The organism is Flavobacterium foetidum (assembly GCF_004634245.1).
Lineage (GTDB): Bacteria > Bacteroidota > Bacteroidia > Flavobacteriales > Flavobacteriaceae > Flavobacterium > Flavobacterium foetidum.
This window is the reverse complement of record NZ_SJTF01000002.1, coordinates 57,672-115,342: the sequence shown is the minus strand read 5'-3', so window position 1 is coordinate 115,342 and position 57,671 is coordinate 57,672. Positions and strand designations below refer to the sequence as shown.

Here is a 57,671-nt window from a genome sequence, read left to right as displayed (position 1 = left end):
AAAAAGTTTTACGAAAATTCTAAAACGGAAGAAATAAAATCAGTTAAACGGATTGAAAAGGTTAAAGCAGTTTTTGAAAAAAAGAATTCTGAGAAAAAGCTTGAGAAAAAGAAGAAGATAAGTTTCTTTCTGGATTTCAAAAGCATGTTCTTCTAATGGTTTGCCGCGAAGGCGCAAAGACGCAAAGTTTTTTTTTAGCCACACATTCCACAGATTAAAAGGATTATTAGAAAATCTGTTGAATCTGCTAAAATCTGCCAAATCTGCGTGAAAAAATCTTAGCGTCCCTCGCGTAAACCTTTGCGCCCCTTGCGGTTAAAAAGACTCGCAAAGTTTTAGCCACAGATTACACAGATTAAAAGGATTATTAAAAAATCTGTTGAATCTGCTAAAATCTGCCAAATCTGCGTGAAAAAATCTTAGCGTCCCTCGCGTAAACCCTTGCGTCCCTTGCGGTTAAAAAGTTTTAACCACAGATTACACAGAGTAAAAGGATTAAAAAATCTGCGAGAGAATAAAAACTTAGCGTCCCTTTGCGTAAATCTTTGCGCCCTTGCGGTTAAAAATTTTTAGCCACAGATTACAGATGCTCAATATTCCGTTGGAGGGAACACATCATCGGGGTATAGACGATGCAAAAAATATTGCCAAGATTTTGAATTGGTGCCTTAAGAAGTAGAATTTGATTTTTAGTTGTCAAACGATAGATGATAGTCGCAGAAAGGAAAACTGTAAATGTGTTATTTACAGTTTTCTTATGATGCGGGTTGTGGAGTGGTATTAATTTAAATCCACTCTCCAGCTACATTGTAATCATCGGGTAGATAAGTAAGATATTGCACCATTCGCGGAGTTTCTCCTCTATTAGGCGTTGCACAATGAGGTAATGTACCGTGCCAGATTATAAAATCTCCTGCATCGCCAGTAATTGGTTTTGGCTTTAAAGTAAGAACTGCCTTGTCTCTAGGATTTTCGCCTAGTTGAATATCGTCAAGCCAATTGTCGATTTGATTATGAAAGCCAGGAACACAGTGAAAAGCGCCATCATTTGGTCCGCAGTCGGTTAAGTAGAGCAGTCCCTGTAATCCTGATGCAAGCGGTTTTTTTAAACTGATATCCCAGTGAAGAGAACTTCCAAGAAAAGTAAAATTTTCGGTTTCAGGCGGATTAAAACTAACTTTATCTATCGTTTTGTAGATTTTGTTGGTCTTATAAAGCTGTTCATAAGCTTTTTTAATTCTCGGCGAAAAACGATTGCGATTCAACGTTTCATGATCTGAAAAATTAAGCATCAGACCTTTTTGATTTTCATGCCGAATGTACCAACTTTCTTTTTGCTCTGGATTCATTTTAAGGTATTCCCAGATGGCATCTTGTGTGTCTTTGCAGTCTTCTTTCGAGATGGCGTTTTTAACCACCACATAGCCGTTTTGGTTCCAGAATTCAAGGTCATGTTCAGAAAGGACATTTTCTGTTAGATCTGTGGTTTCAAAATCAACTCGTTTTCGGTTATTGATCCATGTTTTAAACGTCTCAAAATCGGGTTTTTCAAAATGAATAAACTGCAAAGCATCTTCCATGCCAATTCCTAATTGATACAAGGCCTTAATTTCGTAATCCCAGTTGCTGAAATCTGCATTTGTGTTTTCCGGATTTACGTTGCGTCTCCAAAATTGTTCCAGGATAGTCCACGACATGATTTTTCGATTATAAGTGTGATAAACCCAAAAATACGCGATTTATAGTTTGGTATTCAAAGTAAAAATACCCTTTTTTTGATTTCTGGAAAAACTTTAATGACAATAACCTTTTCCTATAAATAGCAAAAACGGCTACCTTGATAAGGACAGCCGTTTTCTCTTTGGTTACATTATTTTGATTTAATTATTTCCGTAGATTTTTGCGTAAAGATCTTTGTAGATTTCCTTAATGATTTTACGTTTTAATTTTAAAGTCGGAGTTAGTTGTCCTCCGTCTATAGACCAGACATCGGGAGTAAGCTCAAAACGTTTGATTTGTTCCCAGTGACCGAATTTTTTGTTTATTGCTTCAACCTCCTCGTCGATTCTTTTAATGACATCAGGATTTTTACTGATTTCTTCCGTTGAGGTTCCTATATTGATTTTATGGATTTTGGCCCATTCTTTTACAAATTCAAAATTTGGCTGAATAAAGGCAGACGGCATTTTTTCACCTTCACCAACAACCATAATCTGTTCAATAAAACGAGATTGTTTCATTGCATTTTCAGTCATCTGCGGTGCAATGTATTTTCCGCCAGAAGTTTTGAACATTTCTTTTTTACGATCCGTAATTTTAAGGAAGCCTTCGCTGTCGATTTCGCCGATATCTCCCGTATGAAAATAACCGTCTTGTATCGCTTCGGCCGTTTTTTCAGGGTCTTTGTAATAACCTAGCATGACATTTGGTCCTTTCAGCAGGATTTCGCCATCTTCAGCAATTTTAATTTCAAGGTTCTGAATCGGTTTTCCAACAGTACCAATCTTAAAGCCTCGATTTCTTTGATCGTTTACGGCAATTACTGGAGAGGTTTCGGTTAGGCCGTAACCTTCCATCACCGGAATTTCTGCAGCAGCAAAAACTCTTGTTAGACGTGGCTGCAGAGCTGCACTTCCAGAAACCATTAAGTCCAATCTTCCGCCCAAACCTTCTTTCCATTTGCTGAAAATAAGCTTACGAGCGATTTTTAATTGAAATTCATACCAAAAACCATTTGCTCCGTATGGCTCATATTTCAGACCTAAATCAATAGCCCAGAAAAACAGTTTTTTCTTGATGCCAGTAAGTTCGGCTCCTTTCGCATAAATTTTATCGTACACTTTTTCTAAAAGTCTCGGAACAGCAGTAATAACAGTAGGTTTTACTTCTTTTAAGTTGTCACTGATTTTCTCAATAGATTCTCCGAAATAAACCGATACGCCATAATATTGATAAATGTATAAAATCATTCTTTCAAAAATATGACAGATAGGAAGGAAGCTCAAAGCCGTACTGTTTCCAGCGTTAAAAGGAATTCGAGGAGAACTGTCCAGAACGTTTGAAACAATGTTTTTATGAGAAAGCATTACGCCTTTTGGTTTTCCAGTAGTTCCCGAGGTGTAAATGATTGTAGCCAAATCATCTGTTTTAATGCTATCTTTTCTGGCTTCAACTTCGTTTTGGTTGCTTTCATCTGCACCGAGCGTCAAAAGTTCAGACCAGTGTTTGCAGCCTTCAATCTCATCAAAAGAATACACTTCTTTTAGAGAAGGTACATTGGCTTTTATGGCATTTACTTTCTGAAGAACTTCTGTATCAGAAACAAAGCAATAAATGCTTTCGCTATGATTCAATATATATTCGTAATCTTCTTCGGCAATTGTAGGGTATATCGGAACATTTTGTGCAGCTGTCTGCTGGATTCCGATATCCATTATATTCCACTCCGTCCTGTTGTTCGAAGTGATTAAAGCTATTTTATCATCTTTTTGAACACCCATTCGAAGCAGAGCTCTCGAAATGGCATTCGCTTTTGCAATATATTCCTGGCTGGATGTTTTTTCCCAGACTCCATTTTTTTTAGTTGCCAGAGCAACCGGAAGGTTATAAGTTTCTTGTTGATAATAGGGAAAATCAAAAAGGCGTGTGATTGAAACCATGTTTAATATATTGAATTTTATTGCAAATTAAATAAAATTTAGAAATGATTTTTAATTTTATGGAATTTTATCGGAAAATTTACGACTGCTTTAAAAAACAACGAAAACGTTTTCTTTTTGATATGGTTTTCTCTTAAAAAACAAGAAATATTTAATTTGAAATGCTGTTTGAATGCTTATTGAACGTTGTAGTCTTCGTAGACTTTTACTCTTTCGCCCATTAAGAACATTTTTTTCTTCGCAAAATGAATAGAAAACTGCGAGTAACTCCATTCGCTGCTGTCGTTAGGGCGATACCAGAATGTATAAGTGGCGCTATTAAATCCTTCTTTGAAAATAGGCACTCCTTCTTCCGTACATTCGATTCCCCAATTCATCTTTTTTCTGCTTTTATCATCAGATTGTATAAAACCTGTTCCGTCTGGATTTAAAACGGTTATCGGTTCTTTCATGCCAATTGGAGCATAAGTTCCCGGAGCAGGATATCCGATTGTTGTAGTAATAAAACGCGATTTAGAATTGTAGGTGATTTGGTTTACTTCGACTTGCGAAAAGGATTTTGTTGCAAACAAAAAAAATACAGCAAATAGCAGTGAGATGGTTTTCATTTTTGACATAGGTTTAAGTGTTTTTGGGTTGGGGAAAATCTTAACGATTTCGGAGCTAAATATAACGCAAAATTTTAATAGAACCACCCTTAAAAAACACAGGAATCAATTTTTTAATAGTACTGCTTTAGAATTCACTATATACACTGCAAAAAACTGATTTCGCAATAGTTTTTCCTTAATATCAAGAGTTGTATTAAGATATCGTGAAGTTTGGCTAGAATAATTTTAATAGTTTGTTTTGGCACAAATTGCACGAATTTTTACTAATCTTGGTAAAACTAAAAATTCATGAAAATTGGTGAATTCGTGGCTATCAAAAAAAAACGCCCGATAATTCGGGCGCTTTTCATCAAAAATATATTTCTTAGTTTTTCTCGATCCATTTTCTGGCATTAACGAAAGCTTCGTGCCAAGGAGTGTACTCGTCATTTCTGTCGTTTGGATAATAGGCCCAGTTCCATTGGAAAGTAGAGCGCTCAATGTGAGGCATTGTAACCAAATGTCTTCCCGTTTTATCGCACATCATCGCTACATCGTAATGAGAACCGTTCGGATTTGCTGGATAACCTTCATAAGCATATTTAGAAACAATATTGTAGTTTTCTTCACCCATTGGCAAATTAAATTTACCTTCTCCATGAGAAACCCAAACTCCCAAAGTGCTTCCTGCCAAAGTAGACAGCATAACCGAATTATTCTCCTGAATTTTTACAGAAGTAAAGATGCTTTCGTGTTTGTTACTGTCGTTATGCAGCATTTTTCCGTGAACTTCGTGTTCTGGATTAATCACTTCCAATTCCATAAACAACTGGCATCCGTTACAGATTCCGACAGACAGTGTGTCTTCTCTTTTAAAGAAATTATCCAACGCTGTTTTTGCTTTTTCGTTGTACAAGAAAGCTCCAGCCCAACCTTTAGCAGAACCTAAAACGTCTGAGTTAGAGAATCCTCCAACCGCTCCGATAAACTGAATATCTTCAAGTGTTTCACGACCAGAAATTAAATCGGTCATATGAACGTCTTTTACATCAAATCCAGCCAAGTACATAGCATTCGCCATTTCACGCTCAGAATTGCTTCCTTTTTCACGAATAATAGCTGCTTTTGGTCTTGGTTTCGAATTATCGATTACTGGTGCTTTTCCTGTAAAGTGTGCAGGGAAAGTATATTCTAAAACCTGGTTTTTATAGTTTTCAAAACGAGCTTTTGCTGTTCCGTTTTTAGATTGTTTTTGATCTAACAAATAAGAAGTTTCGAACCAAACGTCTCTATAAGTTGGAATATCCAAATTATAAATTCCAAATTCCAAACTTGGTTTGCTTTGAACTGTACCTAATTTGAAGAATTCGATGTTGTTTGCATTTAGTTTAGCTTCAACAGTTGCATCAGATTTTGCTTGGAATACGATTCCGATGTTTTCAGCAAAAAGGATTTTCAACAAGTCTTTTTCTGCAAAAGCAGAGAAATCAATTTTAGCACCCAAATTCACATCAGCAAAACACATTTCTAATAAAGTAGTGATCAAACCGCCGCTTCCGATATCGTGACCTGCTAAGATTTGGCTTTCGCCGATTAATTCCTGAATGGTGTTGAATGCATTTTTAAAGAAAGAAGCGTCTTTAATTGTAGACGTTTCGTTTCCGATCGTATTTCTGATTTGTGCAAAAGAGGAACCTCCAAGTTTGAAATCATCTTGAGACAAATTGATATAATAGATTGAATCTCCGTTTTTCTGTAAAACAGGCTCCACTACTTTTTTAATATCAGTACAGTTTCCAGCAGCAGAAATAATAACCGTTCCAGGCGCAATTACTTCGTCGTTTGGATATTTTTGTTTCATTGAAAGTGAATCTTTTCCAGTTGGAATGTTGATTCCCAATTCAATTGCAAATTCTGAACAACCTTCAACAGCAGCATACAAACGAGCGTCTTCGCCTTCGTTTTTACAAGCCCACATCCAGTTGGCAGATAATGAAATTCCTTTTAATTGATCTTTAATTGGAGCCCAGATAATGTTTGATAACGATTCTGCAATTGCATTTCGAGAACCTGCAACAGGATCAATCAAAGCCGCAATAGGAGCGTGCCCGATAGAAGTTGCAATTCCTTCTTTTCCTAAGAAATCCAAAGCCATTACGCCGACATTGTTCAAAGGCAATTGTAACGGACCCGCATTTTGCTGTTTGGCTACTTTTCCTCCAACACAACGGTCCACTTTATTCGTTAACCAGTCTTTTGAAGCAACTGCCTCTAAACGTAAAACGTCTTTTAAGTAGCTTTCAAAATCTGCACTGTCGTAAGCAACAGCAGCATATTTTCTATCGATAGTTTTATCAGTCATTACCGTTTTTGGAGAACTTCCGAAGAAATCTTCCAAAGCATAATCCATTGGTTTAGAACCGTTAGTTTTGGATTGGAAAGTAAAACGGTGATCTCCCGTTACATCTCCAACTTCGTACATTGGAGAACGCTCTCTATCAGCGATTCTTTGTAATGTATCGATGTCTTTTTGACCAATAACCAATCCCATTCTTTCCTGAGATTCGTTACCGATAATTTCTTTTGCAGAAAGTGTTGGATCTCCAACAGGCAATTTATCTAAATCGATTAAACCTCCAGTTTCTTCCACCAATTCAGAAAGACAGTTTAAGTGTCCGCCAGCTCCGTGATCGTGAATCGAAACAATTGGGTTATTGTCACTTTCTACTAAACCACGAATCGCGTTAGCGGCACGTTTTTGCATTTCCGGGTTTGAACGCTGAATCGCGTTCAACTCAATTCCTGAACCGAAAGCGCCAGTATCTGCAGAAGAAACCGCAGCACCACCCATTCCGATTCTATAATTTTCACCTCCAAGAATTACGATTTTATCGCCTTCTTGTGGTTTCTTTTTGATAGATTGATCTAATTTTCCGTAGCCAATTCCACCCGCTTGCATGATTACTTTATCGTAACCAATTTTTCTGTTTTCTTCTTCGTGTTCAAAAGTTAAAACAGAACCTGTAATAAGTGGCTGACCGAATTTATTTCCGAAATCAGAAGCTCCGTTTGAAGCTTTGATCAAAATATCCATTGGAGTTTGGTACAGCCATTTTCTTTCTTCAACAGCATTTTCCCATTTTCTGTCTTCTTTTAGACGAGAATATGAAGTCATGTAAACAGCAGTTCCAGCTAATGGTAACGATCCTTGTCCGCCCGCTAAACGGTCACGAATTTCTCCTCCTGATCCAGTTGCAGCTCCGTTGAAAGGCTCAACAGTAGTTGGGAAATTGTGTGTTTCGGCTTTTAATGAGATTACAGAATCAAATTCTTTTATTTCGTAAAAATCAGGTTTGTCTGCCGATTTTGGTGCAAATTGCTGCACTTTTGGTCCTTTTACAAAAGCTACGTTGTCTTTATAGGCAGACACAATATCGTTAGGATTTTCCTGAGATGTTTTTTTGATTAATTTGAAAAGAGAAGTTTCTTTTTCTTCGCCATCAATAACAAATGTTCCGTTGAAGATTTTGTGGCGGCAGTGCTCTGAATTCGCTTGTGAGAAAGCAAAAATCTCAGAGTCAGTTAATTTTCTTCCTAGTTTAGTCGAAAGATTGTTTAAATATTCAACTTCTTCTTCGCTTAAAGCCAAACCTTCTACTTTGTTGTAAGCAGCAATATCATCAATCTCCAAAATTGGTTCTGGCTGAATGTTGATAGTGAAGATTTCTTGATCTAATTCATTGAACTTTTGGAAAAGCATTGGGTCAAAATCAGTGAAATCTTCCGTTGCAGGATGAAATTCCTCGATTCTGATAATGCCCGAAATTCCCATGTTTTGAGTAATTTCTACAGCATTTGTACTCCAAGGTGTAATCATAGTTGCGCGTGGTCCAACAAAAAAACCTGCCAATGCAGATTTCTCGATCTTATTCGCGTCGGCAAAAAGCCAGTTTAATTTTGAAATGTCTTGAGCTGAAATTTCGTTTTGCGTTTGTACGGCAAAAACAGTTTTGCTTTGGTTTTCAAAGAAATGGATCATTTGTGTAGTTTGTTGTATTGAGCTGCAAATTTAGTGTAAATAAATAGTAAGCGCAAATTTGAAAACCATCTCTTTAGAAAAAAAATGAAATTGCTTTTTTCTTGCATTTTTTCTACCAAAAAGACGCAAAATCAAGAGGTTTCGGTCTTTGGTAAAATTTAAAGATTTACTAAATTTTCTTTTTTGATATGTTCTGTAATATTAAACTTTTAGAAGAAAAAAAATAAAAATTTAAAGTTCATAAATGTAATGTCTTTAGATGAATGGATTTGCAAAAATTACGAAATCAGGGAATGATCAAAAAGTATAAATTTTGAAAAAATAATTTTAACCAAACGACAATTGTAGTAATTTTCTTTTTTTTTAAGTATGTTTTGTCATTTCGACGAAGGAGAAATCTTCGTAAGTAGCTCCGCAACGATAATCCAATCTTTGTCGAGCTTCTCGTGGAGATTTCTCCTTCGTCGAAATGACAAATTTGGCGGAATATTGTATAAAAAGCTTCGCGACTTCACGACTTTTTGAGCAAAAAAACTTTGTGCCTTAGCGGCAAAAAAAAACTACTTAGAAAAATCCTGAGTTTGATAAGCACCCAAATCAGGTGGAGAAGTTCTAGTAATTCCTAAAATATCCAACGGAATTGCATAGGCCTGATTCCCTTTCGCAAAAGCGGCAGAAGTTTTATCAATATTAAATTTGTTTTCAGAAGGTTTATAGAATTTCGGATTCTCGTTTAGAATAATATTGTTATAATGTTCCGTATCGGTCTTAAATTGATACAAAGGATTGGAAGACGAACTGCTGAATTTTAATAAACAGTTGTTCAGCTGATATACAAATGCAGCATTTGCATTTTTGGAAAGATTGAACTCATTAATTCCCGATCCGTAAATTATGCAGTTGTTGAAGATGGCTTTCGTGAGCGGATTTGCTTCCGGACTAGCGCCAGCCAAAGAATTACTAATGTTGACGGCAAACTGCGAACTACTAGGCCAATTGTTGTTGAAGGTGCAATGCGTAAAACTATAACTTCCTCCGTAAACACATGAAAGAGAGGCTAAACCACTGTAGTTGATTACAATATTTACGCCGTTTATTTCTGAATTTTGGGCTAAGATTCCATATTGAGCGCAGTTGTAAATCTGTGTGTTTTGAATCAAAATCGGATTGTTTTGGGTTTGGATGTCCAAACCAATCACAGCATTTTTTAAGGTCAAATGATTGATTGTGTTGTTTTTGCTTTCTTTTGAAAGAATTACAGATTTCCATTGCCCCGGAATATCGGAATAAAGTGATTCTAAACGATCTCCTTCAAAAACTACTTCATTTTCGAGTTTTTCCGTTGTTGAAGCTGTTCCATCGATTTGAAGCGAGGCATTTTTTCCGACATATAATCCTGAGTTGGCATGAAAATGAACTCTCGCCCCAGCATTAAAAGTCACAGTTTTATCTTCAGGAACTCCAGCGTAACCGTAAATGACATAAGGTTTCTGATTTGTAAAAACCAATTCATTTCCGTTTTCGGAATCGTTTTCATTCAAGTAAAATCCATCAACAGCTTTGCCGTCAATTTGGATTTTCTCTTTTGTTCCGTCGGGATTTTGTTTTGGAAACAAAAATACAGCATCCTGAATCAAAGTCACCAAGGCTACTTCCTGTAGATTAACACCGCTGTCAAACTGAATTTCATCGGTATATAAAAAATCAGTAGGATTGGCATCGGTAATGTCGGCGGTAGTTTCTATAAAAATGTAGAGGCTGTCTTTCGCCAAAAGCGTGACGTTGTTAAAAATTTTCCCGTTGTTGCCACTCATTCCGTCAACGGTCATACGGTATTTTGACGTTAAGCCTTTTTTTAGCTGTATAATCGGAATCGAAATATCATTTTTGCTTCGGTTGTAAACTTTTAACTGATAAGTGCTCGAACCGATGTTTTTAAAAACGGTATCCAAATAAACCGTGTCTTTGGAAAACTTCAAATCTCCAGTACTGGCAACAGTATCAAAGTCAGTTCTACACGAACTAAAAGCCAAAATTATTCCGAGAATTAAAAGTGCAAAGTATTGACGCATTTGAATGTTTTTTTTAGCCGCAGATTAAAAGGATTGAAAAGATTTTTTGCCACCAATTACACGAATTTTCACGAATTAAATTGAATAAAAATTTGTGAAAATTTGTGCAATTACTTCGTCTGTCCCTTCGGTCGAGTCGTGGCTATTTCAAAAAAAAATCTGTGGCAAAAAAAAGCCAAAGATTGATTTCGATTGTTTTTGTAAAAATAACAAAAAACCTACACCTTTAAAGTCGAATTTTAAATTTTAGAATCCGATTTTAGATTTGTGTGTTATCTTTCTTTAATTTTACGATTTTAAAGATTATTTTAATGAATTATACAAAAGAACAGATTTTAGCGCGATGCAATGAGTTTTCTAAAAATACATTGATGGAAACGCTGAAAATTGAATATATCGACGCCGGCGAAGATTTTTTAACTGCAAAAATGCCTGTAAATCCAAGTGTTCATCAACCCATGGGATTATTGCACGGCGGTGCTTCTGTAGCTTTGGCGGAAAGTGTAGGGAGTGCGGCTTCTTTCTTTTTTATCAATCCGAAAGAGCAGGAGGTAAGAGGCATCGAAATTTCTGCCAATCATCTTAAGAGTATTCGTGAGGGTTATGTTTTTGGTACGGCCAGAATTATTCATAAAGGAAGAAGTTTGCATCTTTGGGAAATTAAAATTACAGATGAAGCCGGAAACTTGGTTTCGCTTTGCAAATTGACCAATATGGTTTTGGAAAGAAAGAAAAGTGAGTAAAGTATGAATCCATTTTTCTTAAAAATTAAAAACCACAAAGAGCAGAATTTGCCTTTTGTTCTTTATTCTAAGCCCAATACTGACAATCTTATTGGTGTTTTGCAACAAAATAGTACTTTGCATACCGTTTCAGATTACAGTGAAAAAGGATTTGTTTTTGCTTCTTTTGATGAAAAACAATTAATCTTAATTCCGGAAAACGAATCGGAGGTTATTATTTCAGAAAAACAACCCACTTTGTTTGAATCAATTGAAATAGATGATTTGGTTTTTGATCCAGAATCTAAATTTCAATATGAATATTTAGTGGCACAAGGAATCCAAGCCATTAAAAATGAAGAATTCAAAAAAGTGGTTTTGTCTAGAAGCGAGGAAGTCGCTTTGGCTGCATTTGATTTTGTCGAAACTTTTCAGCATTTAGTGCAACTGTATCCAGCAACTTTTTGCTACTGTTTCTTTCATCCAAAAATTGGGCTTTGGATGGGAGCTACTCCCGAAAAACTGCTAAAAGCCAACGGAAATGTTTTTGAAACCATGGCTTTGGCAGGAACGCAGAAAGATAACTTGCAATCTGAAATTGTTTGGCAGCAAAAAGAAAAAGACGAACAGCAATTTGTAACCGATTTTATTGTAAAAAGACTTCGCGAATTTACGGCTTCGGTTATAGTTTCGGAGCCTTACAGTTTGAAGGCTGGTTCGATTTGGCATATTAAAACCGATATATCGGGAGTCTTAAAAGAAAATTCGACTTTAGAAGAAGTGATCGACACCTTGCATCCAACTCCAGCTGTTTGCGGGCTTCCTAAAAAGAAATCGAAAGCATTTATTTTAGAAAATGAAAATTACGACCGAACTTTTTACACAGGTTTTCTAGGCGAATTGAACAGCACTTTTGGCGAAACAGAAACCAGTTCTGATTTATTTGTAAATTTACGATGCATGCAGATTCAGGACGAAAAAGCGATTTTATACATGGGCTGCGGTGTCACAAAAGAAAGTATTCCCGAAAAAGAATGGGAGGAAAGCGTCAACAAATCGATGACGATGAAAAGAGTATTGAAAAAATAGTTTCATGTTTAAAGTTTCAAGTTGTTGGCATGTTTGTTCAACCGCAAAGTTCGCAAAGATTTACGCTAAGAACGCTAAATTTTTTAGTTGCAAACCTTGCGTAAATCTTTGCGATCTTTGCGGTTAAATTATGTCCAAGCAACTTGAAACCTGAAACCTGAAACAAAACAAACAAAAAACAAATGAAACTAGACATATTAGCCTTTGGAGCACATCCAGACGACGTTGAATTGGGTTGTGCGGGAACCATTTTAAAAGAAGTGTCACTTGGTAAAAAAGTGGGTATCGTAGATTTGACGCGCGGAGAATTAGGAACCAGAGGTTCTGCCGAAATCCGTGATGAAGAAGCTAAAGCTGCTGCGGCTATCTTAGGAGTTGTGGTGCGTGAAAATCTACGTATGCGTGATGGCTTTTTTGTGAATGACGAAAAACATCAATTAGAGGTCATAAAAATGATTCGAAAATACAGACCAGAAATTGTATTATGCAACGCAATCGACGATCGCCATATCGATCACGGAAAAGGAAGCAAACTCGTTTCTGATGCCTGTTTTTTATCGGGTTTGATGAAAATCGAAACTTCTGTTGGTGGAGAGAAACAAGAAGCGTGGAGACCAAAATTGGTGTATCATTATATTCAGTGGAAAAACATCGAACCTGATTTTGTTGTGGATATTACAGGTTTCGAAAAGAAAAAAATAGAAGCGATTGCGGCTTACAAAACGCAGTTTTACGACCCGGATTCAAAAGAACCCGCTACGCCGATTACAAGTAAAAACTTTTTTGAAAGCTTGAATTATCGTGCGCAGGACTTAGGAAGGCTGGTTGGTAAAGATTTCGCTGAAGGATTTACTGTTGAAAGGTGTTTGGCAGTCAATAGTTTAGAGAATTTGATTTAATTTTTATGAAATTTTTTCATTTTTTTCTTTGTAGAACTCAACCTTTGTTCTATATTTGCACTCGCTAAGCAAAAATGGTGGTTGTAGCTCAGCTGGTTAGAGTAGCGGTTTGTGGTGCCGCGGGTCGCCGGTTCGAACCCGGTCAGCCACCCAGATTTAAAGCCTTGAAGAAATTCAAGGCTTTTTTTGTGCTTTTTTTTTTGAACCATATAAGTTATATAAGTTCATTTTAAATGGATCAGGAATCAATGGCAAAAGTTGAGGATTAGGCAAAAGATTGCATAATCTGAATAGAAAAAAGGCTCAAAAACTATTAACTAGATAGTAAAGTGATACCTGAGAAACTAAACTTTCAGTATATCAAATATAGCCAGCGGTTTCAACCGCTGGAACGCAACGCTATCACAACGCTTGTATACATTCACCCGCATGGTTGAAACCGCTGATTATGTTTTCATATATTGATGGATAATTTAGAGGAAGGGAAAATTATATAGGTTCGTCAAGTTTCTAATCTTGCTAGAATTTGAAATTAAAAATATTGGAAATTAAAAAAGCACAACCGCTAAGTTGTGCCTTTTCTGGTGGTTATTATATTTGGCTTAATGTATTATCTAATTTCTTCAAATGTATTTCCTTGTGTGATATCGCCTGTTTTAAAGCCTTTTTTAAACCAGTACATCCTTTGTTCGGATGTTCCGTGTGTAAAAGAATCCGGTACAACATGTCCCTGCATTTTGCTCTGTATCGCATCGTCGCCAACTGCATTTGCGGCACTCAAAGCTTCATCAATATCGCCAGAATCTAAATTTTCCTGATTGTAGTGAGCCCATACGCCAGCATAAAAATCTGCCTGAAGTTCTAGTGCAACAGAAAGTTTATTGGCTTCTGCCTCGCTTTTTCCCTGTTGATCCTGACGCATTTTTGCGGATGTTCCTAACAAGGTTTGAATGTGATGTCCAATTTCATGGGCAATTACATACGCAATGGCAAAATCGCCTCCTTTTGCGCCGAATTTGGTTTTTAGTTCATCAAAAAAGCCTAAATCCATATAGACTTTGCGGTCTCCTGGACAATAAAACGGTCCAGATGCAGACGAAGCGCCACCGCAGGCAGTTTGTACAGAGCCTCTAAAAAGAACCAATTTTGGTTTTTCGTAGGTCATTACGTTTTCTTCAAAAATCTTGCTCCAGATATCTTCGTTGTCTGCAAGAACAACTTTGACAAAATTACCAAGTTCTTCATCTTCTTTGCTTAAAGGAACTGCAGTTTCTGTCTGGTTTTGTCCGCCCTGTATTTGTTCTAGCGCAGATCCTACAGCCTGACCAGTTTCTCCTCCAAATACGTTTAGCAACAAAATAATTATACCTATGATTCCGCCTCCAATAACAGCTTTTCCTCCCGAGATTGACCTTCGGTCTTCAACATTATCACTTTGTCTTCTGCCTAACCATTTCATACTGTGTCTTTTGCTTTTATTTATGATTTTTGATATACGAATGTATGTATTTTTTTATGAATATCGTGTTAACAATACAGAATAAGTTTTTAAAGAAAGTTCTATTCAGCTAAAAATATTTTGTTGCATTATTTCAGCCATTTTATCAATGCTTCTTCTACCGTTCCTTTCATGATGGGCTTAGAAATATAATCATCCATACCTGCAGAAATACATTTGTTTCGTTCTTCTTTTTCGGCTCCAGCGGTTACAGCTATTATCGGGATGTCTCTACCTTTTGGTGTATTTCTAATGGCTTTTGTGGTTTCATAACCGTTCATAATCGGCATTTGTATATCCATAAAAACCAAGGTCGGATTGATGTTTTCAAATTGCTGTACGGCCTCATAGCCATTTTCACATTCAAATATAAAGGCGTTATTATAGAGGTTTTTGATAATAGTTTTTAAAAGCAGCATATTAACTTTATTGTCTTCGACAATCAAAAAGGTGATCAATTTATCGTTGCTTTCATTGTTTTCAGGGTCTATATCCAAATTAAGGCTTTTAAGTTCTGCGTTGTATTTATCATTAATGCTTTGATCGCTGGTTTTTAGATTCAAATCAAAATAAAAATTACTGCCTTCTCCGATTTTGCTTTCCAGCTGTAAGCGGCTTTCCATTAAGGCAAGAAGCTGGTTTGAAATAGTTAGGCCAAGTCCGGTTCCGCCAAATTTTCTGGTGGTTGAGCTGTCTTCTTGCGAAAAGGCTTTGAAAATTTTCTTTTGGTTTTTTTCTAGAATTCCAATACCAGTATCAAGAACCGAGAATCGAATTACGCAGTTGTTGTTTTTGTTTTTCTCTAGTACCGATACATTTAATTTAATAGAACCTTCATTGGTGAATTTTACTGCGTTTGACAGCAAATTAATCAGGATTTGTTTGATTCTGACAATATCTGTCCAGATGTATTTCGGCACATCAGAATCGATATTCAATTCTAGTTTGAGGTTCTTTTGATTAGATTCGTAAACAATTAAGTCGAAAACCTGACCTAAGACTTTTTGTACATCATAGAGATCGATAAACAATTCTAGTTTGCCGGCTTCAATCTTTGAAAAATCTAGGATATCATTGATGATTTCAAGCAACGAATGTGCTGATTGGTTGATGGTTGTCATGTACTTTTCCTGAATTTCCTCGAGTTCCGTTTTCATTAATAAATGTGTAAAACCGATGATTCCATTGAGCGGGGTTCTGATTTCGTGAGACATCTTTGCCAAGAAGTCCGATTTTGATTTGTTTGCGGCTTCGGCGAGCTGTTTAGCTTTTATGGCGTCTTCAATTTCTTTTTTATTGGTGATGTCAAAGTAAATTCCGCCTACAAATTCAATTTCGTCTTCTTTTTTGATCACATCACCAAACTCTTCCACCCAGATGTATTCGCCTGTTTTTCGTTTAATTCTATAAACATTATGCAACGGAATTCCTTTCTGGAGGTTATCGATTTGATTGTTGATTACTTCATCTTTATCATCATGATGAATCAACGAAAGAAAGGACAAATTATTTTCGATAAATTCAGATTTTGAATAGCCAGTTAGGTTTAGAACTTCATCATTAAGGAAAATTTTAGTCGAAAAAGCGTCAAACTTAGACAAATAGACCGTTCCTGGAATATTGTTCGCAATAAGTTTGAATTTTTCTTCGCTTTCAATAATTTTATTCTCGTTCCGATTTCTCTCTAAGGCCGATGAAATGTTATTGGCCAAAACCTGAAAGATATAGATTTCTTCTTCAGACCATTTTCGTTCCTTAAAGCAATCATCAAAACCAATAAATCCCATAAAAACATCATTGATGTAAAGCGGCAGAATAAGGATTGATTTGATTTCGTTATCTATTAAAAGCTGCTTAAAAAAGCCGTCTTTAAGTTTTCTTGTAAATGTGTTAAGGATTTTTTTGTTTTGTGCCGATTCGTAAATTTCCTTCAGGTTCTCTGGCGTCATGTGTCTTAAAGGCGTAATCTGATGTCTTACACCTTCTCTAGACCATTTGTATTTTTGGCTTACAGTATCAGTCAGGAAATCTCTTTCGTAATAATACATATGATCTACTTTGGCTGCTTTTCCGATAAGGTCATAGGTTTCCTGAAACATCTGTTGTGTGCTTTTGCTCAAAAGAAATTTCTCGGTACAAAGCGAAAGCGCATACAAGAGCTGGCTTTTGAACTCCAGTCTTCTTTCGGCTTCTAAACGCATTTGAGACGAAATGGCAAGCGATATTACATCTGAGATGGTTCGGGCATAATTAATATCTTCATTGTCCCATTCTCTTTTTTGTTCGGTGCTTTCAAAACAAACCACGCCGGCCAGTTGCCCATTCAAGAAAATAGGAACGTCAAGCATTGATTTAATGTTGTTTTTGGTAAAATATAATATCTCAAATTCGGAGGTTTCTAGTTTATTGAAAACGTCCGGAGCGTTAATAATCGCCTTATTGTTTAAAGTTTCAAAATAAATAGGATAAGATTCTTTGTTTAAGATGTTTTTGTCTGAAATATTCTGATTGTCAAGGCTAAACAGGTTTTTGCAAGTTATGACGTCTTTGTTGTATTTCCAGAAACTTACCCGATTGGAAGCGCTAACATTTGAAGCTTCTTCAATAATAAGGTCTATTACCGTATTTAGGTTATCGTATTGGCTGAAATCGGTTGTAGAAAGTTTTTTGGTTGAGTTATTGTACGCTTCTATTTTTTTAAGACGTCTTTTTTTCTCGTTTTCTATATTTTTTATTTCGGTAATATCCCGCGCAATTCCAGAATAGCCCAGTGTTTGCCCTAAATCATTTTTACGGACAATGATTTTTTGTGAAATCCAGATTTCGCCTCCATCTTTTCGTAGAACGGGAATTTCGATTACCGGAAAATTGTTTTCGTTCAGTTGTAAATTTTCGTAAAAATGAACAGCATTCGTTAGATAACTTTCGTGAATGAAATTAGAATAATGCTGCTTTATGATTTCATTTTCTGAATATCCCAGAATAGAATAGGCAAACTCATTTATAAAAGTAAAATAACCGTCGGCATCAATTTCAAAAATAATATCTGTCGCGGTCTGTATAAGATTTTTGTATTGGTCTTGCACAATAATCTGTTCTGTAACATCTTGTCCGATGCTGATAATCAAGTCGTCAGAAAATTTCTTGTCTTTCCACTGAATGTATTTGTATTCGCCGTTTTCTGCTTTTAATTTTTTTATGTAAAGCTTGTTCTCTTCGGCGTTTATCGGATTTAATTTTTCTGTGGAGTCCGATTCTTGCGTCAGTTTCCAGAATTTCAAGCCAAGCACTTCTTCAGGCTGATATCCTAAAATGGAAGTAATGGTCTCACTACAGAATAAAATTTCGCCTTTTTGGTTAGATGCGATGGTTAGTGAATTTCCTTTGTGGACAATTTCGCTGGCAAATCTGAAATTGTCTTTGTTGTTCTGAAGTACCGCATATTTTACCTGATTGATTATGAAAATAAGAATGCAGAAATTTATCAATAAAACAGATGATTTTATAGGGATTAGCTGAAATGAGACCATTACCAGCAGAAAAGTAAAAACAAGGGCCACAAACAACCAGTAAATCTGTATGGGTTTTAAGACACTGTACGAAAAGAAAAACGATATCAGGAAAACAATTATCGGAACAACATCCTTGGGAAGAAAAATGATGTTGCAGGCCACATAACCCATGTAAATGAAAAAGCAAAAAATAAAAATCTGCCGAATTTGTTCTCGCAGCCATTGTATCCTGTCGGTTATGGCATAAATGACAAGAACCGAAATCCCAATTGAGACATTTAAAACCAACAAGCTTTTTGGCCTAATTTTAAATATTTCGTTAATGATTTCAATTACGATTACAGCAATTCCAAAGAATAAAGCGTAAAGCTGGTATTCTCTAGTTATCGTTTCTTCTTCCTTGTTTTTTTCTATGAAGTTGCCAATCTTTGCCTTTATCCTGAAAAACTGATAAATCAATAATGACAGAAAGCCAAAGAGTGATAATCCTAAAAAGATCAGTTTAGGATTATTGTAAAAAATAATGTCTGAATTGAATGCATACCAGTTTGTCATAATTGATTTTAGGCCACCGCCTAAATCGGCAGTTCCTGAAACCAATAAAGTAATTAAACTATAGTATGCGACCATAGAATCGTGGTATTTTTGGTTTGTTTAATAGCATTGTCGAGCTATCTAGAAAAAGGTGGTCAGTCTTCCGTAACTAGATTTTTCAATATTTATAATCAGATTCGCCAATAGAATCGATAGGATCTTTTTTTGTGTTTTCGACTTCAAAAATTGCAAAATAAACTGCGTATGTTACCGACGTATTAAAAACTGCAGTAAAAATTATTCCGATGCAACATCCAAAAAAACCTACCATAGAACCAAAAAAGCCTACAATGAAAAAAGCGAATATGATGATAGGATCTTTGGTTACTATTGCAATACTCCCTTTTATCGCATCTATAGCTCTCAGATTACCAAATACGATTAGCGGAATTGTTAGAAACATGAAATAAGATATGATAAACGAAATCAGGTTGCCAACCAAAAGCACACCAATACTGTCTAAAAAATTAGCGATTGAAGTTCCTATCAGAGTCGGAAGAAAAGCCGCAATAAAAATTTGTGGAAAATAAGGAGCTTTATAGTAAGTGAAGATGGTAGAAACGTTAAACGAGATATCCTGATCGGCAGAATCTGCCATTTTAAGAAATCCTGCGCCAAAAGGAGCTGCCAATGCTGTTATAAAAGAGACAGCTGCTGTTGAAAAAATCAGTTCTACATATGTAAGGTTCTGCGGGTCAAATTTTTCAATAAAATCTTTAGAGATGTTTTCTACTCCTAGATACGTTGCAAGTCCTGCCATTACGGCCATACCAAAAAATATGGAGAATACTAAAATAATAAGTCCAGAGTAAAGAGCTATTTTTTTGTAATTTTCAAATGCGTGAGTAAAAACAGTTGAAAAATCTAGAGAATAGCCATTTCTTTTAATGTCCTCAATTCGAGAAAGTGTAGATTTCATTGGTAACGTAAAATTGTTTTATAAACAGTGTTTTAATTGATAAACTTGACGTAAATATAATATTTTTAATCAATTCTTTATCGAAATCTACAAAACATTGCGAAATTGTTTTACGCTGATTTACAGCCAGTCGAGGATTTTTTTTACAGAAACAAGTTTGTCTTTGTACGGAGCGTAACGCATTGGAAGATCAAGCCAGTTGGCTTTTTTGACTATCGCTTTATGATGCGAAAAAGTGTCAAAGCTATGTTTGCCGTGGTATGCGCCCATTCCGCTGTGTCCTACACCTCCAAACGGAAGCCTCTTGTTCGAAAAATGTATTACAGTATCGTTGACGCAGCCTCCGCCAAATGAGTAGTCGGAAATTAATTTTTTTGTAAATGATTTATTTTCGCTGAAAATATAAAATGCAAGAGGTTTCTCATAACGGCTCACCACTTTTTCGATGTCGTTTTCGTTTTCGTAAGTCAGAATAGGAAGAATAGGGCCAAATATTTCTTCTTTCATCGCTGGGCTGTCTAAATTAGGCTCTTCCAAAAGAGTAGGAGCGATGTATAGCTTGTTGGCATCGCTTTCTCCTCCAAATAAGATATTCTCATTCTGAATCATATTGGTAAGGCGGAACCAGTTTTTTGTATTTATAATACGAGCAAAATCTGGCGATTTCTCGATTTTTTTGCCATAAGCTTCTATGATTTCCTCGATAAGGTAGGTGATGAAATTTACTTTCATATTTTTTTGAACCAGAATATAATCTGGAGCAATGCAGGTTTGTCCGGCATTTATAAATTTCCCCCACACGATTCTTTTTGCGGCCAGCTTTAAATCGGCTGTCTCATCGACAATACAAGGATTTTTCCCTCCAAGTTCTAAGGTAACGGGTGTGAGATGCTCTGCGGCTGCTTTTGCGACAATTTTTCCAATAGCGGGACTTCCGGTAAAGAAAATATAATCCCAGCGCTTTTCAAGTAATTTATTGGATACTTCGACGCCTCCTTCAAAAACTTCAACATGATTTATGTGAAAAGTTTTTTCTATAATTTTAGCAATAACAGCAGAAGTATGAGGCGTGAGTTCTGATGGTTTTAATGTGACTTTGTTTCCCGCTGCGACTGCGGCAATTAAAGGACATAGAGCCAGTTGGAAAGGATAATTCCAAGGCGCAATAATCAGAACATTCCCGTACGGCTCTTTATAAAGATAATCTGATGATGGAAAATTGAGTAGCGATGGAAAAACACGTTTGGGTTTTGCCCATTTATGGATGTTTTTTATCGTATTTTTTAAATCTGAAATTACATAACTGGTCTCCGTTACAACAGACTCAAACTCTGGTTTCTTAAAATCATCGTACAAAGCTTTTATAATTAAATCCTCGCTTTTCTGAATCGTGTACAATAACTTTTTAAGGGTTTCCTTTCGGTATCCGATGTCGCTTTTATAGTCCATTTTCTAATCAGCTTGTTTTTTTGACTATGCAAGTTAATCGATAAAATTCAATAATTTGTCAATTTAATCATAAAAATCACAGGGCGTTCCATACAGGGTCGTCGGGTACAGGTGCCTGTATAACAATGTTTTCCTTAGAAACGGGATGCGTAAAAACCAGTTTTCGGGCATGAAGATGAATGCCTCCGTCAGGATTGCTTCGGTCTGCTCCATATTTTAAGTCCCCCTTTATAGGAGATCCGATTGCAGCCAGCTGAGCGCGAATCTGATGATGGCGCCCGGTATGAAGATTTATTTCTAATGCAGTATAATGCTGCAGTTCTTTGATGATCGTATAATCTAAACTTGCTTTTTTGCTGTCTGGCACTTCTTTTAAATGGGCTTTTGAAGTGTTGTTTTTTTCATTTCGTTTTAAAAAATGAACCAATTCTGCCTTGGCTTCTTTTGGTTTGTTTTTAACTACCGCCCAATAAGTCTTTTTGGTTTCGCGATTGCTGAACATTTCATTCATTCGCGATAAGGCCTTGCTGGTTCTTGCAAAAACGACAATTCCGGTTGTTGGTCTGTCCAGACGGTGAATGACGCCCAGAAAAACATCTCCTGGTTTGCTGTATTTTTCTTTGATATATTCTCTCACGACATCAGAAAGTGGTTTGTCTCCTGTTTTATCACCTTGAACAATATCGCCAACACGTTTGTTGACCACAATAATGTGATTGTCTTCATGAAGAATTTGGAGATTATTTTTATCGGAAAGAATTTTCATTTTGGTGTAAAATTTAAATGGCGAAAAGTTTGGCTAAAGCTTAAAAATGAGCCTCCAGCTAAAGCTGGAGGCTATTGAGTTTTTTGAAAATCTTTGAAGCTATGTAACTTTAAATTTGTGGCTAAAAAAACTTAGCATCTAAGAACCTTAGAACCTTAGCATCTCAAAAAATTAATACTGTTCTTTTTCATTTGGGAAATCGCTCGATTTTACGTCAGCGGCATATTGACCGATGGCTTTGGTCATTTCTTCGTATAAATTAAGATAACGGCGAAGAAAGCGCGGACTAAATTCGTTGTTCATTCCCAGCATGTCATGAATAACCAGAACTTGACCGTCGACGCCACCTCCTGCACCAATTCCGATTACCGGAATAGAAATGCTTTGAGCGACTTGTCTGGCTAGATCTGCAGGGATTTTTTCTAGAACAACCGCAAAACACCCGATTTTCTCTAGCATTTTAGCATCTTCTATAAGTTTCTCTGCTTCTTCGTCCTCTTTAGCGCGTACGCTGTAGGTTCCGAATTTATAGATTGACTGTGGTGTTAAACCTAAGTGTCCCATTACGGGAATACCAGCATTTAATATTTTTTTGATGGATTCCTTAATTTCTTTACCGCCTTCAAGTTTTACAGCATGTGCACCACTTTCTTTCATGATTCTGATAGCAGAACGCAAAGCTTCTTTAGGGTCAGACTGATAACTTCCGAAAGGAAGATCTACGACGACCAAAGCGCGCTCAATAGCACGAACTACAGAAGAAGCGTGATATATCATTTGATCTAAAGTAATAGGAAGTGTCGTTTCGTGCCCAGCCATCACATTCGAAGCCGAATCACCAACTAAAATTACGTCGACACCTGCTGTGTCAACAATTTTTGCCATTGTATAATCATAAGCAGTCAGCATGGAGATTTTTTCTCCGTTGCTTTTCATTTCGATTAACGATTTTGTTGTGATTCTTTTGTAATCTTTTTTTGCTACTGACATTGTATTGTTTTTTTGTGAATGTAAAAGTATTGAATAATTGTAAAAGCAGAATCAGCAATAGAACATTATTTCGGTTTTGTTTTGATAACAAATTGTAAATCAGAGATACAAATAAATGAAATGTAAACTAGCAATCGGCCATATTTACAGCCACTGCTAGTCCGCCTTCTGAAGTTTCCTTGTATTTAGAATTCATGTCTTTGGCAGTTTCCCACATGGTGTTTATAACTTTGTCCAAAGGCACTTTTGCATTTTTAGAATCGGTTTCCAAAGCCAGTTCGGCAGCATTGATAGCCTTGATGGCTCCCATTGTATTTCTTTCAATACACGGAATCTGAACCAAACCACCAATTGGGTCACAAGTCAAACCTAAATGATGTTCCATGGCAATTTCTGCTGCCATTAAGACTTGGGCTGGAGTACCGCCCATCAATTCGCAGAGCGCTGCGGCCGCCATTGAAGACGAGACACCGATTTCAGCCTGACAACCTCCCATTGCTGCAGAAATGGTCGAGCCTTGTTTGAAAAGGCTTCCGATTTCTCCGGCAACCATCAAAAACTGTTTGATTTCTTTAGGGCCGGCATTATGATTTTCAATAACCATATAATACATCAAAACAGCTGGAATCACACCCGAGCTTCCGTTGGTTGGAGCCGTAACAACTCTTCCCAAAGAAGCATTTACCTCGTTTACAGCAAGTGCAAAACAACTTACCCATTTTAATATCTGTCGAAATTTGACTTCTGTTTTACGTATTTCTTCCAGCCAGCTTTGCGGGTCGTTGTAATTGGAAAGACCAATTAGGTTTTGATGCATATCAAATGCCCTGCGTCGCACATTTAGTCCTCCAGGAAGAATGCCTTCTGAATGGCAACCAATGTACATGCATTCGAGCATGGTATTCCAGATGCGCATTAACTCAGAATCTATTTCGGATTCTGTACGCATAGATTTTTCGTTTTCGTAAACAATTTCAGAGATTTTTTTGTTCTCCTGAATGGTGAATTTCAGTAAATCGTCTGCATTATTGATCATAAACGGAAAAGCGCATTTTATAGCTGTTTTTTTTATCGCATTTTCGCGTTCTTCCTTTACAACAAATCCGCCTCCAATAGAATAAAAAGTCGATTCGTATTCGGAATCGTCATTTTTGTAAGCCGTAAATTTTAATCCATTGGCATGAAACGGAAGAAAGTCTTTGTTGAAAACAATATCTTGAAGGAAATAAAACGGAATTGGAAATTGGTTTCCTAAAACAATTTCATTTTTGGTTTCAATTTTTTTGATGATACCGGCAATATCTTCTACTGGAATGTATTCAGGATCTTGTCCGCTCAGTCCTAACATGACTGCCAAATCTGTTGCGTGCCCTTTTCCTGTAAGCGAAAGAGAGCCATACAAATCGACTTTGACACGGTTAATCTGGTCTAAAATCGACTCGTTTCTGAGTTCTTCCAAAAAGCGTTCTGCAGCTCTCCACGGGCCCAAAGTGTGTGAACTCGAGGGGCCAACGCCAATTTTAAGCATATCAAAAACTGAAATACATTCTTCCATTGTGCAAGTTTTACTAATACAAAGATAATTGAATAATGCAATGAATGGGTAGTTTGAATTAATAACTTTGCATATTTGTTAAAATAAATATTAAATTTTAATAATTCGACAACGAATTAAAATTAATTGCTTAATATGCAGATTTTCTAATTAATTTATGTTTTTTAGGTATTTTTGTGATGAAATGAACGAGGTATAGCTCATTTCTTTTATTAATACTTCTGTGATTTTATCAAAAGCCGAAAAGTCTTTCTATGACAAATACCACAAGAAGATAAAGTTACAATATGATAGAATTTTTTACACATTTGGTACACGAGTTAAAATTTCCGCTTGCAAAACCAGTACCTATTTTTTCTCTTATACTGCTTATAATCTTACTATGCCCGATTTTATTAAAGAAAATTAATATTCCGGGTATCATCGGACTTATTATTTCGGGCGTTGTTATTGGGCCTCATGGTCTGAATATGCTTGCAAAAAGCGATGCGGTAGATTTGTTTTCTACGATCGGACTTTTGTACATTATGTTTATTGCCGGACTAGAGTTGGATATGAATGAGTTTAAAGCCAATAGAAACAAGAGTTTGTTATTTGGTTTTTTTACTTTTATTTTCCCCTTATCCATCGGATTTCCAGTTTGTTTTTATTTTCTGAATTACGATTTCAATGCCAGTTTCTTAACGGCGAGCATGTTTGCAACACATACTTTGGTTGCCTATCCAATTGTAAGCAAACTAGGAATTGCTAAAAATCAGTCAGTAGCGATAACTGTCGGAGGTACGATTTTGACCGACACTGCAGTCTTAATTATTCTGGCTGTGATTATGGGAAACAGTCAAGGGAATCTGAATCAGGCTTTTTGGATAAAATTGGGTGTTTCGTTAGCTATTTTTTCAGCGATAATGTTCATTCTGATTCCGCGGGTTGCCAAATGGTTTTTTAAGAAATTGGAAAGTGAAAAACATGCTCATTATATTTTTGTGCTTTCTGTGGTTTTCTTTGCCGCTTTTCTTGCTGAAGTTGCCGGAGTAGAACCTATAATAGGAGCCTTTGTTGCTGGTTTGGCGCTGAATCCTTTAATTCCGCATTCTTCTGCTTTGATGAATCGAATCGAGTTTATCGGGAATTCGCTATTTATTCCGTTTTTCCTGATTTCTGTCGGAATGCTAGTAGATATTAGCGTTATTCTGAGCGGTCCGACAGCATTAATTGTTGCTGGAACTTTGAGTGTTGTGGCTATTTTTGGAAAATGGACTGCGGCATTTTTTACACAGCTTGTTTTTAAATATACACGAACCGAACGACAACTTATTTTCGGATTGAGTAGTGCGCATGCGGCTGCAACTTTGGCCGTTATTTTGGTAGGTTTTAAAGCTGAAATTTTAGACGAGAATATTCTTAACGGAACCATCATCTTGATTCTGATAACCTGTATTGTCGCTTCTTTTGCAACAGAGAAGGCAGCCAAAAAAATTGCCATCTGCGAAGAAGAAGTTTCTCATGAAGATGCGGGCAAAGACCAAATTCTAGACGAACATATTCTTATTCCGCTTGCCAAAACCTCTGCAACGGCAAGTCTTTTGGATTTTGCTTTACTGATTAAGGATAAGAAATCCTCAAACCCGGTGACGCTTTTGACTATTGTTCCGAACAACGATCAGGCTGAAAAGAATATTCTTAAATACAGGAAAGCAGTTGATAAATTTGTGGTTCAAGGATCGGCTTCTGAAGTAAAAATAAATACTATTGCACGAATAGATCATAATCCTGCGAGTGGTATTGCTAGGACTTCAAAAGAAATTATGTCGGATATTGTAATTATTGGCTGGCCAAGAAAGACAGGTTTCCTGGATAAGATTTTTGGCGAAAATGTCGATTCTATTATCAATAATGTCGATAAAAGCCTTTTTATCTGCAATTTTCAGAAAAATTTTATCGAAGAAAAAAGACTGGTTTTTGTATGTCCTCCTTTTTCTGAAAGGGGTATCGGATTTCATGTGCTGCTTCAGAAAATCTGCCGTTTGTCTACAGAATTGAGTATTCCGATTGTGGTTTATGCCGAATACAATACGCATCAGGCAATTCAGCAAATCGCTGTTAACCTGAAGCTGAATGCCAAATTAGGTTTTAAAAGCGTAATGGATTGGGAGAATTTTGAATCGATTTCAGACGAAATAACCGTTAACGATTTGGTTGTTTTTAACTTATCCAGAAAGGGATCTGTTTCTTATTTGTCTATTTTTGACAGATTGCCTCAGAAATTCGAAAAAAACTTGAGCAGCAACAATGTTATTCTGGTTTATCCGCAAGATGATCGCAAAGAAAGCGCCATGGATGCCTACGAAGATTTTACCGCTACACCGCTGACCAAAAGTTTGGAAGCTATTGAACAGATCGGTAAGGGGCTAGGAAATATTTTGAAGAAGGGATAAAAAGTATAAGAGTGAAAGAAAAATTACTTTTTTGCTTTCTTTTTATTTCTTTTTTCTGTTTTTCTCAAAACGGAAAGTTAACAGGTAAATTGATTTTAAAAGATACAGAAAACTACAAAAGTGTTTCTGAGAATACCTTTGTTATTTTAAAAACAAAAAAAAGATTTGACAGCGTAAAAGTTGACCATAATTTAAGTTTTGTTTTTAATAATTTAGGAACAGATACTTTGAGATTGTTTATTTCACCTAGACCATTTCCGACGAATACTATTTACATTCTTAATTTGAAAGAAAATGAAACCAAGGATATTGGAATTTCTTACTGGTCGGTTTGTCCTTATGATAAAAGTAAAGGCAATGTATGCCCTATCTGTAAAAAGAATGATCAAGTAATTCCGATTGTTTATGGATTGTCTGTAACTAGCGATTATAGCGATAAGAAAGGAAATCTAACAGATAAAAACGGAAATATAATTTCTAAAGAAGAAAATAAAAAGATTACTCATAAGCAGGGCGGTTGTGTTGTTAGTGAGTGTCAGCCCAACTGGTTTTGTCAATTAGATAAATTAGATTTTTGAATTTAAAAACCAAAGTAAAAATGAACCACAACATAAAATCAATCCGTCCCTTTATTGGATCCAAAGATTTTGAAACTTCTAGAGCGTTTTATAAAGATTTAGGATTTGAAGAAACAATTCTTGAATCTAATTTTTCTGTTTTTAAATGTGGCGAAACTGCATTTTATCTACAGGATTATTACGATAAAAACTGGATTGAAAACACTATGATTTTTCTCGAAGTCGATGATGTTGAAAGATATTATAACGAGCTTTTGGCTTTGAATCTGAATGAAAAATACGGTGTGAAACTAACGCCGATTCGCAAAATGGAGTGGGGAAGAGAGTGTTTTCTGCACGATCCAGCGGGAGTTTTATGGCATTTCGGAAAGTTTAATTAGTTTAGGATTACAACCTAAAGTTTTTTAAATGAATTGTTTTTTCTGCCCTTTGGTACCAATCATTAAAAACCAATTCTAGATTTTCGGCTGTAAATTCGCCGAAATCAAAATTCCTGAATTTCTCTACTGTTTCAATTAATTTTGATGGATTTTGCAGTTTTTCCTGAAATCGCATAACCGTTGCATGCGCCGTTAAGATAGCATAACGGCTGTCGATGCTCTGCTCTAAATTTGTCTTTTTAAAGTTGTAACGAAGCTTATTCCGTAATCTATGCAGCGATTCGTCTGACGGAAAACCTTGAAGCATTATTGCAGATGAAGATGCTGTGATTCCTTGAAATCTGATTTTGATTTTATCTAGATTAATAAGACTTTCTTGAATGACTGTAATGTAATCTTCGATATTTATTTTGTCTAATGTAAATCCGTTATAGCACGAAATTATAGACATTACTGTACTATGAATGTCTGAATTGGGATAATAATACTGATTGGGCTCAATTTGCCTTAATTCATTTAAAAATAATTGCGTGGCAGATTTTATTTTTTCGTTTGGACGAAGCAGTAATGTGATTCCGAAACGAGAATCAGCAGTATTTTTTATTTGATGATCGATAGAATAATTGTTGTTTAAAATTGCTTTAGAAGATTCTTGGTAAAGCTGATTGTAATGTTCTTTTAAATTCATTATTTACTTCTTTTTCGCTTTTTCCAGATTTTCTTTTACCCTGAATTTAACAATTCTTGAAATCAGATCAAAAGGCATAGGGTCTTTTAACGGAAACTGGACAGACCCTTTTCCTGATTTATAAATAGAAAACTCTTCTTTAAAAGCCTCGTGTCCAGTTGGCAATGCATACAAACCAATATGATTTTTATAGGCCGCAAAGTAAACCACAATTCCGTTCTGCTCAAAAGCGGGCATTGAGTAACTGATTTTTTCTTTTGCCTCGGGAGCCGCTTTCTGAATTACAGCTCTGATTTTCTCTAAAATCTCTTGTACATCAGCAGGAAAAGCTCCAATATATTCATCAATATTTTCAGGTTTTTTTACTTCCATCTTTTTGTTTCAAGTTTCGCGTTTTCAAAGCTGTGATATTTTTTAGGCAAGTCCTTTCGGAAATCGATCTAAAACCAGATTCAGCCTGATATTGTGTTCAAGAAAAGCTTTTGCTCCCGCCAAAACAAGCGTAAAACCTTCGGTCGAATCACGTACCTGATCTATGATTTTATCGGAATCTCCTTTTAGACCAGAGTTTATAATGCTTACAAAGGTTTCACTTTCGTTTAGTTCGGTAAAAATCCATTCCACTATAGTAGTTTCTTGAGGAGCGCCCCATTCGATTACAATTTTTTTATTTTCCTGTAAGACGTGCGTTTTCACCTTAAGTGAGAATCCGTACATTTCCCAAGTCCATTCGGTAGTTTGGTCTTCTTCTAATTTTCCAGAACCTTTCGTGAACCAAAACTTAGATGTAATTTCCGGATCGACAAAAGCATTAAAAACTTCTGATACAGGTTTACGAATCAGCATTTCGGCTTTTGCAAAGTGGTTGTTTGCTACTTTCATCTTGCATGAGTTAGAAGTTATTCAAAAATGATGAAATGTAAAGATAATACTATTTTTTCAGGAAATGGTACCCTTACAGCTTTTGCTTGTCAATCCATTTACCTACAGTAGGTGCTTGATAGTTTTTCATTTGCTCTAATAAATCTTCAATATCATTGCTTACCAAAAGCATTTTTTGGTTGACTTCCTTCAAAAGTCCCTTTTCGGTCATTGTTTCAAGCAAATCAATTAGGGCATCATAAAACCCGTTGACGTTTAAAATGGCGATTGGCTTTTTATGAAGTCCCAACTGAGCCCAGGTCAGCATTTCGAACAACTCTTCCAAAGTTCCAAATCCGCCCGGCAATGCAATTACGCCATCGCATAAATCATTCATTTTTGTCTTTCTTTCATGCATGCTTTCTACCAAAATTAATTCTGTCAAACCGAGATGTGCGATTTCTTTAGACCGTAAAAAATTAGGAAGCACTCCAATTACTTTTCCTCCAGCTTTTAAGGCACCATCAGCAACTGCCCCCATAAGCCCCACATTGGCACCGCCATAAACTAATTCTATATTTTGTTCTGCCAAAGTTTTTCCTAAGGCTGTGGCTTGTTCTTCGTATATAGATTCCGTGCCAAAACTTGAAGCGCAGAAAACTGTTATTCTTTTCATTGTTGTTTTTTTTAGTTCTTAGTCCTTAGTTCTTAGTTCTTAGTTCTTAGTTCTTAGTTCTTAGTTCTTAGTCCTTAGTTCTTAGTCCTTAGTTCTTAGTCCTTAGTCCTTAGTCCTTAGTTCTTAGTTCTTAGTTCTATATTCTATGTTCTGTATTCTATAGTCTAATTCTATAATTTTCCAAACCTAACTCTGATGCTTTTTCAATTCATACTCAATATACGGCAGGTCAACTCCATTTGCGGTGATAAACATGTCTCTGATTTTTATTGCTCCAAGTTTTTGAACGGCTTTTTGTGAGCGGAAATTTTCGGCTCCTACGTGAAAAAGTATCGTATCGACATATTGAAAAGCGTAATCTATCAATAGTTTTTTGTTTGATGCATTATAAGGTCCACCCCAGTATTTTCTGGTAATGAAAGTGTAGCCAATTCCGACGCTTGATTTTTCGGGATCATAGTCGTAAAAACGGGTTGTTCCCATAATCTCATTGGTTTGTTTGTCTAAAATCAGAAACGCACCTTTAGAATTTATTCCAGCTTCAAAAAAAGCGGTAAAGCCTTCTCTATGATATCTGTCTTTAGAAGGATGTTGTTCCCAAATCAAGGGGTCGGAAGCCGCTTCAAACAACGCTTCAAAATGTTTCTCTTCTAGCGGAATTAATTTTGTGATTTCGTTCTCTAGAAAATCTGGCTGTAAGTTGAAATGTGCTGTTGTCATTTTTATAGATTTTATAGTTTTTGTGTAACGGATTTCTGGATGAAAAAGAAACACAACCAAAGTTGCTACTGTAAAAAAAAGGTTTAAAAACCGTGTTATTTATTTCTCATTTAAATCACGATTATACGCCCCAAGAAAATACATAGTTTTTCTGGGCGAATGTAAGACAAGCAAATAAGACTGCCAATAGTACGAAAAGTTTTTTAGTGAAGTCCAGTTTTGTTTTTAGAATTGGAGATCAGAATTTATTTTTTTACTGAATCCCAATCCACCATTGTCTAAATTGCTGTTCTTCATTTTTCAATTCGACAATTTCGCCAATCAACGGAGTCATCAACAAAATCGGATTTTCTGACAAATTGTTCAATTCGGTAACTTTAATCAAAGGTTCATCCCAGGCATGAAGCGATAATGCAAATTTAGAAGAATGAACAGGAAGTGCTCGCTTTGTGTTTATATCCTGAATCGCTTTTACGACATCTTCGGGCATATTGTGAATATAATTCCATTTTTCGTTGTATTGGCCGTTTTCGATTATGGCAATGTCAAAAGGGCCATATTTTTTGCCAATTTCGGCATAGTGAGTATCATAACCGCTGTCGCCTCCTAAAAACATTTTAAAATCTTTTGCTTCGAGCACAAAAGACGTCCATAGCGTGTTGCAACGGTTAATGCTTCTGCCTGAAAAGTGTCTCGCAGGCGTTGTATAAAGCGTAAGATTTTCATCAAGCTCTATTTTTTCATGCCAATCTTTTTCGATTATGTCTTCAATCGGAAATTTCCAAAACTCAAAATGAGAACCAACGCCCAGCGCACAGATTACTTTTTTGATTTTTGGTTTTAAATCCATTATGGTTTTGTAATCCAGATGATCGTAATGATCGTGTGTAATCAATAAATAATCTATTTCAGGAAAATCTGCTGCGGTGTAAATATCAGTTCCTTCAAAAGCTCTTGTACTTCCGTAAATAGGCGAAGCGTTGCCGCTAAAAACGGGGTCAATGAGAAAACGTTTGCCCTCGATCTGAATGTAGTACGAAGAATGTCCGAACCAAACCATTATGTCCTCAGAGACGGGAATCTCTAATAAATTGTTTTTGATAGACGGAATACGGTCGGTCGGAATTTTACGTTCGACTTTCTTAAAGAAGAATTCGAATAAAACTTCTGAAAAAGTGTGTACTTCCGCAAGATCAGGCGTGAAACTTATGTTCTGAAATTTTCCGTTTTTATACTGCGGTGATTTCTCAATCAGGGCCAATCTGGCTCCTGAAGGTCTTTTTCCAAAGCGGGGATGGAATAGAAAATATAAAAGAACAGCTGAAACAAGGATTACAATGGCAATAAACATGTTAATTTGTAGGATATAATTTTTTTATTTCTTTAATAGATTCCGAAAGCATTTTTTTGAATGTTTCCAGGTCGATATCAGCCAGTTTTTTGATGTAGATACAACCTTTACCAGCTTTATGTTTTCCAAATTTTAAAAGCAGTTCCTCCTTGTTTTCAAATGTAGAATTGAGGTAAAGCGAGATAGCATCTTTTCTTGGCGAAAAAGCTAAGAGCGGTGCATCGCCTTCATGTCCGCTGTCGTATGTATAATGATAACTTCCAAAACCAATAATGTTCGCTCCCCAGATTTTTGGCTCAGATCCTGTTGCTTCCTGCATGATTTTTACAAGTTCAAAAGAATCGTTTCTTTTAGTTTCATTTTCGACAGCATTGATAAATTCGGTAACGCTGCTTTGGGTTTCGGTTGTTTTATTTTTTGCCATTTTGATTATTTTTTAAGTAATAAATCGCTTTCAAAAAGAATGTTTTTGATTTTACTTCCGCAAGCATAAAATAAGTTCGAATCTTCGGGCATCTGATTTTCCAAAACAATCAAACTCACGTCACTTTCTGGAAAGTATAAATTTACAGAAGAAAATCCATCGCCGAGGCCTGTGTGGCCAAAATATTTGAATTTTTCTTTTTGAATAGATCGAATACCGTAACCATAACCTTCTGCTTCTTTTCCAAAGAAATTATGCTGTGATAAAATGGTGTTTTTTATGAATAATTGATACGATTCAGGTTTTAAGATTTTGCCTTTATGAAGATGGTTGTTCCAAATAGCCAAATCTTCTACAGTCGAAAGTATGCCGTCTGCACCTAAATTTTCATCATTTATAAAACTTGGTCCGGCTGGCGTGAATACGTTTTTAGCACTGTAATATCCTGTGGCTAGATTTTGAGTTTTATCTAGAGAATAACAAACAGTCTTATTCATTTTGAGTTTTTTAAATAACGTTTCTGCTGTTTCGGCGTAACTTTTTTTTGTCGAAAACTCCACGATTTTTCCAAGCAAGCTATAGTTTAGGTTTCCGTATTTGAATTGCGTGCCGGGTCTAAAAGCCAACGGTTTTTCTAAATCGATAATGCCGTGTGAATGATTTAAAAGCTGATGAACCGTAACCGAATCTGCCCAGTTTTGTTTGAGTTCTGGTAAGTATTTTTTTATTGGTGCGTGCAAATCAATCTTTCCTTTTTCGACTTCCAATAGAATCAAAACAGCTGTAATCTGTTTGCTGTTTGACATTATTTCAAATTGTGTATCAATTTTTAAAGGTTTTTTAGTCTCAAAATTCGAATAACCTTTCACATTAGAATATAATGTTTTTCCGTTTTTCGTAATGATAACAGTACCATTAAAATCGGGATTTGTGTTTTGAATTAAACTATCAATGCTTTTTTTGTAATCTGTTTTTTTTTGTGCCGATGAATGACAGCTACTGAAGATGAAAAGTAATAATAAGGAGATTTTAGGAATAAAGTTCATTGGTTTATTGAGAGGGTTGTTTAAGATTTCAGGTTTCAAGTTTCAGGTTTCAAGTTTCACGTCTTGTGCAGAACCCGAAACTTGAAACATGAAACAAAAAAACTAAAACATTCCATTTTCGTTAATAATATCTTTCGGAATTGGCTGTCCTAAGTCCCAAAGTTCGACGATTTTATCATCTTTGAATTTTAGGATGTGAACTACAGCAAAACCAATATCTGTGGGACTTTGTTTTAAGTGCGAATGTACTGCGACCAAATTCCCGTCTTCGAGTATATGATGAATTTTAAAAATCTTATTCGGATTTGTTCTTGCAGATTCTTCCATGGCGAGCATTAAGGTTTCTGCATCGCCCTTGAAATGCGAGTTATGGTGCTTAAATTTTGGACTTACATGAAGTCGGAATGCCTCGTGCGAATGCCCGCTCGCCGCCAGTTTCAAAAAATTCCGGGCTATTTCTTTCCTATTCATAACATGATGATTTTTAGGTGTACTAAGTTATGAAAATCAGCTTTATATTTTTTGCAGAAATGCCTTTGAAAATTATAAAATTTGATGCTTTCAAAGTTTGATTTTAATACTGAAAAAACATTATTCTTATCGAAACTAGATAATCCGAATTTTGATGAATTAAAGAATATAATCGAATAAAAAGACAACGCCCATGATTATTGCTAAAAAAGTTAACAAACTAATGAGTCCAATTAAAGTCACTCTCCAGCCATTGTGGGCTTCTCCACCATTACTCAAATGATTTTGAATGTTTTTTTCCTGATATGTTTTTAAGAAATAAGAAGCAATAAAAGAATAAGTTATAGGAAAAACTATGGAAGGAAAATTTTCGGGTAATAGAAAAACCAGACAGATTATAAAAAAGGAAGCGATGCCAGTAATTATCCACGTTTTTTGCGCTTTTTCTTTATCATTAAAAACTTTGAAATTCTCTGCAATGCAGTAGCCGGCAACTAAAGGTCCAGCGAGGAATGTTCCAATTCGGATGGCTTTTTCTGAGTAAATTTTTTCGGTTGGGATTTCTTCAAAAACTGATTTTTCTACATTTTCTTCTGTTGACATTATTTATGAATTTTAGATTTTTTATACTATTTTCAGTGATTTAATTTTGTCTGGAATTTGATTAATTTGTTCAAAATGCTCACTCATAACTTTTTCGAGTTCCAGAGTTCCTCCCAAAATAATCATTTCTTTGTTTTTAAAACGTTTGCCGAGACGATCTTCGAGCATGATTTTTTCCATGCTTTGTGCAATTTCAATTTCGTTTAAAAATGCATTTGGGTGTCCGGCCGTGCAAATGACAAGTCCGTAGGGAATGGTTTTCATTTTTCTGGAAGTCTCGTTTTGTCCATATGCGTAACCAACAGTATATACACGGTCAAACCAGCCTTTTAATTTAGCAGGACAATCGCTCCACCAAACCGGATATAAAAAAATGATACAGTCAGCTTTTTCTATTTTTTCTTGCTCTGCCAGAACATCAGCAGGAATCGGAAGCTGTGTTTGGGCAAATCCTTCGCGTTCGTATTCTGCTTCAGACATATCTGAGCGGAAATTCATTTCATACAAATCAGAAATATCAAGATTCCAATTCTCTTTTTGAAGAGCAGTTTTGAGCTGTTCCAAAACCTGAAAAGTATACGATTTTTTGCTTGGATGACTGTAAACAATCATTATATTCATAGAAATCTCTTTTTAGTTAAGGTTTGTCTTCGGCCTCATAAACCCATTCTGGAGCGTCATCGATATGCTGTCTTAGCAATAAATTAAGCTGCGCAGTATGATGCTGGACATGACGCATATTATAAAGCAGTATTTCAATTATATTGTATCGCATGGTTTTGGATTCATTTTCCCAAAAAATATTTTCGACATCATCGAGTCCTGCAATCAAATCCCGGCATTTTTTTCGGCAGAGATATAAGTAGGTCAATACTTCTTCTTTAGTATAGATTCTTTCTGGCATCCGATCCTCAAATTCAGAGAGTGAAAAAGGTTCGGGAGGTTCAAATCTTATTGGGTTTCGTGTGAGATAATAATCTAGAAAAAATACAGAATGATAGGCTTTGTACCCAAATTCGGCTTGAGTGTCCCAAATGTTTTCGGGACATAATTTGCACGCATTTTCAAGCATGTCAATAGTGGCGCCGAACTGCCTCCATAAAACTTCTTTAAACCAATTTTCCATAATTAAACTGTTGTTTTTGAATTGCCGATAATAAGTTTTAAATGTTAAAAATATAATTTCAAGATCCAGTTTTGATAAAAATTATTAATATTTTTTTGGAATTTTAAATTGGTATAAAGTTAATTCTTATTTTTAACCATCTACAAAATTACATTCAAATATGAAAAAAATCTACGCCGCGGTTTTGCTGTTTACGGCTTCTTTTTCTGTTTTTGCACAATTAAAAGCTCCATCAGAATTTCTTCCGAATTACGGAAAACAAATCAGCTATTATCATCAGGTTGAAGAGTATTTTAAATATCTCACCGAACAATCGCAATTCATTAAAAAACAACAATATGGCCAGACCAACGAACAACGTAATCTGAATGTTTATTTTATTTCTGAGCCTGAAAATCTTAATAATCTCGAAAAAATTAGAAATAATAATTTAGCCTCTATCGGACTTTCGAATCAGAAGTTTGCCGAAGCCGACGGGAAAATTATTGTTTGGCTGAGTTTTAATGTTCACGGAAACGAGTTTGCCGGAACTGAAAGCGCCATGACTGTAGCCTACGAATTGCTGAATCCATCCAACGAAAACAGTAAAAAATGGCTTCAAAACACCATCGTAGTTTTAGATCCCTGCATTAATCCTGACGGATATTCTAGGTACGGAAATTGGTTGCGCGAAATTTCAGGAAAAAAAACGCATCCAGGCCTGTATGACAGAGAACATATGGAAGTTTGGCCTGGAGGAAGATATAACCACTATCTTTTTGATTTAAATCGGGACTGGGCTTGGCAGACACAAGCAGAATCGGTACAGCGATTGAAACTTTACAATCAATGGATGCCTCAGGTACATACAGATGTTCATGAGATGAGTTACAATTCGCCTTATTTTTTTCCTCCCGCAGCAGAACCGCTGCATGAGTTTATAGAAAAGTATCAAAGAGATTTTTATACGGTTTTAGGAAAAAACATTGCAGCAAAATTTGATCAGAATAATTGGATGTACAATACGAGAGAACGTTTTGATCTTTTTTATCCGAGTTATGGCGATACCTATCCAACTTACAATGGAGCAGTAGGTCTTACTGTAGAGCAGGGCGGAATAGGAGCGGGTCGAGAAGTTACGATGGAGAACGGTGCAAACGTAACCATAAAAGATCGTTTGACTCATCATGCCACCACGGTACTTACGGTGGTTGAAAGCGCTGCTGCACAAAGAGATGTGCTTTTGAAAGGTTTTAGAGATTTTCATCTGAATGCGAGAAAAAAAGCCAAAGGCGTTTATCAGACCTATGTTTTGAAGAATAATGCGAAACTGGAACAGCTTACAGAAATGCTTCGAAAAAATAATATTGAATATGCTTTTGCAGATGCTGCAGCAAACGAATCGGGGTTTCATTATCAGACAAAAAAAAATGTAAGTTTTAAAATAGAACCAAACGACTTAATTATTAAAGCCGATCAGCCAAGATCGGTTCTTGCACAAGTGCTTTTTGAACCCAATCAGAAACTGAATGATAGTTTGTCTTATGATATCACGGCTTGGGCATTGCCGCTGGCATACGGTACAGAAGGCTACGCTGTTAAAAACAATTTGCAGATTAAGACTAAAAATAGTGTAGAGATTGCAACCAAAAATATTCCAGCAAATGTGTACGCTTTTTACGTTCCTTGGAACAACAGGATTTCGGCACAGGTTCTGTCGCGTCTGCATCAGGCGGGAATAAAAGTGCGCTCTGCCATGAAAAAGGCAGTTTTTGGAACTACCGAAATTGAACCCGGCGGATTGATAATCAGTAAAGCGGATAATCCTAAAACGGTAGATTTTGAGAAAACAGTCAGCGAGATTATCAAAATCAAAAGCGATTATAACTTTATTACAACCGGATTTTCTGTAAATTCTAAGGATATCGGGGGCGAGAATTTTGTTCTTTTAAAAGCGCCTAAAATTTTAATGCTTTCCGGAAAAGGAATCGCTTCAACCGAATTTGGAGCTAACTGGTTTTATCTTGATGAAACAATTGCATATCCGGTAAGTATCGTAGAAACTTCGAATTTAAACAGGGTAAAATTGTATCAATACAATACTTTGATTCTTTCTGACGGTAATTACGATTTGTCTGAAGACCAGAAAAAACAACTAGACGAATGGATTAAAAACGGAGGTAAGGTTATTGCAATGAGCAATGCAATTTCTCTTTTTCAGGATAGGGAAGGTTATGCTTTGAGTCTGTTTGCCAGCAAAGAAGACAAGGAAAAGTCTGAGAAAGAAGAAAAAGAACTCGAACTGAAAAAAAGATTTTTGGATTATGAAGGTACTGAACGACGTACAATCTCTGGATCTATTCCGGGAGCTATTATTGAGAATAAACTGGATAAGACTTACCCGCTGGCTTTTGGCTTGGGTAATACGTATTTTAGTCTTAAGACCAACGAAAGATCTTTTTCATTGCTTAAGAATGCTGTAAATGCAGTTTACATTCCGAAGGGATATTTGAGCTATGGATTTGTTGGGAATGATATAAAAAAGAAACTCAACGAAACCGTAAGTTTTGCCGTAGACAAAAAAGGAGATGGATCTGTAATTTACATGATGGACAATCCGCTGTTCAGAGGTTTCTGGGAAAACGGAATTCTGCTATTCAGCAATGCGTTGTTTTTAGTAAACTAATTTGAGGGTTTTGCCGCTAAGGCGCTAAGACACAAAGTTTTTATATAAAAAACGCACAACAGTGCGTTCTTCAAAATATCTTTGTGTCTTAGCGCCTTAGCGGCAGAAAAAAAATTAAATGCCCATTTGTTTTTTGATTTCGACATTGAAACCATATTGCTCTTCAACGGGAATAATTTTTCTGGATGTTTTATTGATGTCAGAAGCTTCTTCTGACCAAAGGAAAGGGTAAAAATTGAAAACTTTATCTCCTTCCAGTTTCAGGATTTCTGTTTTCCAGCCTTCCCATCTGCTTCCTTCGTAGTATTTGTCTAAATCGTTGTTAAAGCAGAACAGTAAAAACTCAGCATAGCTAATTTCTAGTGGTTCATATTGAAGATTGTCAGGCGAAAAATAATACATCTTGTCTATATCTTTTCCAAGTCCGCCATAATTCAGCAGATAGAAACCGCCGAGGGCATCGTCTGCAACGAGAAGAAAAGCTGCTTTTTCGCCAGTTTTTGTAGCTTTGCCTTTGTTCCATTCCGGAAGGCTTCGGTTTAATTTTGGACTTCCTGAACCTAAAATTCTAATCCAGCCGTTGTCAACTAATATTCCTCCTGTTTTGTACACAACTGCGCCAAGAGCAGTACTAGCAGGAGCTTGTGTTTGGTAAAGCGCGTCTGAAGCTTTTTGCGTTTCGGCTGGCAAGACTTCGACTTTGTTTTTGGCATTGTCAATCCATTCTTTTACGGTTTTCCATCCCGTATCAGGACTGCTTAATTCTTTTATAGAACGCATTTTTGTTTGTGAAAAGGAAATTAATGTAAAAAAAATAAAGGTAATCGGCGTGAATAGTTTCATTATTAAATATAGTTTTTTGAATAGTATTTATTTTAATCGAAGTAAAACTCCTTTGCGTTTGACAATGTTTTTATAATCCCACTGAATTTCTTTTCCTTTTTTGAGCCAGCGCTTTAAATCATCTTTATTGATCTGCGACGCAGAAGTGTAGCGCATTTCTGCTGCTTTAAAAGAACCTTCGTTTTGGAGTTTTTCTTCATCAAATGACTGTCCGCTCCAAAATAATAATCTCACAGAATCTTTAAGTTTGCTGTAACCCACAATCGGATTTCCGTCTAAGAACCAAACCGGATGTCTGTGCCAGATTTTACTTTCTGCTTCGTTCAGTGCATCATTAATTTCAAATGCCAGCAAATTACAAATCTCCTTATCTTCCTTATTTTGCGTGTCGTTATAAGCTTTGATTTCCTCGTTCATGATTTCTTTAATTTAGATATGAAAATTAAATCAGCTGATGCTGCAAATTACATTTCTTGACTTGCTGCAACAGCCGGAGTTGGATCATTTTCTTTAATTCTTATTTTGCATTTTCTTTCAATCTCATATACATTTTCGATTGCGGCAATGTAGATAATATCTGGAACAAAAACATCAGGACCATTTTTTCTACTTTCAGTTTTACCTGTTCTTAATTGATATTCTAAATCTCCAAAATTGTTTTTGGCTTTAATTTTTACATTTCCGGTAAACTGTTCCCAGTCTGTTATAGTGGTTTTCCCTTTGCGGAAATGAATCAATCTAGTTTCGGTACCAACAAAATAACCTCCTTCTTTAAACAAAGAAATAATTCCGGAAATAAGTACATAGATTCCTGCCGACAGTAAGACAAAAATGATAAGTCCCGGCAAAATTAATTCTGAATTATTGCTTTCGAAATAAACTTCTTCCTGCTCGAATAATTCACTGAAAAAAGCAAATACAAACATGCTAATAAAAGCACACATTGCAAGTCCTATAAATACGCCACCCACTGATTTTCTGAGCGGTTCGTGACGTTTTGCCTTTATAATAAAATCTGTTTTTTCATTTTCAAGCAATTCTTTCAGATCGATTGGTATTTCTGTCGCGTTCATTCTTTGGTTAATTTGTTAGATTTATTTTGGGCGTTCGAATAGTATATTCTAAAATCTAAAGTAAAGTATTTTTTGTCAATTCAAACAAAATATATTCCCCATTAGGAGATTGGCCTTTGCTTTTTTCAATAAAGCCTTTTCTGCGGTAAAAATTAACGGCTTTGGTGTTTTTCACCAGGCATTTTAAACGAATAGGCAACTTTGTTTTTTCGATTGCGGTTTTCAATAACGCAGTTGCAAGACCAGTATTTTGGTATTGCTGCTGGATGTACAAGTGATGAATGAAGTTATTGGGTATCCAGATTGAGATAAAACCAACTGGCTTTTCATCTAAAATAACGATCAGAATAAGTTCTCCCTGTGTTTCTTTGTCGAAATCTTCTAATTTGAATTTTGCCGTATCGAGCCATGAAAATGTTGCAATCCTTTCGTTTAAGAATAGTGTCCTTAAATACGGAAAATCGCTGTTTCTGGCTTCTGTAATAATCATTTCTGTTCTGAATCGGTTTTGTTACGAAGTTCGTTTCGTTCTTTTGCCAAAATAATATTGGTATTCATTGTCAAAAGCGTAACCTTGCTCGTCAATTACTTTAAAATGAAAACTGCTGAGGCTTTTGCTTTTAATTTTTTTTACTTCTTTACTAATCGTTCTCACAAACCAAGCAAAATTAGCATCTACAGCATAAAATGCATTGTCGCATTCTTGGTAATACTCCTGACCGTTAACACAGTTTTCTAAAAAACGAAAACTTGCAGGGTCTGCATCTTCAATAATATCATTTCGAAAATAAACATGATTTTTGTCTTTAGAAATGTTTTCAATCAAATCGGGGTGCAGAATCGTAAAGCTTTCAACATCAACATCAATTATTTCTTTTGTATAACCGCTATAGATTTTTTGATTTGCTTTTATATAATGATGGTTCAGAATTTCTGCTTTTGACAGGTCGTACGGAAGTCGTTCATCAAAGTAAAAATAATTGGAATCATCGGCTGTAAAACCTTTTTCAAAATCGAGAATTCTAAAACTTGCTGGATTTGCATTTTCTAATATAGCAAAACCACACATATAACTGGAAATGTACACTTTCGTTTTGTCCTTAAAGTAATGGTGCGTAGAATCATTGCTTTGTATCAATTCAAAACTTTCAAAGTCAATATCTTTATAATACTTTCGGAAAACTTCGTCTTCAAACTGCAGTATCATTTTATTGTCTATGATTTTAAAATGGTGTCCTAAATCTTTGATCATATTTTTAAGTTGTATTTTCGGATGCATGACGATTGATTCGAATTTGAATAAATAACGCCTTAATTAGTAGATAGTATTATTGTAGTATTTTTTAAACGTGCTGCATAAATTATTGACAAATTCTTTGGTATATAGTCCTGTAGGATCTAGATCGGGATCCAAGATTGTAATTTCAAGCCCCACAAGTTTTGGACTTTTAAACAAGTAAGAATTCAATTCGTTAAATTCGTCATACGTCAAGCCGTCTGGTGTTCTGCTGTCCACGCAAGGCATAATCTGGTCGTTTAGAACGTCTACATCGATATGAAGCCAGAAACCATCCAGATTTTTTTCCTCTACTTCATTAAGAAACAGCGTTGCAGCATTTCGGATGCCTCTTTTTCTAAGTTCTCGCAGACTTACGTAAGTGGCGGCCGACTTCCTGATTTCGTTTTCGTATTGATCGTCATATTCACGATTGCCCGCGCACCAAAGATTTTCTTCTTTTATGTAAGGATGCAGATTTAGAATGTTGCTTAGTTTTTCTGGGCCTTTTCCGGTTACTAATGAAGCTGCCAAACCACCAGCACCGCCAGTTTCAGACAAAGAAACATCCATAAAATCGGTATGTCCGTCAAGATAAAATAAGCCGTAATTTCCTTTTTGCTTTAGGGCTATTGCAGTTCCTAAAAGTATGCTGCAGTCACCACCCAAAACAAAAGGGAACTTATTCTGGCTTAGTAAATTATTGATTAAGTACGCTTGTTCGCGGGCATAACTTACCAGCGAGTCGGCGTTTAAAACTTTTGTTGCGGCATCAATTTTATTAGAATATTTTGGAGCATCAAGTCTTTTAACGCTTTTTGGATTAATCAAAGTATGAAGATTATGTTTCCACAACCAATCAGGCAAACGATTAACTCCAGGGGCCTTTCCCGGTTCGGGTTGTTTTAAACCTAAGTTTGATGGAAACTCAACAATACATACTTCTTTCATAACTTTTAAGATTTGAGAAATATAAAGTTATTAAAATAATTGCGTTAAAATTCTTTCAAAATAAAAATGCGAAACTGCTATTTTATATTTCCAGCTTACTAAAAAAATCTGTTTAGTGGTTTTGAAAAATTATAACATCATCGAATTTTTCAATCTGATTTACTATAAAAAGACTGTCGTTAAAATAATCCATATCAAAATCTTGATCTCCCCATAACTCAAAACGTTTATTAGAAGCTTTTAGTTTTTCTTTATCGAAGGGTTTTTCGTTCCAATCTTCTTCCAAATCTTCGGCAATTTCCAGAGCTTCTTGATTTACATGTTTTTCCTCTGATAAATAAATGTAAAAGTTATATCCGTCTTTAAAAGTCACTGTAATCTGTTTGCCGTTTAAGATAATCTTCGGTTTATCTGTAATGACAGGTCTTGCGTAAAATGTTTCTAGATGATTTTTTAAAACTGCTAAATCTGCATTTGATGAAGGTGGAAGAAACGCCAAATGTGAATAAAAAGAATACGCCATTTTTTTATTTTTTTTAGGATTCTAGCAACGGAAATAAATGTTCCCACTGCAATTGTTTCGCATAGTCGTATGCTGTTTTGCCGTATTGATTTACCGCATTTTTAGCTGCTCCAGAAGCAAGCAAAACTTCTACCGATGTCTGGTTTCCAGCAATTGCTTCGCGGTGCAGGAAAGTATACCCTTCTTCGTCTTGCGAGCTTACTTCTTGGGGATTATTGGTCACAAATTCGATCAGGCTTTCTTTCATGTTTTTGCTCATCGGATGTTCGGTCAGATTTTCTGGTTTTTCTTTTTGCTCATAAACAAGCAGAATGTCGTTGTAATCACCAAAATCCATTCCCCACGCTGCATCATGTTCTTCTCTTTCTGCTTCGCTCATTTCAGAACGCATAACTTGTATCGTAAAACCGCCATAAGTTTTGCCTTGTGTTGCAAAAAGCCAGTCGCTGATTTGGTTTATCGGAATTGCTATTTCATCTCCGTTTTGCACATTGGTCAATTCGCCAGGATCATTTATCAGGATGCCATAAATGTTTTCGCCGTCAAAATTGATATCATTGATCCACATATGTTCTACAATGGTTTCACCGTCAATTTCCTGAGTGAAAGCCAGTTTTACGCAAGCTACATCCAATGCTGGAACTATTCTTCTGTATTCCCAAGAGAGTTCTCTCCAGAAATATTTAAAAGTTTCCTGGGCTTTTTTATAAGCTTCTATCATTTTCGGATTTTCTCCGTCGGCAAAGAATATTCTGTTGTTATCCATTATTTGCTATTTTTTAAAAAAAAATTTGAAAGTAATAACGAAAAAAAATCCGACTTGTTTTTGCAAGCCGGCTTTTTTAGTCTTAAAGTAAATTAGAAATTTACATCATCGGCAACATTTCCGCCTTGTTCAGCAGCAAATTTTGCAGCATATTCTTTTTGTTTTTCCTGCTGGTAGTCAGAAAATCTGATGATATCTTCTGAATTCCAGTTCTGATTTTGTTCTGTCATCCATTGCATAGCCACAGATTGGAAATCAGCTAAATTGATTCCGAAATTATCCAAAATCCATTGTGCACCGTCAATTCCGTATTCATAAGCAGCTTGTCTTGCTCCAGCCAGTTCTTCGTAGAAATAACGGTCTGTTTTCATTCTTTCTAAGTTGGCAGCACCTTCTTCAGAAACTTCGGCGTTAAGATTTTCCAATTGCGGTACGGTTACATTTTCAGCATAATATTGACCAAATAAAGTAGTAACGGTAAACGAAGTATCTTCGCCCATACGCTGTGGCCAGATTGTGTTTAGTTCTTCCCAAACAGCTGGTTCAAGTCCCATGGCTCTGCAAACTTCTAGATAATCGATTCCGGCACTAATTTTAAGGCACATTGCGGTATAAGTTCTTAAATCTACACCATGAACAGGCTCAAGAAACGGGTTGTTATCTTCTACTTTTACAAATCCAGAAGTTTGAACACCTGTATATTTTAAAGAGTTTGCATGTTCAAAACGAATCATCTGGTCAGAATCGCAATTGTTCCATTCTGTGTAAACTGCTCTTCTATAGTTGAAATAAATGTTTTGAATGTCTTTTTCGTCAAGGTTTTCACCGCTTGCACGTTCATCGGCAATCCAAGCTTCGGCTCTTTCTGCTACTTCGTTATCAAAATCTTCTACAGAATAATGCGTTCCGTGCAACGTTTCAGGATCGTATTCTACTTCCTGATACGTATCTTCATAATCAGTTTGGTTATCGTTGTTGGTCGATTGAGCTTCGTAATTCTGATTTTCAGGTTTGTTGTCTCCAGTTAAGGAACCAAAAAGTTTTTTAAACATGTTTCTTTTTTTAGGGATTAATAATTATAAATATCGTAGTTGATTCTGATACATTTTTTCGTTATGTTCTTTCAAGTCTGGGGTTATTTTGTTCCATTCATCATACATTGCTCTTAAATAATGCTGATGGAGTTTCGGAGCATTCTGAATCGCAGATTGCCTTTGCTCTTCTAAATCAGCTATTTTAGATTGAATTTCGCTCAATATTTTTTTGTCTGATTGGTGTATTTTGCTCAATTCCAGTTCATGAATCTGATGATAAAGTTCTCTTTCCTTGCTATTTTCGACCTCAAAATCCTTTTTAAGATGAGCTGTTCGCTGTTCAGCGAGATTACGTGCTATATTTTGCAGGTTTCTTGCCTGAGTGCTTGGCGAAAAAGTATTCTGCGTTTTGCAGTAGGGGCAGGAAATATAAGTTTCGATTAGAAAAATCCGATCAATAGTTAGGCCTCCACCGCATTGCGTGCAGTTGAACTTGTTTTTGACAGCTTCAAATTCGCTGAGGATTTTTTGATATTCGATTTCAAGATCTCGTTCCTGTGTTTTTTCGATTTCGTTTCTCCAATATTCCGATTTATCTTCAAAATCATTATAACGGTCCGAACAGACATTTCTGAAATCAGAAACCAAATTATGATACGGACTTAAAACCGAAATCTGAGAGCTGTAATAATGGTAAACATCAATTATTTTTTCTTCATAAGTATCTCTGGCTTTGTTTCTAATATTTTGAATCTGACCGTTTACTCCAGAATATACTCTATGAAAAGTTCTTTTATACAAATCGTCATCTTCCTGAAGAAGCTGTTTTAATTCCGGAATTGCGGCTGCTGCAAATTCTTCCATTTTGGCTTCCAGTTTCTCCAGAAAAGTGAACCATCTCTGTTGTGATTCTCCAAGTTCCGAATGCCATTCAGGAAGTGCTTCTTGATGCTGCTTTTGTTTTTTATTGAATAATCCGAACACTTTTTTGATTTTTTAAAGTGAATTATCTTCTTTTTTAATATAAACTCCGTCGGTAAGTTTTACACTCAAAAACTCAAATCCGCAATAGGCGCAATGTGTCAATCCGTCTTGTTTGGCTCTTCCGGCACCGCAGTTTGGGCAATCTTTAAGCTGCATTTTTGCTTCGGTGATTTCTGAATCTCCTCCGTAATGAGATTGGCTTTTAGCTTTTTCCTTAAGCTTGTCCAGAAATGAATTTACTTTTTTCTCTTCCATTACAACTGACTTAATAATGCTGCTTTCTTAGCTTTAAATTCGTCTTCATCAATTAATCCGGCATCAAACAAAGATTTTACTTTTTGAAGCTTAGAAGTCAGGTCGTCTTTTTCTTCTTTTGGAGTTTCTTTGTGCTGCTGTAACTGATTCAAAAGAATCGCCATGCTTGCTGCATTTTGCGTTGCATCGTGAAGGGCAGTTCCTTTATCTCCAATTGCTGTTGCGGTATTAAATTTGGTAAATTTATCCATATCTGTTACCATATTCATATTGGTGATTTTGTCGTAATGTGCTGTAACTTCTTCAGGCAAAGTGACACTTGTAACCACAAATTGCGTAAGTTCTATTCCGAATTGAAGAAAATAAGGTTTTAGGTACGGTTCGATTTTTTGGCTTAACTGTGTAATATTTCCGGCTACATCTGTAATAGTGATGTTTTCGTTTGCCAAGACTTCTCCAAATTTTGGAGCGACAAAATCTCTTAACTGATTTTGAAGTTCAAAAATGGTCAACTGCTCATAGGTTCCTGCATATTGCGTAAAAAATTTAGCAGGATCGGCAATTCTAATATCAAAACTTCCGAAGGCGCGAACTCTGATTTGCCCAAACTGCGGATCGTTTAATAGAATAGGAGCAGGAGTTCCCCATTTATTATTGATGAATTGATGCGTGTTGAAAAAATAAACATCGACTTTAAACGGACTTTCGAATCCGTATTTCCATCCTTTTAGGCTGCTTAAAATTGGAATGTTTTCTGTAGACAAGGTGTGCAGTCCCGGAGAAAAAACATCTGCAAGTCGGCCTTCATTTAATAGCATCACTTTCTGGCTTTCGCGCACAGTAAGTTTTGCGCCGTTTTTTATTTCCTTGTCTTCATCGTAAAACTTCCACATCAGTAAATTGGGATTACTTGTTGTGGCCTCGATTATTTCAATAAATGGCAGTTTCATACAATCTTATTTATAAAGAATAAAAATAAGAATTATAAGACGAGTTTAGTGTTTTTTTTAGGTCAAATTTTTAATAAATTTTCTCTTTGAAAAAACAGCGGCTGAGATGCTTGTAGTTGAGATTTGCAAAAAAAAATCCGGTTTTGATTTCAAACCGGATTCTGATTTTTGTCTTATTTTCTGATTTTGTATCTGAATTTCCAATACAGAAAAACGGTCATGGCGTTTAAAAATGCCAAAATCCATAACAAAGGATTGGTGAAAAAATCTTGATACGAATTTCCTTTTGGAATTTCAACCAAAGGAACAAAAACAATTGCATCCATTAAAATTGCGGTACAAGACATAATTAAACCTAACCGAAGACCAGAAGTTTTGTTTTCTTTTTTGTAATAAAATGAAGCTCCTAAAATGGCATAAGGAATGATTAAGAAACTGGCAAGGAATGCTTGTGTATTTTGTGATTCTCTTATGAATGGGATGTGTTCTAAAACGGTAAATGAAACTGCAATACAGCACCAAACAATTAATCCTGATAAAATGGCTCTGAAATAATTCATGACAATTGGTTGTCGTTCCATACTCCAGTCTGAGATGTTTTTTTTACATACTCTTTAAAATCAGTTGCTTTGCGCCCGAGTACTTTTTCAATGTCATTTGTGATGGAAGAATTTCTTCCGTCAAGTACTTCAGAAAACAAATAATTGACAAGCCAGATTTCTTCTTCAGGCACCTGATATTCACGAAGTGCATTGATGTATTCGTCTAATGCAAGAGGCTGGAAAATGATTTTTCGTTCTGTCTGGGTTGCAATTTCTTTTACAGCATTTTCAAACGTAAGCAAGCGCGGACCAGTGAGTTCGTATGTTTTTCCGTTGTGTTTTTCGTCTAAAAGCGCTTCAGTTACCACTTCTGCGATATCGTCTGCATCTGTAAAAGGCTCTAAAACATCGGCTTTTGGTAGAGCTACAAATCCACCCAAAATCGGTTCTAGAAAAATACTTTCGCTAAAATTCTGATTAAACCAACTCGCACGTATAATTGTCCAGTTTTGAGCTGTTGCTTTTACAATTTCTTCGCAAATCTGTGCTTCTTTTTCACCTCTTCCAGACAACAGCACAATTTTTTTTACACCAATTTTGGTAGAAAGCATTGTAAAATCCTGAATGGCTTTTGGTGCGGTCGGGATAGCCAAATCTGGTTGAAAAGTAATGTAAACAACATCGATGTTTTTTACTGCATTTGGCCAGGTTTCAGGTTTTTCCCAATCAAAAGGAATTGCCGCCGATCTTGAACCGATTCTGATTTCTACATTGTTCTTGGTGCTTAATAATGAGGCGACTCTTCGTCCTGTTTTTCCGTTTCCGCCCAGAACTAAAATTTTCTTTGTTTCCATTTTTAAATGTTTTTATGATTAATGATGATGCAAAGTTGCAGCCGTAAGTATAAAAACATTTGTCTGAAAAGAATTAAGATTTGTTTGAAAGGAATTGTTTTTTGACTTCGTTTGGTCGAGATCCGAATTTTTTATGAAAGGCATTAGAGAACGAGCTCAGGCTTTCGTAGCCTACTTCCCAAGCGGTTTCCTGTACTGTTTTTTCGCTGCCGCAAAGCAATTCGTAGGCTTTGTTAAGGCGTTCTTCGTGAATGTATTTGTAGACTGGAATTCCGAATAATTCTTTAAAATTCTTTTTTAGTTTATTGCTGTTCAGGCCAATGAGTTTTGATAATTCGGTTATCGTCGGAGGATGCGAGTAGTTGCTGCTGACAATGTCCTTGGCCTGAAAAAGCTGTTCTTTTTCTTTTTCACTCAAGTCATTTTTTCTTTCACAATCCAAAAGAGCAAAATAATGCGCCAAGAGTTCATTGACCTGACTTTTTAAGAACAAAAGCCTGGTATTTCCTGTATAAGTGGTATTGAATACTTTTTGTACAGCCAATTGCATTTCGAGCGTCATAAACAAAGTCGGCCCTTTTACAAAATGCGCTTTCGGATTTACTAAATGAGGTAGTTGTTTTTCGAAAATCTCTCTTTCGGCCTGTGGCAAAGTCTGCAGTGTCTTTAGTTTTGCAAAAATACTGATGGATTGTAATGGTTTTTCGGGTTCGATTTTATGAGCAAATTCTACTTTTTGATTTCCGAAAAAAGAAATTGCGAGACCAGTTGTGTTGGTTAAGTATTTTGTTTGGTTATTGTGTTTTATTTCTAGTTCGACATTTCCTGAACCGTAAAAAGCAAAACCAACCGCGTCGCCGTCTATTTCACATTTCTGAATAAATTCTTTATGCGAATTGGATTGTTCAATCAAGACAATAAAATTATTTACTTCTATGATATCGGTGGTCATTTTTTTTTAATTAGAAAATTAGTCAATTAGATGATTAGATAATTTTTTAAAAGGCTGAAATGTAATCAAATATACAAAAGTAATTTTAGGACTATTTCTAGGGAAGAGAAATCTGCATGTATACGTACGATTTTTCGCGATTATCTTTGTCAAAGTTTTAAACTTTGACAAAGATTCGAAATTTACTTTGTGGAGTTTATTGTGTGATTTGCTTCGCCCGTTCGCTATCGTTCGGGTCTCCCTTCGGTCGAAATGACAAAATGGAGTATAAAAAAATCCGATTTACTTTCGCAAATCGGATTTTATAAATTGAAAATTATATATAACTCCGTAAAGAAATGAAACTTTACATTGTATATTTTACAAGTGAATTACTTCGCCGTAAGCATCAGCAACAGCTTCCATCACTGCCTCGCTCATTGTTGGGTGAGGGTGAACTGCTTTTAAGATTTCGTGACCAGTAGTTTCTAGTTTACGAGCTACAACTGCTTCGGCAATCATATCTGTAACCCCAGCACCAATCATGTGGCATCCTAACCATTCTCCGTATTTAGCATCGAAGATTACTTTTACGAATCCGTCTGCAGCTCCGGCAGCTTTTGCTTTTCCAGAAGCTGAGAATGGGAATTTACCAATTTTTAATTCGTAACCTTTTTCTTTTGCTTGTTTTTCAGTCAAACCAACAGAAGCGATTTCTGGAGTAGCATAAGTACAACCAGGAATGTTTCCGTAATCGATTGGTTCTACATGCAAACCTTTGATTTTCTCCACACAGTTAATCCCTTCAGCAGAAGCAACGTGAGCTAAAGCTTGACCTGGAGTAACATCTCCGATTGCGTAGTATCCTGGAATATTTGTCGCGTTGTAAGCGTTTACTAAGATTTTGTCTCTGTCAACTGCGATACCCACTTCTTCTAATCCGATGTTTTCGATGTTTGTCTTGATTCCAACTGCAGAAAGTACGATATCAGCTTCAAGAATTTCTTCTCCTTTTGCTGTTTTTACAGTTGCTTTTACTCCGTTTCCAGAAGTGTCGATTTTTTCTACAGAAGAATTAGTCATGATTTTTACACCTGCTTTCTTCATAGAACGCTCCATTTGTTTAGAAACGTCTTCGTCTTCTACAGGAACGATGTTTGGCATAAATTCTACGATAGTAACGTCTGTTCCCATTGAGTTGTAGAAGTGAGCAAATTCCACTCCGATTGCTCCAGAACCCACGATAATCATAGATTTTGGCTGTGTTGGCAAAGTCATTGCCTGACGGTAACCAATTACTTTTACACCATCTTGAGGTAAGTTTGGCAACTCGCGAGAACGAGCACCAGTTGCGATGATAATGTGATCAGCGCTGTATTCTGTAACTTTATTGTCTTTATCAGTAACGTCAAGTTTTTTTCCTGGTTTTAGTTTTCCAAAACCTTCAATAACGTCAATTTTGTTTTTTTTCATTAAGAATTGAACTCCTTTGCTCATTCCTTCGGCAACACCACGGCTACGCTGAATAACAGCAGGGAAATCTTTGTCGAACTCAGAAACTTTCAATCCGTAATCAGAAGCGTGTTTTAAATAATCAAAAACCTGAGCTGATTTCAATAATGCTTTAGTTGGGATACATCCCCAGTTTAAGCATACACCACCTAAGTTTTCTTTTTCTACTACAGCTACTTTAAAGCCTAATTGTGAAGCTCTAATCGCTGTTACATATCCTCCAGGACCACTTCCTAAAACAATAACGTCGTATTTCATTTTTTTGGTTTTTAGTATTAACTACCGAAAATGAAGTTTATAATTCCGAAACTCACCTTCGATTTTTATTTTTGTTATTTGTGCTTGCGAATTTAATGATTTATTTTAATTTTTCGGGATTGTTTTTTTGTTTCAGGTTTGAGGTTTCAAGTTTTTTAGTTTTTACCAAAAAGTTTTTGCCACGAATTTCACAAATTAACACGAATCTTTTAGTAATTAGTGAAAATTTGTGGAATTAGTGGCAAATTATTCTTTGCAACCTTCAACGTATACAAGCTAAACCTTTACATGTCCCCAGTTTTCTCCGCTGGCGATTCTTCGAATCTGCATTTCGCTCACTCCAAATTGTTTGGCAATCATTTTCAAACGTGTTTTTTGTTCGGGACGTGCGAGGATTTTTTTAATCAGCATCACTTTTGTAGTGGTCAGTTTTCTTCCGTCGGCTTTTAGATTGTGTTCAATCAGGTTCTTTTTCGCCTGAATCACTCGTGGACTTTTACGGCTGTGGTCCATCATTTCTTGTTTAGTAGCCCATTTAAGATTGCTCACGTCATCATTACTTCTGTTATAATCCAGATGCAATACATAAGTCTGGTCTTCAGAATCTTTAGGAATAAAGTACTGTGCTACTAATTTGTATAAGAATAAGTACTTGTTGACTATTTTGTCGTCCTGTTTTACTTTAAAACGAAAGGTTGGGTAACCGTCGCTCAAACCGCCCTTTAGGAGACGGCCATTTTCGATATCATCGGTAAAACTTATTAATCGTCCTCTGTTTGAAATGGCGTATCTTAATTGTAATGAGGCATTTATTTCTATTTCTTTAAACTCTTCGTTAGGATAAAATCGTATATGTGGCATGTTTCTTTTTCATTTGATGTTTGTTTCTCAAAGATAAAGAATAAACCAAAAAAGAATGTTAATAAGCTGGTTTTGAGTATGAGTTTTATGATTCTTATAACGCTTTTTTAACTTTTTAAGAAGGGTTTTGGTATTTTAAAACTGAATTTCCTACTGCAAATTACGAATTCTGCAGATTTTTTAATTTTTTTTTAAGAGTAAAACTTATTGGTCAAGCCAGTTCTTAAAGTTGTTTATCTCTTTTTTACTGATAATTATTGGGTCGTCGTCGAGAGCTGGTACAGTAAGCTTCAATTCTATTTTTTGATGCGAATGTTTTACAACCTCCTTAATTATGTATCGGTTTACAATGTATTTCCGATTAACCTTAAAGAAATTAAAAGGGTCGAGATTAGTAATGATATCGGTCAGTGTATTGTTGTAGAGATAACTGTTTCCGGTTTTGGTGTAAATAAAAAGATGTTTTCCTGTTGCAGCAAAAAAAGTAACATCACTTTCGTTGATTGAAATAAGCTTATAACCGTGATTTACCAAAAAGTGACGTTGGATTTTGTTCGTTTCGTCGTTTTCAAGCGCTACCAGCGATTCAATAGTCGAATCGCTGTTGAAACTGTCTTTGATTTTTTTGAATTTATGCAGCGCCTCAAACAATTCCTGTTCTTCAAAAGGCTTCAATAGATAATCTATGGTAAAGTGTTTAAAAACCGAAATGGCGTAAACATCATAAGCCGTAACAAAAATGACAGGGCAGGAGACAGTTGTTTTTTCAAAAATGTCCAGACTTTTTCCGTCTCCAAGATGAATATCCATAAAAGCCAAGTCAGGTTTGTTTTCGCTGAAATAAGTTACGGCTTCTTTTACCGATTTTAAAACGGTTATTTGTGGCAGCTGTAAAATATCCTGTTGCTCTAGCAGCGATTTGAGGTAGCTGGAAGCAAGATATTCGTCTTCAACAATGGCAATTTTCATTTTTGGATTTTTCCGCAAAAGTAGAAAAAAAAGTTTTCTGAATTTTTTAGCTTTTGAAATGATTTTTTAGCGTAGCTCTAATATTGTTTTAATATTGTAAGGATTGTATTTGGTTATTACAAAATCGAATAAATATCATAGGTTATATCTGTAGTTGATATTGCTTAATTGTTTTTTCTTGTATTAATTTAGCTGCTTAATTTTTTTTGATAAAAATACAGTTTAATTTCATATAGTGGTGCATAATGCAAAAGAGGCCCGACTGTAAAGCCGGACCTCTTTAAAAAAAAACAATAGGTATTATAGATTGGGATTGTTTAATCTCGCGTCTGCTGGATAAATAATCGTATAACGCGGATCGTTTTGTATCAAAGTAAAATCTTCACCATTGAAAGAGTGAACGATTGGTTGTTGAGTTGTTCTTCTCAAATCAAACCAGCGGTGTCCTTCGGCAGCAAATTCACGTTTTCTTTCTGCTAAGATGAAGGTATTCAAATCAGCTGCATTCATTGCATTGATATCACTTTCAAGCTGTGTAAAAGCAGCAGTAGTATATCTGTTTTTTACAAAACTTATGATAGTTGTTTTAGCATCAGCAATGTTGTTCAATTTTAATGAAGTTTCTGCTTTTGTTAAATACAGTTCAGAAGTTCTGAAAGAACATCTTTGGTCATTATTACCACCTTTTTGAATTCTGAAACGGCTTCCGCTTGCACTAAAGTAAAGAGGAAAACGTAAGTCAGCCGTTCTTGTATATGAGCCAATTAAATCTGCCGATGCATAAAAAAGACGTTTAAGACCTGTATTGTATCCATCCTCAAGAGCTAAAATAGATTCTTTTGAATCGTATTTTGTCGTAAGAGTAGCAGTTGCTTTTAAGTCAACAAGTTCATTTTTAATTGCTAAAGCTTTGTTGGCAGCATCTAAAGATTTTTGCCATTGTTGTTGGTATAAGTATATACGGCTTTCTAAACTGTATAAAGCTGCTTTAGAAAAACGGTAATTTTTGCCCGTTGGTTGTGTATTTAAATTAATCAAATTTTCAGCTTTTTCAGTATCGGAAATTACCTGATTGTAGATTACTTCAACACTCTGAGCAGCATAAACCTGCTCTAAGTCAATTTTTAAAGCCAATGGAACTCCTTTGTCTGAACCAGAAGTTGTTGCATTGTAAGGCTTTCCGAAAAGATTAATCAAATCAAAATAAGCCATAGCTCTTAAAGCGTATGCCTCACCAATTAATTGGTTTTTTTCAGCTGAATTACTTAGTTTGCCAGGTGCTTCATTAATAATTACATTAGTGTAAAAAATGGTATTGTATAAAGCTCCATATTGAAAAGATATTGTATTAGCATCAGGATTTGCATCTTTCCAGATGTAAATATCTTTGTAACGATTAATTTCATCACCAAATTCGTCAATAGCCAATTCATCAGTACGAACTGCAGATAATGATTTGTGCTCAGGATAACCATGGTATGCTTTTGTTATAACAGCACGGTATTGCTCTAATGTTTCAGGGATAACTCGACCAACAGGCTGAACGTCCAGATAGTCATCGCAGCTTGTTACGGCAATCGCAGCAACAAAAAGTAATATATATTTTGAGAATTTTTTCATCTTTAATTTTAATTAGAAAGTTACATTACATCCTAAAGTAAATGACTTAGGAACTGGTTGTGCATAAATGTTTCCGAATGTTTCAGGATCAAAGTAACCTTTGTAGTCTGAACTGATTACGAACAAGTTTCTTGCTTCAACATTGAATCTGATGCTTGCAATATTGATTTGATCTGTAAACGATTTAGGGAATGTATAACCTAAACGGATACTGCTTAATCTCATATAACTCATTTCACTAGCCCATGTATCTAAATAACTTAAGGTGTTGATTTGATTTTGTCCAGAATACCATAAGTACGCCATATAAGAATCTCCAGCTGCCAAATCTTTACCATTTACCGCAGGTAAATTTGATGAAGTGTTTGTTGGCGACCATGCATTTAAAACGTCTCTACTGTAGTTCTGTCCTCTGTCTACAGTTGTTCCATTGTAAGGAGGTGTTCTTGTTACAGTTTGTTTAATGTTGAAAGAAGCTGCAATTGCAAGATCAAAATTTTGTACTTTAAATGTATTTGTTATACCACCAGTAAATTTAGGGTCTCTGTCTCCTAAATAAACGAATAAATCTCTAAATTCAGCTGCAGTTAATTTTGATTGTGTTAGTTCTCCAGGGAAAAAGTCAGCATAAGGATCGTATAGTCCAAAGAATGTTTGAGTGTTAACAGTTTCTCCTTTTTTGTTTACAAATAATGGGTAGCCGTTTTCGTCGATTCCGTTTGTTTTAAATCCGAATACAGAGTTTACAGCATATCCTTCTCTGTTTGGAAGATATTCCGTATCACGAACCTGTATACGGTCTACGTTACTTTTGTTGTGAGAGAAGTTAATGCTTGTATTCCATTTAAAGTTTGGACGGTCAATGTTTTTTGTAGAAAGGGTAATCTCGTAACCTTTGTTGCTTACTTGTGCCCAGTTCAAGTTTGTATACTCAAAACCATTTTCTAACGGAAGCGCTCTAGAAGCAATTAAGTCACTACTTTTTCTTCCGTACATATCTGTTACAATGCTGATGCGGTTGTTGAATAATCCAATATCAGCTCCAACGTTAGTGTTTGTAGTTTTTTCCCAACGTAATTTATCATTTGGTGGGCTGTCAATTACTATATTTTGTTCTGCTTGTCCTGGAAGAATAACAGATGAATTGTATTGACCAATTACATAAGGAGAAGTACCTTTATCAATATTACCTTGTAAACCGTAAGACGCACGAAGTCTTAAGTTCGAAATTGTCTGGTTGTCTTTTAAGAAGTTTTCTTCTGAAACTGCCCATGAAGCAGATGATGACCACAATGGTAAATATTTATATTTTGGATCTACACCAAATAAATCTGAACCATCGTATCTAACGCTTCCAAAAATACTATATTTTCTGTCATAAGTGTAAGAGGCCGTTGCAAAGAAAGATGCAAATGCATTTTCATTTTTAGCTTTTGCATATTGTATCCAGTCTCTTTCTCTAGCAAAAGATGAATTCGGGAAAATAATCTGCTGTGTAGTTAAGTTTTTTTCATCAAAACCAAATCCTTTAGTAGAAACTGTTGTAGTGTAGTTTCTTCTTAACTCATTACCCACCATTGCTTCAATTTCGTGTTTCTCTCCTAAAGATTTAGAATAGTTCACCATTGTTTTCAAGTTGTATTGGAAGAAATCTGTATTCGTGTTCTGAATAACACCACCAACAGGAAGGAAGTAGTTTTGTACTCCGCCACTGAAGTAGCTTGATTTCTCTCTTACGTTTCTTGTGTAGTATGTGTCTTTACCAGCAAATTTCTCGTTAGCTATATTGTCTAACTGAAGACCTAGTTGTGACGTTACTTTTAAATCTTTAGTAACTTTGTATTCAGCGTCTAATAAAGCTTTGATGGCTCTTGTTTTCAATTCGTGTGAAGTGTTTTCTCTTTCTTCTAAGAAGTTGAAATCTACTTTACGATCAGAGTATCCAACAATATCAGCATCATATCTATAACTTCCATCTTCGTTGTATGGAGTTAAATATGGGTTTACATTTCTAGAGTAGGTAGAAGGGCTTGTAAATGCATAAGAATCTGTTAAGTAAGATGTAGTTCTATTTTCTGAACCAAAAATACCCACACCCACTTTGAATTTATCAGTGATTTCGTAGTTGTTTTTTAATGTTAAGTTGTAACGTTTGAAACCTGTTCCTACAGTTGCTCCTTTTTCATCATAGTAACCTAAAGAGAAATAATAATCAGATCTCTCTCCACCACCAGATAAGCTTAAACCGTGTTGTGTGTTGATAGCCGTTTGGTATAATAAATTACCCCAGTTGGTATTGTTGTTTCTTAAGGTATTTATTGATTGTTGTGTTTGCGGGCTCAAAGCAGAGAATCCGCCAGATCTATAGGCAGCTAATTCATTTGATCCGTTTAAGATACGCATAATATCTCCACCGTCAGCTCTGTAAGTTAACTCCTCACGTGACGCAAGACCAAGTTCAAAATCAACTTTTTCGCTTGCATTCATTAAGTTTAACCTAGAGAAGTCAGGTCTTTGTGTAATAAAGGTGTTTGTGTTAAGGCTTACCACCATTTTACCGGTACGTCCTTTTTTAGTAGTTACAACGATAACTCCATTTGCAGCGCGAGCACCGTAAATAGCCGTTGCTGCAGCGTCTTTAAGAATTGTAATATCTTTAATATCGTCAGGGTTTAAACCTGCGATAGAATAGTTGTTTAACACATCGATATTGTCTTTGTCATAAGTTTTAGGAACATCATTTCCTTCTAATGGAAGTCCGTCAAGTACCCATAGTGGATCTTGTGAACCATTAAGAGAAGCAGTACCCCTGATTCTGATTTTTGCTGGTGCTCCAGGTGCTCCAGAAGGTGTACTTACAGCAACTCCGGCAATTTGTCCAACCAATAATTGGTCAATGCTCGAAACCCCTGTCTGCTGAATTGCTGCCATGTCGATTTTGGTAACTGCAGCAGTAAGTTTTCTTTTCTCGATTTTTTGGTAACCAGTTACAACAACCTCCGCAAGTTTTGCAGTTTCAGATTTTAAGTTGATGGTATAGTTTTTTTGAGCATCCAATTCAAGTGTATACGATTTGTATCCCATGAACGTAA

General features: G+C 35.8%; 52 protein-coding genes, 1 tRNA gene and 1 pseudogene (2 of these 54 cut by a window edge). 10 read left to right on the top strand and 44 right to left on the bottom strand.

Annotation, left to right across the window (positions count from 1 at the left end):
• Together E0W73_RS02860 and E0W73_RS21545 are read left to right on the top strand one after the other, a co-directional pair.
• A protein-coding gene (locus tag E0W73_RS02860) for a hypothetical protein (protein ID WP_135220585.1) crosses the window boundary here: on the top strand, positions 1 to 156 show its final stretch. It extends 339 nt beyond the left edge of the window; the window shows 156 of its 495 coding nt (coding positions 340-495); its start codon lies beyond the left edge, outside the window; its stop codon occupies positions 154 to 156.
• Positions 157 to 580: 424 nt separating this feature from the next.
• Positions 581 to 679, top strand: a pseudogene (locus E0W73_RS21545) (DNA polymerase III); the annotation flags it as partial.
• A gap of 106 nt (positions 680 to 785) precedes the next feature.
• Here the strand turns inward: E0W73_RS21545 and E0W73_RS02850 are convergent.
• The 5 genes from E0W73_RS02850 to E0W73_RS02830 all read right to left on the bottom strand — a co-directional run bounded on the left by E0W73_RS02850 (position 786) and on the right by E0W73_RS02830 (position 10,360).
• Entirely contained in the window at positions 786 to 1,697 is a 912-nt protein-coding gene (locus tag E0W73_RS02850) for a phytanoyl-CoA dioxygenase family protein (RefSeq protein WP_135220584.1), read from the bottom strand.
• A gap of 183 nt (positions 1,698 to 1,880) precedes the next feature.
• The gene (locus E0W73_RS02845) at positions 1,881 to 3,659 is read right to left on the bottom strand and encodes an AMP-dependent synthetase/ligase (protein WP_135220583.1); all 1,779 of its coding nucleotides are present in this window, start codon (positions 3,657 to 3,659) and stop codon (positions 1,881 to 1,883) included.
• A gap of 176 nt (positions 3,660 to 3,835) precedes the next feature.
• Positions 3,836 to 4,267, bottom strand: a complete 432-nt coding sequence (locus tag E0W73_RS02840; RefSeq protein ID WP_135220582.1) for a hypothetical protein — start codon at positions 4,265 to 4,267, stop codon at positions 3,836 to 3,838.
• A gap of 367 nt (positions 4,268 to 4,634) precedes the next feature.
• Entirely contained in the window at positions 4,635 to 8,288 is a 3,654-nt protein-coding gene (gene purL, locus E0W73_RS02835; protein ID WP_135220581.1) for a phosphoribosylformylglycinamidine synthase, read from the bottom strand.
• A 560-nt stretch (positions 8,289 to 8,848) separates the two neighbouring features.
• A complete protein-coding gene (locus E0W73_RS02830; RefSeq protein ID WP_135220580.1) occupies positions 8,849 to 10,360 on the bottom strand; it encodes a hypothetical protein in 1,512 nt (503 codons plus the stop codon).
• A gap of 311 nt (positions 10,361 to 10,671) precedes the next feature.
• Here E0W73_RS02830 and E0W73_RS02825 point away from each other — a divergent pair, with 311 nt between their 5' ends.
• The 4 genes from E0W73_RS02825 (at position 10,672) to E0W73_RS02810 (ending at position 13,221) form a co-directional block, all read left to right on the top strand.
• Positions 10,672 to 11,103 (top strand): PaaI family thioesterase, encoded by a 432-nt coding sequence (locus E0W73_RS02825; protein WP_091133225.1) that lies wholly within the window; start codon positions 10,672 to 10,674, stop codon positions 11,101 to 11,103.
• 3 nt (positions 11,104 to 11,106) lie between these two features.
• Positions 11,107 to 12,171, top strand: a complete 1,065-nt coding sequence (locus E0W73_RS02820; protein ID WP_135220579.1) for a chorismate-binding protein — start codon at positions 11,107 to 11,109, stop codon at positions 12,169 to 12,171.
• Positions 12,172 to 12,353: 182 nt separating this feature from the next.
• Positions 12,354 to 13,070, top strand: a complete 717-nt coding sequence (gene bshB1 / locus E0W73_RS02815) for a bacillithiol biosynthesis deacetylase BshB1 (protein WP_135220578.1) — start codon at positions 12,354 to 12,356, stop codon at positions 13,068 to 13,070.
• Positions 13,071 to 13,147: 77 nt separating this feature from the next.
• A tRNA-His gene (locus tag E0W73_RS02810) sits at positions 13,148 to 13,221 on the top strand.
• A gap of 459 nt (positions 13,222 to 13,680) precedes the next feature.
• On the opposite strand, the gene ypfJ is transcribed toward E0W73_RS02810, so the two are convergent.
• From ypfJ to E0W73_RS02775, 7 genes are all read right to left on the bottom strand, one after another.
• Positions 13,681 to 14,529: a KPN_02809 family neutral zinc metallopeptidase gene (gene ypfJ / locus E0W73_RS02805; protein WP_135220577.1), complete on the bottom strand. Its 849-nt coding sequence runs from the start codon at positions 14,527 to 14,529 to the stop codon at positions 13,681 to 13,683.
• 128 nt (positions 14,530 to 14,657) lie between these two features.
• Positions 14,658 to 18,710: a PAS domain S-box protein gene (locus E0W73_RS02800; protein ID WP_135220576.1), complete on the bottom strand. Its 4,053-nt coding sequence runs from the start codon at positions 18,708 to 18,710 to the stop codon at positions 14,658 to 14,660.
• A gap of 82 nt (positions 18,711 to 18,792) precedes the next feature.
• The gene (locus E0W73_RS02795) at positions 18,793 to 19,593 is read right to left on the bottom strand and encodes a hypothetical protein (protein WP_135220575.1); all 801 of its coding nucleotides are present in this window, start codon (positions 19,591 to 19,593) and stop codon (positions 18,793 to 18,795) included.
• A gap of 120 nt (positions 19,594 to 19,713) precedes the next feature.
• Complete coding sequence (locus E0W73_RS02790) at positions 19,714 to 21,042, bottom strand: aldehyde dehydrogenase (protein WP_135220574.1); 1,329 nt, start codon at positions 21,040 to 21,042, stop codon at positions 19,714 to 19,716.
• A gap of 76 nt (positions 21,043 to 21,118) precedes the next feature.
• Positions 21,119 to 21,808, bottom strand: coding sequence for an RluA family pseudouridine synthase (locus E0W73_RS02785; RefSeq protein WP_135220573.1), 690 nt, complete (start codon positions 21,806 to 21,808; stop codon positions 21,119 to 21,121).
• A 171-nt stretch (positions 21,809 to 21,979) separates the two neighbouring features.
• Positions 21,980 to 22,798, bottom strand: a complete 819-nt coding sequence (gene panB / locus E0W73_RS02780) for a 3-methyl-2-oxobutanoate hydroxymethyltransferase (protein ID WP_135220572.1) — start codon at positions 22,796 to 22,798, stop codon at positions 21,980 to 21,982.
• Positions 22,799 to 22,925: 127 nt separating this feature from the next.
• Positions 22,926 to 24,353, bottom strand: a complete 1,428-nt coding sequence (locus E0W73_RS02775; protein ID WP_135220571.1) for an L-serine ammonia-lyase — start codon at positions 24,351 to 24,353, stop codon at positions 22,926 to 22,928.
• Between the two features lie 287 nt (positions 24,354 to 24,640).
• On the opposite strand from E0W73_RS02775, the gene E0W73_RS02770 reads away from it, so the two are divergent.
• The 3 genes from E0W73_RS02770 to E0W73_RS02760 are packed head-to-tail and all read left to right on the top strand — an operon-like array spanning position 24,641 to position 27,746.
• Positions 24,641 to 26,788 carry a cation:proton antiporter gene (locus tag E0W73_RS02770; protein ID WP_135220570.1) on the top strand — a complete coding sequence of 716 codons (2,148 nt, stop codon included), beginning with the start codon at positions 24,641 to 24,643 and terminating at the stop codon, positions 26,786 to 26,788.
• 11 nt (positions 26,789 to 26,799) lie between these two features.
• Positions 26,800 to 27,366: a hypothetical protein gene (locus E0W73_RS02765; protein WP_135220569.1), complete on the top strand. Its 567-nt coding sequence runs from the start codon at positions 26,800 to 26,802 to the stop codon at positions 27,364 to 27,366.
• A gap of 20 nt (positions 27,367 to 27,386) precedes the next feature.
• The gene (locus E0W73_RS02760) at positions 27,387 to 27,746 is read left to right on the top strand and encodes a VOC family protein (RefSeq protein ID WP_135220568.1); all 360 of its coding nucleotides are present in this window, start codon (positions 27,387 to 27,389) and stop codon (positions 27,744 to 27,746) included.
• A gap of 7 nt (positions 27,747 to 27,753) precedes the next feature.
• Here E0W73_RS02760 and E0W73_RS02755 read toward each other — a convergent pair whose 3' ends face one another.
• The 12 genes from E0W73_RS02755 to E0W73_RS02700 all read right to left on the bottom strand — a co-directional run bounded on the left by E0W73_RS02755 (position 27,754) and on the right by E0W73_RS02700 (position 35,712).
• On the bottom strand, positions 27,754 to 28,434 hold the full coding sequence (locus E0W73_RS02755; protein ID WP_135220567.1) for a 2'-5' RNA ligase family protein: 681 nt from the start codon (positions 28,432 to 28,434) through the stop codon (positions 27,754 to 27,756).
• A 3-nt stretch (positions 28,435 to 28,437) separates the two neighbouring features.
• The gene (locus tag E0W73_RS02750) at positions 28,438 to 28,806 is read right to left on the bottom strand and encodes an iron chaperone (RefSeq protein ID WP_135220566.1); all 369 of its coding nucleotides are present in this window, start codon (positions 28,804 to 28,806) and stop codon (positions 28,438 to 28,440) included.
• Positions 28,807 to 28,848: 42 nt separating this feature from the next.
• Positions 28,849 to 29,316, bottom strand: coding sequence for an SRPBCC family protein (locus tag E0W73_RS02745; protein ID WP_135220565.1), 468 nt, complete (start codon positions 29,314 to 29,316; stop codon positions 28,849 to 28,851).
• A gap of 73 nt (positions 29,317 to 29,389) precedes the next feature.
• Positions 29,390 to 29,971, bottom strand: coding sequence for an LOG family protein (locus E0W73_RS02740; protein ID WP_135220564.1), 582 nt, complete (start codon positions 29,969 to 29,971; stop codon positions 29,390 to 29,392).
• Between the two features lie 186 nt (positions 29,972 to 30,157).
• Positions 30,158 to 30,691: a GNAT family N-acetyltransferase gene (locus E0W73_RS02735; protein WP_135220563.1), complete on the bottom strand. Its 534-nt coding sequence runs from the start codon at positions 30,689 to 30,691 to the stop codon at positions 30,158 to 30,160.
• Between the two features lie 253 nt (positions 30,692 to 30,944).
• Positions 30,945 to 32,042, bottom strand: coding sequence for an MBL fold metallo-hydrolase (locus tag E0W73_RS02730; RefSeq protein ID WP_135220562.1), 1,098 nt, complete (start codon positions 32,040 to 32,042; stop codon positions 30,945 to 30,947).
• A gap of 1 nt (position 32,043) precedes the next feature.
• Positions 32,044 to 32,466, bottom strand: a complete 423-nt coding sequence (locus tag E0W73_RS02725) for a DUF1801 domain-containing protein (protein ID WP_135220561.1) — start codon at positions 32,464 to 32,466, stop codon at positions 32,044 to 32,046.
• 5 nt (positions 32,467 to 32,471) lie between these two features.
• Positions 32,472 to 33,512, bottom strand: coding sequence for a serine hydrolase domain-containing protein (locus E0W73_RS02720; protein ID WP_135220560.1), 1,041 nt, complete (start codon positions 33,510 to 33,512; stop codon positions 32,472 to 32,474).
• Between the two features lie 102 nt (positions 33,513 to 33,614).
• Positions 33,615 to 33,983 (bottom strand): nuclear transport factor 2 family protein, encoded by a 369-nt coding sequence (locus E0W73_RS02715; RefSeq protein WP_135220559.1) that lies wholly within the window; start codon positions 33,981 to 33,983, stop codon positions 33,615 to 33,617.
• Positions 33,984 to 34,142: 159 nt separating this feature from the next.
• Positions 34,143 to 34,586: a hypothetical protein gene (locus E0W73_RS02710; RefSeq protein ID WP_135220558.1), complete on the bottom strand. Its 444-nt coding sequence runs from the start codon at positions 34,584 to 34,586 to the stop codon at positions 34,143 to 34,145.
• A 21-nt stretch (positions 34,587 to 34,607) separates the two neighbouring features.
• A complete protein-coding gene (locus E0W73_RS02705) occupies positions 34,608 to 35,207 on the bottom strand; it encodes an NAD(P)H-dependent oxidoreductase (RefSeq protein WP_135220557.1) in 600 nt (199 codons plus the stop codon).
• Positions 35,208 to 35,223: 16 nt separating this feature from the next.
• Complete coding sequence (locus E0W73_RS02700; protein WP_135220556.1) at positions 35,224 to 35,712, bottom strand: DinB family protein; 489 nt, start codon at positions 35,710 to 35,712, stop codon at positions 35,224 to 35,226.
• A 160-nt stretch (positions 35,713 to 35,872) separates the two neighbouring features.
• Between E0W73_RS02700 and E0W73_RS02695 the strand changes: the two genes are divergently transcribed.
• The gene (locus E0W73_RS02695; protein ID WP_135220555.1) at positions 35,873 to 38,377 is read left to right on the top strand and encodes a M14 family zinc carboxypeptidase; all 2,505 of its coding nucleotides are present in this window, start codon (positions 35,873 to 35,875) and stop codon (positions 38,375 to 38,377) included.
• A gap of 114 nt (positions 38,378 to 38,491) precedes the next feature.
• Here E0W73_RS02695 and E0W73_RS02690 read toward each other — a convergent pair whose 3' ends face one another.
• From E0W73_RS02690 to E0W73_RS02595, 20 genes are all read right to left on the bottom strand, one after another.
• Positions 38,492 to 39,157, bottom strand: a complete 666-nt coding sequence (locus tag E0W73_RS02690) for a DUF2625 domain-containing protein (RefSeq protein ID WP_135220554.1) — start codon at positions 39,155 to 39,157, stop codon at positions 38,492 to 38,494.
• Positions 39,158 to 39,247: 90 nt separating this feature from the next.
• Entirely contained in the window at positions 39,248 to 39,637 is a 390-nt protein-coding gene (locus E0W73_RS02685) for a DUF1801 domain-containing protein (protein ID WP_135220553.1), read from the bottom strand.
• Between the two features lie 47 nt (positions 39,638 to 39,684).
• A complete protein-coding gene (locus E0W73_RS02680; RefSeq protein ID WP_135220552.1) occupies positions 39,685 to 40,293 on the bottom strand; it encodes a hypothetical protein in 609 nt (202 codons plus the stop codon).
• A 55-nt stretch (positions 40,294 to 40,348) separates the two neighbouring features.
• Entirely contained in the window at positions 40,349 to 40,783 is a 435-nt protein-coding gene (locus E0W73_RS02675; protein WP_135220551.1) for a GNAT family N-acetyltransferase, read from the bottom strand.
• A 21-nt stretch (positions 40,784 to 40,804) separates the two neighbouring features.
• Positions 40,805 to 41,545, bottom strand: coding sequence for a DKNYY domain-containing protein (locus E0W73_RS02670; protein WP_162847650.1), 741 nt, complete (start codon positions 41,543 to 41,545; stop codon positions 40,805 to 40,807).
• Positions 41,546 to 41,608: 63 nt separating this feature from the next.
• Complete coding sequence (locus tag E0W73_RS02665; RefSeq protein WP_135220549.1) at positions 41,609 to 42,520, bottom strand: arginase family protein; 912 nt, start codon at positions 42,518 to 42,520, stop codon at positions 41,609 to 41,611.
• 112 nt (positions 42,521 to 42,632) lie between these two features.
• Positions 42,633 to 43,043: a hypothetical protein gene (locus E0W73_RS02660; protein ID WP_135220548.1), complete on the bottom strand. Its 411-nt coding sequence runs from the start codon at positions 43,041 to 43,043 to the stop codon at positions 42,633 to 42,635.
• Between the two features lie 13 nt (positions 43,044 to 43,056).
• Entirely contained in the window at positions 43,057 to 43,809 is a 753-nt protein-coding gene (locus E0W73_RS02655) for a DUF2314 domain-containing protein (protein WP_135220547.1), read from the bottom strand.
• 92 nt (positions 43,810 to 43,901) lie between these two features.
• Positions 43,902 to 44,861, bottom strand: a complete 960-nt coding sequence (locus tag E0W73_RS02650) for a DUF6620 family protein (RefSeq protein WP_135220546.1) — start codon at positions 44,859 to 44,861, stop codon at positions 43,902 to 43,904.
• 24 nt (positions 44,862 to 44,885) lie between these two features.
• Entirely contained in the window at positions 44,886 to 45,827 is a 942-nt protein-coding gene (locus E0W73_RS02645) for a hypothetical protein (RefSeq protein WP_135220545.1), read from the bottom strand.
• Positions 45,828 to 45,839: 12 nt separating this feature from the next.
• Positions 45,840 to 46,082 carry a hypothetical protein gene (locus tag E0W73_RS02640; protein ID WP_135220544.1) on the bottom strand — a complete coding sequence of 81 codons (243 nt, stop codon included), beginning with the start codon at positions 46,080 to 46,082 and terminating at the stop codon, positions 45,840 to 45,842.
• Positions 46,082 to 47,032 (bottom strand): SPFH domain-containing protein, encoded by a 951-nt coding sequence (locus E0W73_RS02635; RefSeq protein WP_135220543.1) that lies wholly within the window; start codon positions 47,030 to 47,032, stop codon positions 46,082 to 46,084. Before E0W73_RS02635 ends, E0W73_RS02640 begins: the two co-directional genes overlap by 1 nt.
• Before the next feature lie 173 nt (positions 47,033 to 47,205).
• Positions 47,206 to 47,592 carry a DUF5367 family protein gene (locus E0W73_RS02630; protein WP_135220542.1) on the bottom strand — a complete coding sequence of 129 codons (387 nt, stop codon included), beginning with the start codon at positions 47,590 to 47,592 and terminating at the stop codon, positions 47,206 to 47,208.
• The gene (locus tag E0W73_RS02625; RefSeq protein WP_135220541.1) at positions 47,589 to 48,428 is read right to left on the bottom strand and encodes a Rossmann-fold NAD(P)-binding domain-containing protein; all 840 of its coding nucleotides are present in this window, start codon (positions 48,426 to 48,428) and stop codon (positions 47,589 to 47,591) included. Before E0W73_RS02625 ends, E0W73_RS02630 begins: the two co-directional genes overlap by 4 nt.
• A 73-nt stretch (positions 48,429 to 48,501) precedes the next feature.
• A complete protein-coding gene (locus E0W73_RS02620; protein ID WP_135220540.1) occupies positions 48,502 to 49,380 on the bottom strand; it encodes a helix-turn-helix domain-containing protein in 879 nt (292 codons plus the stop codon).
• 360 nt (positions 49,381 to 49,740) lie between these two features.
• Positions 49,741 to 51,129, bottom strand: coding sequence for a dihydrolipoyl dehydrogenase (gene lpdA / locus E0W73_RS02615; protein WP_135220539.1), 1,389 nt, complete (start codon positions 51,127 to 51,129; stop codon positions 49,741 to 49,743).
• A 276-nt stretch (positions 51,130 to 51,405) separates the two neighbouring features.
• The gene (locus E0W73_RS02610; RefSeq protein WP_135220538.1) at positions 51,406 to 51,990 is read right to left on the bottom strand and encodes an NUMOD4 domain-containing protein; all 585 of its coding nucleotides are present in this window, start codon (positions 51,988 to 51,990) and stop codon (positions 51,406 to 51,408) included.
• 204 nt (positions 51,991 to 52,194) lie between these two features.
• Entirely contained in the window at positions 52,195 to 52,959 is a 765-nt protein-coding gene (locus E0W73_RS02605) for a LytR/AlgR family response regulator transcription factor (protein WP_135220537.1), read from the bottom strand.
• Between the two features lie 300 nt (positions 52,960 to 53,259).
• A complete protein-coding gene (locus E0W73_RS02600; RefSeq protein ID WP_135220536.1) occupies positions 53,260 to 54,579 on the bottom strand; it encodes a RagB/SusD family nutrient uptake outer membrane protein in 1,320 nt (439 codons plus the stop codon).
• Positions 54,580 to 54,591: 12 nt separating this feature from the next.
• Positions 54,592 to 57,671, bottom strand: the 3' portion of a protein-coding gene (locus E0W73_RS02595; RefSeq protein WP_135220535.1) for a SusC/RagA family TonB-linked outer membrane protein. The gene runs 259 nt beyond the window's last position; the window shows 3,080 of its 3,339 coding nt (coding positions 260-3,339); its start codon lies off the right edge, out of view; the stop codon is at positions 54,592 to 54,594.

What these genes read in the sequence shown, in the direction of transcription:
- E0W73_RS02665 (WP_135220549.1), bottom strand. Translation starts at nt 42,520, where the DNA reads ATGAAAGAAGTATGTATTGTTGAGTTTCCATCAAACTTAGGTTTAAAA.
- E0W73_RS02630 (WP_135220542.1), bottom strand. Translation starts at nt 47,592, where the DNA reads ATGAATTATTTCAGAGCCATTTTATCAGGATTAATTGTTTGGTGCTGT.
- E0W73_RS02675 (WP_135220551.1), bottom strand. Translation starts at nt 40,783, where the DNA reads ATGATTATTACAGAAGCCAGAAACAGCGATTTTCCGTATTTAAGGACA.
- E0W73_RS02710 (WP_135220558.1), bottom strand. Translation starts at nt 34,586, where the DNA reads ATGTCAACAGAAGAAAATGTAGAAAAATCAGTTTTTGAAGAAATCCCA.
- E0W73_RS02700 (WP_135220556.1), bottom strand. Translation starts at nt 35,712, where the DNA reads ATGGAAAATTGGTTTAAAGAAGTTTTATGGAGGCAGTTCGGCGCCACT.
- E0W73_RS02690 (WP_135220554.1), bottom strand. Translation starts at nt 39,157, where the DNA reads ATGCGTTCTATAAAAGAATTAAGCAGTCCTGATACGGGATGGAAAACC.
- E0W73_RS02840 (WP_135220582.1), bottom strand. Translation starts at nt 4,267, where the DNA reads ATGAAAACCATCTCACTGCTATTTGCTGTATTTTTTTTGTTTGCAACA.
- panB (WP_135220572.1), bottom strand. Translation starts at nt 22,798, where the DNA reads ATGTCAGTAGCAAAAAAAGATTACAAAAGAATCACAACAAAATCGTTA.
- E0W73_RS02600 (WP_135220536.1), bottom strand. Translation starts at nt 54,579, where the DNA reads ATGAAAAAATTCTCAAAATATATATTACTTTTTGTTGCTGCGATTGCC.
- E0W73_RS02770 (WP_135220570.1), top strand. Translation starts at nt 24,641, where the DNA reads ATGATAGAATTTTTTACACATTTGGTACACGAGTTAAAATTTCCGCTT.
- E0W73_RS02830 (WP_135220580.1), bottom strand. Translation starts at nt 10,360, where the DNA reads ATGCGTCAATACTTTGCACTTTTAATTCTCGGAATAATTTTGGCTTTT.
- E0W73_RS02740 (WP_135220564.1), bottom strand. Translation starts at nt 29,971, where the DNA reads ATGAAAAGAATAACAGTTTTCTGCGCTTCAAGTTTTGGCACGGAATCT.
- E0W73_RS02695 (WP_135220555.1), top strand. Translation starts at nt 35,873, where the DNA reads ATGAAAAAAATCTACGCCGCGGTTTTGCTGTTTACGGCTTCTTTTTCT.
- E0W73_RS02640 (WP_135220544.1), bottom strand. Translation starts at nt 46,082, where the DNA reads ATGGAAGAGAAAAAAGTAAATTCATTTCTGGACAAGCTTAAGGAAAAA.
- E0W73_RS02605 (WP_135220537.1), bottom strand. Translation starts at nt 52,959, where the DNA reads ATGAAAATTGCCATTGTTGAAGACGAATATCTTGCTTCCAGCTACCTC.
- E0W73_RS02785 (WP_135220573.1), bottom strand. Translation starts at nt 21,808, where the DNA reads ATGAAAATTCTTTCCGATAAAAATAATCTCCAAATTCTTCATGAAGAC.
- E0W73_RS02735 (WP_135220563.1), bottom strand. Translation starts at nt 30,691, where the DNA reads ATGACAACAGCACATTTCAACTTACAGCCAGATTTTCTAGAGAACGAA.
- E0W73_RS02730 (WP_135220562.1), bottom strand. Translation starts at nt 32,042, where the DNA reads ATGTTTATTGCCATTGTAATCCTTGTTTCAGCTGTTCTTTTATATTTT.
- E0W73_RS02705 (WP_135220557.1), bottom strand. Translation starts at nt 35,207, where the DNA reads ATGAATATAATGATTGTTTACAGTCATCCAAGCAAAAAATCGTATACT.
- E0W73_RS02745 (WP_135220565.1), bottom strand. Translation starts at nt 29,316, where the DNA reads ATGAAAGTAGCAAACAACCACTTTGCAAAAGCCGAAATGCTGATTCGT.
- E0W73_RS02680 (WP_135220552.1), bottom strand. Translation starts at nt 40,293, where the DNA reads ATGAACGCGACAGAAATACCAATCGATCTGAAAGAATTGCTTGAAAAT.
- E0W73_RS02635 (WP_135220543.1), bottom strand. Translation starts at nt 47,032, where the DNA reads ATGAAACTGCCATTTATTGAAATAATCGAGGCCACAACAAGTAATCCC.
- E0W73_RS02750 (WP_135220566.1), bottom strand. Translation starts at nt 28,806, where the DNA reads ATGGAAGTAAAAAAACCTGAAAATATTGATGAATATATTGGAGCTTTT.
- E0W73_RS02825 (WP_091133225.1), top strand. Translation starts at nt 10,672, where the DNA reads ATGAATTATACAAAAGAACAGATTTTAGCGCGATGCAATGAGTTTTCT.
- E0W73_RS02775 (WP_135220571.1), bottom strand. Translation starts at nt 24,353, where the DNA reads ATGGAAGAATGTATTTCAGTTTTTGATATGCTTAAAATTGGCGTTGGC.
- E0W73_RS02795 (WP_135220575.1), bottom strand. Translation starts at nt 19,593, where the DNA reads ATGAAATCTACACTTTCTCGAATTGAGGACATTAAAAGAAATGGCTAT.
- E0W73_RS02685 (WP_135220553.1), bottom strand. Translation starts at nt 39,637, where the DNA reads ATGAACGAGGAAATCAAAGCTTATAACGACACGCAAAATAAGGAAGAT.
- E0W73_RS02820 (WP_135220579.1), top strand. Translation starts at nt 11,107, where the DNA reads ATGAATCCATTTTTCTTAAAAATTAAAAACCACAAAGAGCAGAATTTG.
- bshB1 (WP_135220578.1), top strand. Translation starts at nt 12,354, where the DNA reads ATGAAACTAGACATATTAGCCTTTGGAGCACATCCAGACGACGTTGAA.
- E0W73_RS02620 (WP_135220540.1), bottom strand. Translation starts at nt 49,380, where the DNA reads ATGACCACCGATATCATAGAAGTAAATAATTTTATTGTCTTGATTGAA.
- E0W73_RS02625 (WP_135220541.1), bottom strand. Translation starts at nt 48,428, where the DNA reads ATGGAAACAAAGAAAATTTTAGTTCTGGGCGGAAACGGAAAAACAGGA.
- E0W73_RS02725 (WP_135220561.1), bottom strand. Translation starts at nt 32,466, where the DNA reads ATGGCAAAAAATAAAACAACCGAAACCCAAAGCAGCGTTACCGAATTT.
- lpdA (WP_135220539.1), bottom strand. Translation starts at nt 51,129, where the DNA reads ATGAAATACGACGTTATTGTTTTAGGAAGTGGTCCTGGAGGATATGTA.
- ypfJ (WP_135220577.1), bottom strand. Translation starts at nt 14,529, where the DNA reads ATGAAATGGTTAGGCAGAAGACAAAGTGATAATGTTGAAGACCGAAGG.
- E0W73_RS02715 (WP_135220559.1), bottom strand. Translation starts at nt 33,983, where the DNA reads ATGAATAGGAAAGAAATAGCCCGGAATTTTTTGAAACTGGCGGCGAGC.
- E0W73_RS02790 (WP_135220574.1), bottom strand. Translation starts at nt 21,042, where the DNA reads ATGGACTATAAAAGCGACATCGGATACCGAAAGGAAACCCTTAAAAAG.
- E0W73_RS02650 (WP_135220546.1), bottom strand. Translation starts at nt 44,861, where the DNA reads ATGTTTAAAAAACTTTTTGGTTCCTTAACTGGAGACAACAAACCTGAA.
- E0W73_RS02760 (WP_135220568.1), top strand. Translation starts at nt 27,387, where the DNA reads ATGAACCACAACATAAAATCAATCCGTCCCTTTATTGGATCCAAAGAT.
- E0W73_RS02800 (WP_135220576.1), bottom strand. Translation starts at nt 18,710, where the DNA reads ATGGTCGCATACTATAGTTTAATTACTTTATTGGTTTCAGGAACTGCC.
- purL (WP_135220581.1), bottom strand. Translation starts at nt 8,288, where the DNA reads ATGATCCATTTCTTTGAAAACCAAAGCAAAACTGTTTTTGCCGTACAA.
- E0W73_RS02755 (WP_135220567.1), bottom strand. Translation starts at nt 28,434, where the DNA reads ATGAATTTAAAAGAACATTACAATCAGCTTTACCAAGAATCTTCTAAA.
- E0W73_RS02660 (WP_135220548.1), bottom strand. Translation starts at nt 43,043, where the DNA reads ATGGCGTATTCTTTTTATTCACATTTGGCGTTTCTTCCACCTTCATCA.
- E0W73_RS02845 (WP_135220583.1), bottom strand. Translation starts at nt 3,659, where the DNA reads ATGGTTTCAATCACACGCCTTTTTGATTTTCCCTATTATCAACAAGAA.
- E0W73_RS02610 (WP_135220538.1), bottom strand. Translation starts at nt 51,990, where the DNA reads ATGCCACATATACGATTTTATCCTAACGAAGAGTTTAAAGAAATAGAA.
- E0W73_RS02655 (WP_135220547.1), bottom strand. Translation starts at nt 43,809, where the DNA reads ATGGATAACAACAGAATATTCTTTGCCGACGGAGAAAATCCGAAAATG.
- E0W73_RS02670 (WP_162847650.1), bottom strand. Translation starts at nt 41,545, where the DNA reads ATGATCAAAGATTTAGGACACCATTTTAAAATCATAGACAATAAAATG.
- E0W73_RS02850 (WP_135220584.1), bottom strand. Translation starts at nt 1,697, where the DNA reads ATGTCGTGGACTATCCTGGAACAATTTTGGAGACGCAACGTAAATCCG.
- E0W73_RS02720 (WP_135220560.1), bottom strand. Translation starts at nt 33,512, where the DNA reads ATGAACTTTATTCCTAAAATCTCCTTATTATTACTTTTCATCTTCAGT.